The sequence below is a fragment of the Parabacteroides sp. AM17-47 genome (assembly GCF_003434625.1).
GTDB lineage: Bacteria > Bacteroidota > Bacteroidia > Bacteroidales > Tannerellaceae > Parabacteroides > Parabacteroides distasonis.
Genome location: NZ_QTLI01000008.1, coordinates 1 through 57,671 on the forward strand (window position 1 = coordinate 1; position 57,671 = coordinate 57,671).

Below are 57,671 nucleotides of genomic sequence, written 5' to 3' on the forward strand. Positions count from 1 at the left end.
ATGGCAAAAGAATGACGGATCGTGTAGGAAGTCACATCCGACGCTATTCCCGCAACCTCCTTCAACATCCTCAAGTTCCGGTTAAACCGGGACAAGGCCGCATTGTATTCGAGATATGCCTCATGGCCGTTCTTCGTCCCACTTAAAAAGGGAAATAAATAGCCGGAGCCTCCACCCCTCTCACCTGCCAGCTCCTTATACATAGCTTCCGCCGTATCCAAGACCTCCAACCGCATAGAGGTCCCGGTCTTCTGGCGATTGTAATCCAATATGCCGTTCTTGATATTACCCCTATTCAAATGGGCGAAATCAACGAACGACATCCCCCCATATTGAAACATCAAGCAAAGCGTCAGCTGTGTCTTCCTCAACTTCTCTCCTTTTACCGGGACAGTCATCAGGCGATTCAAATCACCCAGAGGCAAGGATTTCTTACGTTGGCTTTCCACACCCGTAAAAACCCCCTTGAATAAAGAGGGGATAAACGCCGCCTCGCCATTCTCCACCGCCTTGTTATAGATACAACGCAAACGGCGGATATACGTGGAGACCGTATTACGCATGCAGCCTTTCTCCAACAAATAAGCCTCGTACCGGCGAAGAGTATCCTTATTTATATATGTATATGGGATACGATCCGTCCCGCTATACCGTATAAAAGAGTTCATCGCATCCTGATAACTTTTCGCCGAGGAATACCGTCCTTCCTTTTGTAACAGACTTATATACTCTCGCATCCCTTCCACCAAATCTTTCTCATCCATATCTCTCTATTTTAAATTCCAACTGAAAACAAACACGCGAAATTAGACATCCTGACAAATTATATCTTTTGCGGCAAGTTGTTTTATTGACGAATAGCCACTATATTTGTACGTTGTTTTAAACAGAGTACAGACTAAATTAAAAAGTAAAGCATATGCACAATTGGTTTGAATGTAAGGTCTCTTACGAGAAAATGCTGGAAAATGGCATGCAGAAAAAAGTAACCGAGCCTTACTTGGTAGACGCCCTGTCTTTTACGGAAGCGGAAGCTCGCATCATCGAGGAGATCCGCCCCTTCATCACGGGTGAATTCACGGTAACAGACATCAAACGAGCTCGTTTATCCGAATTATTCTTCAACGAGAATGGTGATCGGTTCTATAAGATCAAGGTTTATTTTATCACGTTGGACGAGAAGAGTGGAGCGGAAAAGAAAACCGCCGCACAAATGCTTGCCCAAGCCACTACGCTGAAAGAGGCCATAGCCGTATTGGAAGATGGAATGAAGGGTACATTGGCGGATTATACCATCGCCTCGGTAACGGAAACCCAGTTGATGGATGTATTCCCATTCGACGCGAACAGTATTCCCGGCGAGAAGAAAAGTGGCGAGGAACTGATAGCGGAGCAAAAACAACAAGCTGAACAAAGAGGATAAAAAACATGAGTATCGCTCAAAACATAGTACAACTGAAAACGTCGCTCCCGCAAGGGGTGACGTTGGTTGCCGTCTCTAAGTTTCACCCGGTGGAGGCTCTATGGGAGGCTTACAACGCCGGACAGCGGGTGTTTGGCGAAAGCAGGGCACAGGAACTGAGCGCCAAGCAAAAAGTACTACCTGAGGATATCGAATGGCATTTTATCGGCCCGTTACAAAGCAATAAGGTAAAAGATATCGCTCCTTTTATTCATTTGATCCATAGCATAGACTCCTTGAAGCTTTTGGCTGAGGTGAATAAACAAGCGAAAAAACACGACCGCACGATCCGGGTATTATTGGAGATCCATGTGGCGCAAGAGGAATCCAAGCACGGACTCAGTCCTGAGGAATGCAAAGAGTTGTTGCGTGACGAGTCCTTGGCCGAATTCCAGCACATTCGTATTTGCGGATTGATGGGCATGGCTACCAATACCGATGATACGGGGTTGATACGGGAAGAATTCCGCAAGATCCATGATTTATTTATCGAACTGAAAGAGACGCTCTGTAAAGATAATGTCGATTTCAAGGAGATATCCATGGGGATGAGCCATGATTACCCGATCGCTATCCAAGAAGGAAGCACCTTGATACGGGTGGGTACCAGTATCTTTGGCGAACGGAAATATTAAAGTAATTATTAAATCTAAATATAGGCAACATGATTGACATTAAAACCCAATACGCAGGGTTGACACTTCGCAATCCGATTATCGTAGGGAGCTCCGGACTCACCAATAAGGCGGAACGTAACAGGGATTTTGAGAAAGCAGGTGCTGGAGCTATCGTATTGAAATCTCTTTTCGAAGAGCAGATCGAGATGCAGAGCGAGGCTTTGATGCAAGACTCCGATTACCCCGAAGCGGCGGATTATATCCGTGGTTATGTAAAAGCGAATCAAGTAAATGATTATCTGGAACTGATCAAGAAGAGCAAGGAATTATGTACGATCCCCATTATCGCCAGCATCAATTGCTATAAGGCGGACGCTTGGATCGACTTTGCCCGCCAAATTGAGTTAGCGGGAGCGGACGCTTTGGAATTGAACGTGTTCTTCATGGAAACCGAACTGACCGAAGATTTCGAGAGTATCCGGGATACGTATGTCAGTATCATCCGCAAGGTAAAAGAGACCGTATCGATTCCGGTTATCATGAAGATCGGAAAGAATTACAGCAATATTCCTTCGCTGGTTAATTTGTTGAAAGTAAACGGTGCTGATGGTGTCGTGCTATTCAATCGTTTCTACCAGCCGGATATCGACATTAATAATATGCAGATCGTTTCGGGTAATGTATTTAGCAATCATTCCGATTTGAGTGACACGATTCGCTGGACGGCTATCGTATCCGGAAAGATCCCGGGAATCAGTATCGCTTCCTCTACCGGTGTGCATGATTGGGAAGATGTCGTTAAATGTCTATTGGCCGGCGCTTCCGCCGTACAGATGTGTAGCGCTGTCTATACACATGGAGCGGAAATCATCTCCCAAGTATTGACTTGCGTGGAAGAGTGGATGCATCAGGCACATTACCAATCCCTTTCCCAATTCCAAGGCAAATTGAATTACGCCAATATCCCGAACCCGGCGATGTATGAGCGTTCACAATTCATGAAATATTTCTCCAACAGAGATTAAAAGAAATACCTAGTAGTAGAGACGGGGCGTGCCCCATCTCATCCCAGCTAAATGGTAACTTAAAGATACTATTCAGACGGTGATGAGACGGGGCACGCCCTGTCTCTACTATAGGGTAATATACAATAGTCTTAATTATTTTCCACTAGAAAGTATTTTTATTAGAAAATAGTTATATCTTTGCATCATCAAACAAGTTATAAAGAAATATGGAACCAATTTGCGCCATAAAGGATATCTATAAGATACTGTACCAGTTCGAGAAAAATTTCTCGGAAGTACATGCTATCACCATCAACGAGGCCATGTTGCTTTGTTGCTTAAAGGATAATGAGGCAAAGTCGGCAGGAATGATTTGCGATTATATCGGTCTTTCAAACTCCCGGGTCTCAAAGGTGATCACCTCTGTCGAGAACAAGGGGTTTATCCGCAGGAACATCAATAAAGAGGATAAGCGGCAAATGTTTTTCTCGCTCACCCCAAAAGGGAAAGAGAAAATACAACAGATGATGCAGGCCGAGCTAAATATGGATAGCCTGTTCAATCAACTCAAAGAATACATACAAAAGGGATGAATCCCTTTTTTTAACTAATTATTGTCTACTAACAAATATGTATAATATAAATTAAATATAAACGGATATGAAGTACTTGATTATTGGAGGTGTAGCCGGTGGAGCTACCGTAGCAGCCCGGCTGCGTAGAATGGACGAGAAAGCGGAAATCATCCTTTTCGAACGTGGAAAATATGTTTCTTACGCAAACTGTGGATTACCTTATTATATAGGAGACACGATCAACGACCGGAATAAATTATTCGTACAAACCGTGAAAGGCTTCACGGATCGATTCCGCATCGATATCCGTACGGAGCAGGAAGTGACCCAAATCCTTCCCGAATCCAAGCAAGTGGAGGTAAAGAAACTCGGCACAGGAGAAACCTACACGGAGACTTACGATAAACTAGTGCTCTCTCCCGGTGCGGAGCCTTTGCGTCCACGCATCGAAGGAATCGAGAGTAAAAAGATATTCACGTTACGTAACGTGCCGGATACGGACACGATCAAGAATTACGTGAACACGGAAAAGCCCCGTACCGCCGTTGTTGTAGGGGGTGGTTTCATCGGCTTGGAGATGGCGGAGAATTTGCATGAGCTGGGTGTCCATGTCACCGTCGTGGAAATGGCTAACCAAGTGATGGCACCCCTCGACTATTCCATGGCCGCTATCGTACATCAGCAATTGATCGGCAAGCAGGTAGGCTTGATGCTGGAAGATGGCGTATCTCGTTTCGAGGAGACTTCCAGAGGCGTGACCGTTCATTTGAAAAGTGGGAAGCAGATCCCGGCGGATATGGTTTTATTGAGTATCGGTGTCCGTCCGGAAACCCGATTGGCCAAGGAAGCGGGACTTACGATCGGAGCACTCGGCGGTATCGCTGTCAATGAATATATGCAGACCTCGAACCCGGATATTTATGCGTTGGGAGATGCCGTGGAAGTACGCCACCTCGTGACAGGCAAACCAGCCTTGATCCCATTGGCGGGTCCAGCGAATAAGCAAGGACGTATCGTAGCCGATAATATCGTATCCGGCAATAAGGAAACTTATGACGGGACGATGGGAACCTCTATCGCCAAGGTATTCGACTTGACGGTCGCCACGGCGGGAGCTAACGCTAAGCTGTTGAAACGGGAAGGAATCGCTTATCAATCCTCCTATACGCATGGAGCCTCGCATGCGGGATATTACCCGGGAGCCGTGCCTTTATCGATCAAGATATTGTTCGCGCCGGAAGACGGACGACTGTTAGGGGCGCAAGTCGTAGGTTTCGGAGGCGTAGACAAACGGATCGAGATGTTAGCGCAAGTTATCCAGCGGAAAGGTACGGTCTATGACCTGACGGAGTTGGAACATGCGTATGCTCCTCCTTATTCAGCCGCTAAAGATCCCGTAAATATGGCCGGGTTCGTAGCGGAGAACCTACTTACGGGAAAAGCGAAAGCGATCCAGTGGAGAGAGATCCAGAACTTATCGCCAGATACCGTACGTATCGATGTCCGTACCCGTGACGAGTACAGCTTAGGGACAATCCCCGGCTTCATCAATATACCGGTTGATGAGTTAAGAGAACATTTGGCGGAACTGCCTAAGGATAAACTAATCGTAGTGACTTGCGCCGTTGGATTAAGGGGCTATTTGGCTTATCGCATCCTGACTCAAAATGGCTTCACGAATGTCCGAAACCTATCCGGTGGTTACAAGACTTGGAGTGTAGCGACAGCAAAGATCAAGAATGAGCCGGCCTGCGCACCTTGTTCGTCCGAAGCTGTTTCTGATAAGGCATCTGGTAAAAGTAGCTCTTGCAAATCGACTCCGGCAGCTACGGCGATTAAGGTAGACGCTTGCGGATTAATGTGTCCGGGACCGATCATGCAGTTGAAAAAGAACTATGAGAACTTGCGGGAAGATGAGTCATTGGAAATCACCGCAACAGATCAGGCTTTCGGAAAAGATGTCTCTTCATGGTGCAAGATAACCGGGGCAGAGTTAGTCTCTCTGGAAAATAAGGGAGGCACGATCGCCGCCACGGTACGAAAAAAAAAAGCTGAATGCAAAATAGCGACAGGTGGTAATAGTGCCGACAACAAGACATTGATCGTTTTCAGCGATGACCTCGATAAGGCGTTGGCCTCATTCGTCATAGCGAACGGGGCTGCCTCCACCGGAAAGAAGGTGACTATGTTCTTTACTTTCTGGGGGCTTAACGTGATTAAGAAACGGGAAAAACCTGCCGTATCTAAAGATATCTTCGGCAAGATGTTTGGCTGGATGCTTCCGGCAAATAGCGAAAAGCTGAAACTATCTAAAATGAATATGGGTGGAGCCGGCAGTTGGATGATGCGCCTTATCATGAGGAAGAAACGGATCGACAGCTTGGAAAGCCTTATGGCACAAGCCGTAGAGAATGGTATCGAGATGATCGCCTGCACGATGAGCATGGACGTAATGGGCGTCAAAAAAGAAGAACTGATGGATAACGTTGTCCTAGGAGGCGTAGCCACCTATCTGGAACGTGCGGAAGACGCAAACGTAAACTTATTCATCTAATTCATTCAAAAAAAATATCCCAGCATATCCACAATAAGGACAATGCTGGGATATTTTATATAAATGATCTGATGCTTATTTAATCATATCAAACCCAGTGTAAGGGATCAACGCTTTCGGGATGCGGATGCCCTCGGGGGTTTGGTTGTTTTCCAATAAGGCGGCTACGATGCGAGGTAAAGCCAAGGCACTACCATTCAAGGTATGGCAAAGTTGCGTTTTCTTATTCTCGTCACGATAGCGGCATTTCAAGCGGTTGGCTTGATACGTATCGAAGTTGGACACGGAGCTAACTTCCAACCAGCGTTGTTGTGCCTCGGAATACACCTCGAAGTCAAAGCAAAGGGCAGCCGTGAAACTCATATCACCCCCACAAAGACGAAGGATGCGATACGGCAACTCCAACTTCTGAAGTAATCCCTCCACATGATTCAACATCTCTTGGTGAGATTGCTTAGAGTGCTCCGGTTTATCGATCCGAACCAACTCCACCTTAGAAAATTCGTGCAAACGATTCAAACCGCGTACATCCTTGCCATAAGAACCTGCCTCACGACGGAAGCATTGTGTATAAGCGCAATTCTTGATCGGTAACTGCTTCTCATCCAGAATGACATCCCGGTAAATATTTGTCACGGGCACCTCCGCTGTCGGGATCAAATAGAGGTCGTCTACCTCGCAATGATACATCTGTCCCTCCTTATCCGGAAGCTGCCCCGTACCATAACCGGAAGCCGAGTTCACCACCGTAGGCGGCATGATCTCCAAGTAACCGGCGTCACGAGCCTCATCCAAGAAGAAGTTGATCAACGCACGTTGCAAACGAGCGCCCTGTCCTTTATAGACCGGGAAACCTGCTCCCGTGATCTTAACACCCAGATCGAAATCAATCAAATCATATTTCTTCGCCAATTCCCAGTGCGGAAGAGCGTTCTTCGGAAGTTCCGTTTCCATACCTCCCATTTTCTCTACCACATTGTCCTCGGCGGAGATACCCTCGGGCACCTCATCGTAAGGTACGTTCGGGATCGTATAAAGTAAGTTCTGCAGCTCCTCGGCAGCCTGATCCATCTCAGCCTGCAAAGCCTTGCTCACCTCCTTGATCTCGGAAACATGTTTCTTAGCGGCCTCCGCCTCTTCCTTCTTGCCCTCTTTCATTAATTGTCCGATCGACTTCGAGGTTGCGTTTACCTCCGCTAGGTTCTTATCTAATTGATTTTGTGCGATACGTCTTTTATCATTCAATTCCAACACTTTATCGATGCTTTCTTTCGCACCCTTAAAATGTTTCTTTTCCAGTCCACGGATTACGGCATCCGTGTTTTCAGCGATTAATTTGATTGTCAACATATTCTATTTATGTTTAATAGTTTTTCTAAGACGCGAATTTAGTAATTTTATTTTACCCTACCACCCGTTAACCAAGTTCTTGTATAATAAGGTTCGCTAAGGCTACTTACCATCACGCCGCTAGAAGTACTGGTATGGATGAAGCGCCCATTTTTCAAGTAAATCCCCACGTGATTCGGAACGCCACGTTTCCCGCCACGACCCGTCTTGAAAAATACCAGATCTCCTTCCTGCAATTTGGCACGACTCACTTTCTTGCAATTATACTTCAGCATATCCGCCGAGGAACGAGCCAGCTGCTTTCCGTATACCTCCCGATAAACGATCGATACGAAACCGGAGCAATCCACGCCCCGTTTCGTGCTCCCTCCCAATTTATGACGTACACCCAACCAACGGGCCCCCTCGTTGTACAAGAATATATTATCTTCCGGTGTGATACGTACCCCATATAAGCGAGCCAACTCCTTCGGTCCCTTGAAATCGGCGGGCAAAGCTACTTTTTGTTGTTTTTTGCTACCGCACGAGGTCAGACATATAAGCAGGATAAAGATCCGGATAAACCCTAAAGGAATGCTATTCTTCATATCGTTTTCTCTTAATTAAGGCACGAATATACACATAAAGTTTAGAATGCCCATTATAAGGTTCCTACAATGGGCATTGTAAGGTCGTTAGAATGCCCATCGTAAGGAGCTTTGAATGGGCATCCAAGTTCAAGAAGGTTGAGCAGCTTTCAGATAAGCGTTGAACGCCTCTTTGTAGGCATCCGTCACGTGGATGATCTCCTTCCCGATATAAACGCAATTATTCCGGTCGACGGAGCGGATCTTATCCAACGCCACGATATAAGAACGATGGACCCGCATAAAGCGACCGGAAGGCAGCATCTCTTCCATGGCCTTCATCGTCACGTGGGTGATAAGCGGACGGGCCTCCCCTTCCAGATAGATCATCACGTAATCCTTCAAGCCCGTCACGTATAATATCCGGGAGATTTCCACCTGCCGCAACTGGCTATCCACCCGCACGAAAAGGCTGCCTCTCTCCTCCTTCACGCTACTCATCTCAAACCATTGGCGGGCCTTCTCCGCAGCTCCGAGAAACTTATGGTATCGGATGGGCTTCAGCAGGAAATCGAGGGCATTCACCTCATAGCTATCAAAGGCATACTCCTTAAAGGCGGTCGTGAAGATCACCCTCGTACCGGGGGGCACCATGCGGGAGAGGTTCAGCCCGTCCAGATCCGGCATCTGAATATCCAAGAAAAGCACGTCCACCGAAGACTCACGCAACGTGGAGAGTGCCAGCACCGGATCATTGAAGGAAGCCGCCAGCCTCAGATAAGGCGTACGGCTTACGAAGTCCTCCAGCATCTTCACCGCCAAGGGCTCATCGTCTACGATCATGCAAGTCAGTGTTTTCATAAGCAGTCTCGAAGTGTTATTTGAACAAAGTAACTATTTTCCCGGAGCGCTTGATCATATCGGTAACGACCGGGATAAGCCAGATCCAGCCTACGCCTCAGGTTTTCCAACCCGATCCCCGATCCGCTACGGTTCACATCCGGTTTCGGATGGTCGCTATTCTCGCAGGTAAAAACAAGGTCATCTCCTTCCGCCTTGAAACGAATACGTACGAACGACGACTTACGGCTATTCACGCCATGCTTGAATGCGTTCTCTATTAAAGAGATGAACAAAAGCGGCACGATCCTCATCGGTTTAGGCGGAACTTGCAAATCCACTTCCACGGTAGCCAGTTCATTGCAGCGCAACCTCATCAGCTCGATGTAATTATTCATGAACTCGATCTCGCCTTCCACCGGTACCAGCTCATGGTTCGACTCATAGAGCGTATACCGCAGCAAATCGCTCAATTGCCCGATACTTTCTTGCGCCGTATCTTGGTCTATCTGGACCAAGCTGGATATATTATTCAAGGTATTAAAGAGAAAATGCGGATTCAACTGGTTCTTCAGCCAAGCCAGTTCCGCCTCGGCGTTTTTCTGCCGTTCCTCTTTCAAACGCATCTGCATATCGCCCCAGCGTACGATATAACGGAATCCCACGGCACATCCAACCACTAGCAAATGTAAGAAGAACGCTCCGAAAGAGACCATATACATTCCCGAACGCCATTCGTCCGGGAAATCCGCCTTAGGAGAAAATATCCATAGGTTAGCCCCCGTGATCAATAGCAAATTCATCAACCCAAAGAGCATCTTCCGATCCCGATAAAGCAAATAGGGAACCAATACATAGAAATTAGCGGTGAAAACAATAGCCAACGGAGTAATGAACCCCGTATTAATCTTCCACACCTCGAAAGCCGAACTCGGATTAAAGCGTATGAAAAAATCGATCGCAGGAGGAATCAGCCATAAGGTGATCCACAATAAAGCCTGTCCTCCCGCCAATATATAATCTTGCCTCGTGAGTTTCATAATACGTTTTTTATAAAAGTAAGCGAATCTAACGCCTGCGCCTATGAACGCAAGCGTTTATTCGACGAGTGGCAGGGTCGCTTTAGACGAAAAAAGAATTATCGCTTCTGGATACGAGCCGCATAGCCTCCACCGGGAGCCATACGGATCTTTAATTTGCGATCTGTCGGGACTGGGATTACCTCTTTCTTATAATCACGGGCAGCACGATCGGCATTTATGCCATCCTTGAATAATTCCAAAGTATAATCACCTTCGCCCAAGAAAGACAGGTCTAAATCCAGCTCCCTCGGCGTCCAGTTGGTCAATGCCCCGATATACCAATCATTACCATGACGGCGGGCGATCGCTACATACTCGGAGACCTTTCCATCTAATGAGACCGTCTCATCCCAGATAGTGGGAATGTTAGAGATAAACTCCGTACATTCCTTTTCCCTCCTGTAATTAGACGGGGCATCGCACAACATATTGAAAGGAGACTCGAAGATCACGTAAGTAGCCAACTGGCGGCAACGGGTTCCTTGGCTCATCGGCTCCGAGTTTACCGGGCGATAATTACCTTTAACGGCGTTACGCATAGCGCCTTGCGTATAATCCATCGGGCCGGCGATCATACGGATGAATGGGATCGTGACATCGTACGTCACCATATCGTAAGACTCGGGAGACCATTTCAGTTGCTCCAAGCCATTCACACCCTCATAGTTCAATACGTTCGGATAGGTCCGTTGAAGACCTGTCGGCTTGAATACACCATGGAAATCCACAAGCATCTTATATTTCGCGCATACCTCGGAGGCCTCATAAACAAAGTTCACCATTTCCTGATCGTCACGATCCAAGAAATCCACCTTGAAGCCTTTCACGCCCATATCCGAATAATGCTTCACGACATTCTCCATATCACGGGCGAAAGCCCAATAACCCGCCCAAAGGATAATTCCGACATTCTTGAACTTACCGTAATCCACCAATTCTTGAAGATCGATCTCCGGTATTACTTGCATCATGTCCGCTTGCAGGTTCACGGCCCAGCCCTCATCCAAGATTACGTACTCGATGCCATGCTCGGCGGCGAAGTCGATATAATATTTATAGGTGGGATTATTGATTCCGGCACGGAAATCCACACCGTATAGATTCCAGTCGTTCCACCAATCCCAAGCCACCTTACCCGGCTTGATCCAAGAGATATCGTTTACCCGGGAGGGAGAAGCCAGGCGGTAGACCATATCGCAATCGGCCAACTCCTTATCATTCCGGGAGATTATAAACGCACGCCAAGGGAAAGAACGGGTTCCGGATGTTTTGGCGATATAGTTCTCACGCTCTTTCACCAACATCTGTAACTGATTATGGCCGCCTTGCTCCTTCACTTTCGGATAAGGCGCATGAACCGCTTTCAAGGAAGTTTTTCCCGTCTCGTTATTCAAGAACATCCCGGGAAAATCCTCTAGATCGGCTTCCGTGATACAGACCTTGCGACCGTCTCCCAGATCCACCAAAAGAGGCAGGATCTTCAGGCGTTTATCATTTAGGCTAGAGATCGTCTCGTTTACGTAGGGCTGCTCGAAGGAGTTGAAGAATTGCTCCTCGAACGTCGGCTTCGTACTATTCACGTAAGCGGTGAATGTCTTATAATCCGAGGGGAAGTTATAGACGGCCTCCTCGTCGGCGATAACGATCGGTTCCTTTCTTTTCGTCGTGAAACGGTAAGCGACTCCATCGTTATACACCCTAAAAACCAGCCCGTAGTTTCCCTGAAACGAGATTTGCATCTCATTATAGATATCCTTTACTACGTCCTTCTTATAGAACGGAGAGGGTATCTCCTTGTCTACCGAGGTCTTCGTCACTTTCAAGACTTTCGGGTTAGCGCCAAGTACCTCACCTCCTTGTAAAGTCATAGATACGGCAGAATTCATCACCTCCGAATGATCCTGTACGATAGCGAAAGTGACTTTATCGGCTACCGTAACCTCCACCTTTATATCCCGGTTCGGAGACTGGACTTGGTAATTCTTCTGGGCGATCGATGGGATAGCGCCCATTAAAAAGAGAAAAGCAAATAGAATGTTTTTACTCATGGTTTATTGATTTAAGTTTGTTTATGAATACAAATATATATTATCTTTGTCATATTCATAACAAAAAACAAATAATACCGAAATGATGAGACTTCACAAAATCCTCTTAACGCTCGTATGTTTCACGGTTCTCTCCGCCCACGCACAATGGAAATGGCTCAACCCGCTCGAATGTGGATTCCCTGTCATACAAAACCAAGGATGGACCGAAGAGATCGGAGACCGTTACGTCCGGCTTCCCCAAAGAGCCGAAGGCAAGGTACGTAAACCCGTCTGGGATTTATCGCGCAACTCCGCCGGGTTGGCGATTCATTTTTTCAGCAACGCCCCTGAACTAAAAGTACGCTATCAAGTAAGCGGACCGCTGAATATGCCACATATGCCCACGACAGGCGTATCCGGTGTAGATCTATATAGTATCGATAGCGATGGCCAATGGAGATTTTATTTCGGCGGTTATCCTTCCGGAGATACGCTTCAATATCATTATACAAACATAGGCAAAGATCTGTATCATGACAGGGGCTATGAGTTCCGCCTCTGCCTGCCTCCTTATAATACGATAAAGTGGTTGGAAATCGGCGTGCCCGAAAACGATGAGCTTACGTTTATCCCCGTATCGCCCGAGAAACCGATTCTTTTATACGGAACCTCGATCGCCCAAGGCGCATGCGCCTCTCGCCCGGGCATGACTTGGGGCATGATCTTGCAGCGTTCTCTGGGATATCCGCTTATCAACCTAGGCTTCTCCGGTAACGGACGTTTAGAGAAAGAGGTATTGGATTTTATTTGTGAGATAGACGCACGCCTTTATATCCTTGACTGCCTGCCCAACCTCACGCCAAAGAGCAAAGATGAGATCACGCAACTCGTATCGGACGCAGTCAAGCAAATACGTGCCACCCACTCCTCTCCGATCTTATTAGTGGAGCATGCCGGATATAGCAACGCACTCGCCGACGATACGAAGTTACAAGATTATATACGCATGAACGAAGGAGCTAAAAAAGCATTCGAGGAATTGCAGGCACAAGGGATAAAAGATATCTACTACCTTACACGAGAAGAGCTGGGACCGCACCCGGACGCTTGGGTAGATTACGTCCATCCTTCCGACTGGGGCATGGAAACACAGGCGAACGCCGTAGAGCGGAAAGTACGGGAAATATTACGCATCCCCGAAGGAGACCTCTCTACTACAAAGCCTGTCACCCAGCGCCGGGAACCCAATAATTACGAATGGCAAAAACGTCACCGGGATATTCTCTCGCTGAATCAAAGCAACCCGCCTCGACGGGTGATCCTAGGTAATTCCATCACGCATTTCTGGGGAGGAGAGCCCAAAGGACCGTCCGTGCGAGGTATGGAAACATGGGAGAAAATCATGCGTCCGGCTGGATTCCACAATCTCGGATATGGTTTCGACCGTATCGAGAACGTACTTTGGAGAGTCTATCATGGTGAATTGGATGGATACAAGGCTGAGGAAGTAGTATTGATGATCGGCACGAATAACATCGGAATCAACAATGACAACGAGATCGTGGAAGGCATTCGTTTCTTGCTTTCCGCCATCAAGCAACGGCAGCCGGAGGCCAAGATCAAGGTAATCGGCATCTTGCCCCGCCGCAACCAAGAAGAACGGGTAAGGAATCTCAATCTCCGCATCCGTCAAATGGTCGAGACCGGATGGTACACGTTCAAGAACCCGGGTACGAAGTTGCTTCAGGAAGACGGCAAGATAAACGAATCCTTATTCTCAGACGGATTACACCCGAACGAGGAAGGCTATAAACAAATCGTGGACGAGATCGCCCATTAAGCGATAGTCCCTTTACTCACGAATCAATCCGAGCAACATACGCAACGCCGCCTCTGCCGACAAGCGAATGTTCTCCATACGAGGATTCTCCCCGAAATGATAGCACTCGGAGAGAATCCTTTCCTCATAAGCGGCGGCGATCCAGACCGTTCCTACCGGTTTCGAGGGAGTCCCGCCTCCCGGCCCGGCGATCCCGGAGGTAGCGACGGCACAATCACATCCCAATACCCGCATAGTTCCACGGGCCATCTGCTCCACGACCGGCTGGCTTACGGCCCCGAAAGTGTTCAAGTCCGCCTCGGAGACACCGAGCACATGATGCTTCACCTCGTTGCAATAGGCTACCACGCCCCCGGTGAAGTATTCCGAGCTGCCCGCCATGGAGGTTATCATGCTGGCGATCTTTCCGCCTGTACAACTCTCTGCCGTACCCATCATCAGGTGTCCTGATTTGAGTGCGTCCGCTACTTCTAACTCTATTGGTAAATCATCTACTTCCATTGTTATAATGATACTAGGAGTTTCATTATGGGAAAACAATAGTTTCATTAGGAAGAAACTTTTGTTTTCCCTAGAAGAAACTTTTGTTTCTCTATAGTAAAACTATTTTCCTATAAGACAACCCTAGAAAAAGGAGCGGCATCCATCGGACAGAACTCCTTATCCATATACTTATAATATCCCGTGATAGCTACCATAGCGGCGTTATCCGTGGTGAACGAGAACTTCGGGATATGCACTTTCCAGCCATAACGTTTGGCGTGATCCAAGAATGCCTCACGCAAACCGGAATTGGCCGATACACCTCCGGCGACGGCTACTTCCTTTATATGCAAATCCTTCGCCGCCTTACGCAATTTACTCATCAAGATATCGATTACCGTAGCTTGCAAGGAAGCGCATAGGTCTCGCTTGTTCTTCTCGATAAAATCCGGATCATCTTTCAAATGATCACGCAAGGTATATAAGAAGGAAGTCTTCAGGCCACTGAAGCTATAGTCATATCCGGGGATATGCGGCTTGCTGAACGTAAAGGCATTCGGATTGCCCTCGTTCGCCAAACGATTCACGACTGGGCCACCGGGATAACCCAGTCCCATCACCTTGGCGCATTTGTCGAAAGCCTCTCCCGCTGCGTCGTCGATCGTCTGGCCGATCACCTCCATATCATTATAAGCGTTCACCTTTATGATTTGCGAGTTACCGCCCGAAACCAACAAGCAAAGGAAAGGAAACGACGGAGCATGGTCGTCGTCCGGAGTCTCCTTGATAAAATGAGCCAACACGTGAGCCTGTAAATGATTGACCTCGATCATCGGGATATCCAAGGAAGCGGCCAACCCCTTGGCGAACGAGGTCCCGACCAATAAAGAACCCATCAAACCCGGCCCACGAGTAAACGCCACGGCACTCAACTCGGACTTATCGATGCCGGCACGCTTGATGGCCTCGGCTACTACCGGAATGATATTCTGCTGATGGGCACGGGAAGCCAACTCGGGGACAACCCCGCCATAGGCCTCATGAACGGCTTGACTGGCTATTACGTTGGACAGCATCACGCCGTCACGGATCACCGAAGAGGAAGTGTCATCGCAAGAAGACTCGATTCCTAATATCGTTATACTCATATCTTCATTCTTTTTTCCGCGAATTAACGAAATCTATCGCGATATTGTTGTAGATTTGCGCTAAATAAATAGAAAAGATATCAGAGGACTTAAATACATAATCATTACCCTGCTTACATTATTCTGGATATTCTATGCGTTGCCGGGCATCTTACTGAGAATTCCTTATATTCAAAACAAAGTATCAGAAGTAGCCACAACCCAGTTATCCGGCCACCTCGGTGTGCCCGTAAAGATCGGTAACGTGGATATCGAATGGTTCAATCGTCTGGTACTGGAAGGGCTTTATCTGGAAGACCAAGACGGGAAAGTCATGTTCGAGGCGAATCATGTGGCGGCGGGATTCGAGATCATGCCGTTACTGGAAGGGAAGTTCGTCTTCACGACGGTACGTTTGTTCGGTTTCTCCTTCAATCTACGGAAACACACGCCCCAAAGCCCTTTGAACCTACAATTCGTGATCGACGCTTTCGCCAGTAAGGATTCGATAAAGAAAGAGAAGAATATCGATCTCCGTTTCAACTCCATCATGATCCGAAGAGGTAATTTCAGCTATAACGTGGATAGCGAGAAAGAGACCCCGGGAAAGTTCAACGCCAAGCATATCGATATCAAGAACCTGAGTGCCAAGATATCCCTCAAGGCTTTTAACAAGGACAGCGTGAACGCCCATATCAAGAAGATGAGTTTCGATGAGGCGTCCGGTTTCTCCTTGAATAAGTTATCGCTGAACGTGGTCGGGAACCGGGATAGCGCTTTCGTGCAGGACTTCGAGGTACGCTTGCCGCAGACAGACTTGAAGATCGGGCGTGCCCGGATCGATTTAAGCGAGATCGATAGCCTTCCCGCTCTCTTGAACAACGCTCCGATCGATTTGAATATAACACCTTCGCAAATCTGCCTGAAGGACTTATCCCCTTTCGTCCCGGCGTTCAAGAACTTCGCCGACACGATCGAGTTATCGGCCGAGGCAAACGGCTACATCAATAATTTCAACTTGAAGCGCCTCACCTTGAAATATAGCGATAAGATGCTGTTTATCGGCCAGATGGAATTAAAGAACATCACCCATCCCGAGGAAACGTATCTTTTAGGGAAGGTGAATAAGATGTATATCACGACAGACGGCATCTCCAGTTTGGCCAATAACTTCAATGAGCGTCCGAAGAGTCTCCCGGCCCCGGTCGTCAAATTGGGGACGATCAATTTCACGGGCGAGATATCAGGCTTTTTTGATAACCTAGTCGCTTTCGGAAAATTATCGTCTTCCATCGGCTCCATACAGACAGACTTGATATTCGGTAGCAACAAGGATAAGAATATAGCCGCTTACCTACGGGGACGCATCGCCTCCAGCAACTTGCGGCTCCATGAGTTATTTGGCGAGAATAATCCTTTCGGGGAGGCTCGCTTCGACATCAATATCGATACCCGTAGACCTGTTGGCGGAAATTTCTCCGGAAATATCCAAGCACAAGTCAAGGAGTTCGATTATAAAGCTTATAAATACAAGGATATAAATCTTTCCGGTAATTTCAAGAAGAGTAGTTTCGATGGGACTATCCATGTAAACGATCCCAATGGCGAGTTATACGCCCAAGGTATCTTCCAGCACCAAGGGCAAAACTCCTTGTTTAATTTCACCGCCCGCCTCGATCATTTCCGGCCGGACCGATTGAACCTGACGGACAAATATGAGGCGCCGAATATCTCCTTGGCTTTAAACGCGGATTTCACCGGAGATAATATCGATAATCTGGAAGGTAGCATCACGTTGGACAGTCTTTCTTTCGAGACCACTCCCAGCAGCTTCTTCCTTAAGAAATTCGAAGTAGTTGCCTCGGGGCATAGTCTCGACCGGCAATTAACCATAACGTCCGATATCTTGAATGGAGAGGTCACCGGGTCTTACTCATTCAACACGCTAATCCCCAGCCTTATGAATACGTTCAAGGGATATGTGCCAGCCTTGATCAACACGACCCAGAAAAAACAAATCGTGAAGGAGAATAACTTCGCCCTCCTATTAACGATCGAGAATACGGAAGCGCTTTCTACGACATTGAAACTACCGTTCACGATGGTGCAACCCGGACGGATCACGGGACATTATAATAATATTTATAATAAGTTCCGTATCGAGGCGTGGCTTCCGAAGTTCAATCTCGGGAAATCCATGTTCGAATCCGGCTACTTGGTTTGCGACAATCCGAACGATAAGGTAAACCTCCAATTAAAAACGATTAATTACAACGACAAGGGACTGCGTAATTACCTTGATCTCAAGGCAGACGCTAAAGACAATCTGGTGAATACCATGATTGGGTGGGCGAATAATAAAGAGCGGTTATTTAAGGCCGACATCTCCGCCTCTACCCTTTTTGTCGAGGAGGAAAGCGAGAAAGGGCCGGCCAAGTTACGTACGGAAGTCACGTTGAATAAAAGCCCCCTCATTATTAAAGACACGCTCTGGACCATCAATCCGGCGAATATAACAATTCGTGAGGGCAAGATCGGTATCGAGCATTTCCGGGTAGATCATGAGACCCAGTATTTATCGATGGAAGGGACGATCTCGAAAGATCCGGCAGATACTTTATTGGTAGACTTGAAGCAAATAGAGCTGAGTTATGTCTTCGACGTATTGAATATCCCAGTCTTGCAATTCGGGGGTGAGGCGACCGGTAAGTTCTATGTGAACGACTTATTCAATAGCCGCATGCTAAATACGGATCTGGAAGTAAAGAATTTCTCATTCAACCAAACCCCCTTGGGTCGCCTCAATCTCTTCAGCGAATGGGACGACGCACAGAAAGGTATCCTTATGCTGGGAAGCATCTACAAGAACGACAGCACTTGGACGGATGTGAACGGTTATGTATTTCCAGTCGGGCCCAATGCGGGGCTATCCTTGTATTTCGATGCCAATGATATCAATCTGGCCTTCTTGCAACCCTTTGTCGATACGGTCATAAAGAACTTGCAAGGCCGGGGATTCGGAAGTATACATTTGCACGGCCCCTTTAAGGAGCTGAATGTCGAGGGAGATGCCTATGTCATGGATGGAGGGGTAGGCGTTGATTTCTTGGATACGTATTATACCTTCTCCGATTCCGTCCACCTTGACTCTACGTCCGTCAATTTACGGAATATCACGGTCAAGGATCAATTCGGCAACTCCGGAAAAGTCAGCCTTAAGTTCAATCATCTGCATTTCCGGGATTATAGCTTCCTCGTAAACGTGCAGGGTAATAAGATGTTGATGTATAACGCCAACCAGAAAAAGAATCCGCTGATCTATGGAACGGTATTCGCCAGCGGAACGGCGCAAATCAAGGGCAACGGTAAGTTGATAGACTTTGATATTAACATGAAAAGCGAACCTAAGACCGCTATTTATCTGGACTTCATGAATAATAACTCGGCTACGGACTATGATTTTATCACGTTCGTCGATAAAAGCAAGTTGGCCGCTAACGTAGATTCCACGTCCACACACCCATTGAATATCGTACACGAGACAGACGAGGGAGCCGAGCTACGAATGAACTTCCTCCTTGATATCACACCCGATGCCGATATAGAGCTAATCATGGACCCGATAGCGGGAGACCGTATCAAAGGAAACGCCAGTGGAAGTTTACAAATACAATATGGAACAAGAAGTGATCTTCGTATGTATGGCGACGTGAATATCGTACAAGGAAACTATAATTTCAGCTTACAGCAAATCATCCATAAAGACTTTAAGATCAGAGACGGTAGCACGATCAATTTCCGTGGCGATCCCTTTAATGCCCATATGGATATCAATGCGATCTACAATCTGACCGCAAATATCGGAGACTTGGATCAGAGTCTCTTACTAGAAAGTTCTCGAACAAACATACCCGTCAATTGCGTCTTAAACCTTGAAGGCGCATTGCGCAGCCCGTCTATTTCCTTCGACTTAGAATTTCCGAACTCTAACGAGGAGTTAGAGCGTCAAGTCAAAGCGTTTATAGACACAGAGGATATGATGACCCGGCAAATCGTTTATTTGTTGGTGTTGAATAAATTCTATACACCCGAGTATGCCCAAACGACTTACAAGTCTAGCGAGTTAAACGCCGTGGCTTCATCCGCTATCTCAGCGCAATTATCCAATCTATTAGGTAGTTTCACGGATAAAGTACAAATAGGGACAAACATACGAGCGGGACAGGACGGTTTCAAGGAAGACACGGAATATGAGATGATATTATCCAGCCAGTTGCTAAACAACCGCTTATTGATCAATGGTAATTTCGGTATGAGAAATACGGTCACTACAGGCAAAAATAACACTTTTATCGGAGAGTTCGACCTAGAATATAAGTTGACCCCCTCCGGTGAGATCCGGCTAAAGGCTTATAACCATGCCAGAGATATGTATTTCGGCCTGAAGCAAGCATTAACCATACAAGGTGTAGGTATCATGTACCGGAAAGACTTCACGAACTTCTCTGAGATTTTCAGGAGAAGAAAGAGGCCTCTTTTACCCTTGATCCCCAAAGACTCTACGAATGTCCCTCCCGTAGTCAAAGACTCAACAAATCTTTCACTGCCGACTGATAAGAAGTAAGGGAAGTACTTTTCAATACTTTCTTGCGAAGCCTTTTATCGGCCTCCGGCAAAAGATAATCCCAGATTGTCTTCATTTTAGATAATACCTGATGCTCGCCACCTTCCAACCGGGCAGCATATTCATCCATCAACGACTCATGGAACATGACTAGTTTATCCCGCCTCTCATTCACGGTCAAGACCTGTCCGGACACAAACTCAGTGGCCAGCCAAGGAGAGGCCAATAACCCTCGTCCCAGCATGATCCCGGCAAGCCCCGGAAAACGCTCCTTTATTCCTCGGATATCTTCCAGCCCCACTAAATCTCCATTATAATATAAGGGAAATTCACATTCATCATAAAAACGAGAGAATCCATCCCAATCGATAGCTCCTTTATATTGCTGTATCCCTAACCGGGGATGCAAGGTTATATGCTTCAAAGGTAACTTATTTAATAAGGAAAGAAGCACGAATGACTCATCCGTACACTCCCACCCCAAACGCATTTTCACCGAAAAAGAAATATCCGGGAACTCCTCAATCGTACGTAATAAAGACTCGGCCTCTTCCTTGTACCGCAAAAGTCCCGAGCCTCTATGCGCACGGACCTGCATAGGGAAAGGGCATCCTAAATTAATATCCGCTTCCTTGTATCCATTCTCTTGGAATAAACGCACGATCGGCCGAAACTCGTCTGGTGTGGAAGCGATCAATTGCGGCACGACATGTACCTGCCTATTTCTATCGCAAGCGATATCCTTCAAGTCCTTATTCCGGAAACCACCTTTCTCTATCCTTACGAAAGGAGTATAATAGGTATCTACGCCCCCGAATACTCGGGTATGCGCCTCTCTATAAACCGAATCCGTATATCCTTGCAAAGGAGCGAAATGAATGACTGCCATATCAAGCGAAGATTTCCATGAAAATCGATCTCAATTGACTTTTTGCCAACTCAAAGTCTTGGGGTACCCCCAACTCCATAGCCAAGGAGGTAACGCCTTTATCCGTAAAACCACAAGGGTTGATCAATGAAAAGTAACTCAGATCCGTATTTATATTCAAAGCAAAGCCATGCATCGTAACGAACCGGCTGCTTTTCACGCCAATCGCACAGATCTTACGGGCACGCCCCGGTACTTCAGGGTCTAGCCATACACCCGTCGCCCCTTCCAAACGTTCCCCTTTCAAGTCGTAAAGCGATAGGAAACGGATGATCGTCTCTTCCAGCATATGGATGTATTGTTTCAATCCCAGATTCCAATATTCCAGATCAAATACCGGATAACCGGTAATCTGTCCCGGACCGTGATACGTTATATCCCCCCCTCTGTTTATATGGTAAAACGAGACCTCTCGTTCCCGTAAAGTTTCCTCGGGGATAAGCAAATTAGAGTCCTTGCCACTTTTACCGATCGTCAAGACCGGTAAATGCTCACAAAAGAATAATTGATTATCCTCTTTCTTTCCCGTTGCCTTCGCATCCAATAAGACCTCGAAAGCAGCTGTCTGATATTCTAACGCATCGGCATAAGCGATTCGTCCCAAGTCATGATAACGGAAGCTCTCCATTTCTTTCTTTTTTTAACCTTTCCGGTACCGGGATCAACTTGCCCGGCACCATATCCCATTTCTACTTTTATCAGTTTTCCCATTAAGGAAATTATTTTCGCTTGTCGTTTCAGCATATAAGGTGACGGTTTAGCGGAATTAAACTTCCGGGGATTTGGAAGTGTGGCCGCTATTAGGGCTGCCTCGCTTTTGGTCAATTGGTAGGCATGCTTACCGAAATGAGCCTCCGCTACCGCCTCCGCACCATAGATGCCCTCCCCCATCTCTATCGAGTTCAGATAGACTTCCATAATACGTTCCTTTCCCCATATCCATTCGATCAAGAAGGTAAAATAGACCTCGATGCCTTTCCGTAAATAACTTTTCCCCGGCCAAAGAAATACATTCTTAGCGGTCTGCTGGGAAATCGTGCTGGCACCTCTCACCCTTTTACCTTTCTCGGCCTCGGCCCGTGCCTTCTGGATTTGTTCCACATCAAAGCCATTATGCTCCATGAACAGGTTATCCTCCGACGCTATGACCGCTTGAACCAAAGGCTGGGCGATCTTGGATATAGGAACCCACGTATGATCGAGTTTCATTTTCTTCCCATCCTGATGCTGCTCATACATACGAATAAACATCAATGGCGTATAATATACGGGTACAAATTTATATACCACTACCGCCAATATACTGGATACAAACAGGAAGATCAACAGATTCCTGCACCAGATCCATATCCGTTTTACCAGAGGTGCTACCATATTCTTCTATTTGGAGAGACAAAGGTAAAGAATATTTCAGTTTCCGGCGGACTGAAACTCATAATTTACAGAAAAGGCACTATCTTTGGCTTTTGACAACTTTCCACCCTGTCATATGGTTATTTGATAAATAAATTAGTATGGAGAATCGTTTTTTAGGACTCATAGAGAATAGCATCAAGGAGCATTGGGATCTCCCGGCGTTCTCCGATTATAATGGACATACCTTCCATTATAAAGATGTAGCTCGTCGAATCGAGAAATTTCATATTATCCTAGAGCATGCCGGCATTAAAAAGGGGGATAAGGTGGCTTTAGTTGGACGGAACTCCTCCAACTGGGCGATCTGTTTCTTCGGGATCTTGGCTTATGGAGCCGTAGCCGTGCCTATCCTACATGAATTCAAACCGGATAATATACATCATATCGTAAATCATTCCGAGGCAAAGGCAGTCCTTGCCGCTTCCAGCAACTGGGAGAATATGAATGAACGCATGATGCCCGACGTGAAACTGTTCATGATGCTGGATAACTTCTCGATCATTCACAGTAAAAGCAAAGAAGTCCGGGTAGTAAGAGACCGGATCAATGAATATTTCGGTAAAAAGTACCCTCGTTCATTCACGTCGAACGATGTTCGGTATCACGTGGAAAAGCCGGAAGAATTAGCGGTACTTAATTATACTTCCGGAACCACCAGTTTCTCGAAAGGGGTTATGATCCCCTATCGGAGCTTATGGAGTAATACGCAATTCGCTTACGACAATTTACCGTTCATCCATCCGGGAGATAATATCGTATGTATGCTTCCGATGGCCCATATGTACGGATTGGCATTCGAGGTATTGAATTCCGTGAATAAAGGCTGCCATGTACACTTCCTCACACGTACCCCCAGCCCGAAAATCATAGCGGAAGCTTTTACGACAATCAAGCCGGCGCTGATCCTAGCCGTACCTCTGATTATCGAGAAAATCATCAAAAACAAGGTATTCCCCGAACTGGAGAAGCCTTTGATTAAATTGCTCTTGAAAGTCCCCTATATAGACCAGAAAGTGCTGGATACCATTTCCGCCAAGTTAACGGCGTCTTTCGGAGGGAACTTCGGGGAGATCGTTATCGGAGGAGCCGCTATCAATAAAGAAGTGGAGACGTTCCTTCATTCCATCCATTTCCGCTATACCGTAGGCTACGGGATGACCGAATGTGGCCCGCTAGTCTCCTATGCGCAATGGGATGAGTTTAAGCCCGGTTCCGTAGGACGTATCGTCGACCGTATGGAAGTCCGCATCGATTCAGAGGACCCGGAAAACAAGGTGGGAGAAATATTGGTGAAGGGCATGAACGTGATGCTCGGTTATTACAAGAATCCGGAGGCTACGAAAGCCGTTATGATGCCTGACGGATGGATGCGTACCGGCGATCTGGGAACCCTCGATAAAGATGGATTTTTATATATCCGCGGCCGTAGTAAAACCATGATTCTAGGCCCCAGCGGACAAAATATCTATCCGGAAGAGATCGAGGATCGCTTGAATAATATGCTATATGTAGCGGAATCGCTCATCATCTCCCAAGGAGGTAAACTAGTCGCCCTCATCTATCCCGATTGGGAGCAAGTAGATAAGGCAGGTATACAACATTCCGAAATCGAGAAGTTGATGCAGACCAACATTGACCAAGTAAACGAGGAGATGCCGAATTACAGTAAAATCACCTGTTTCAAGCTGTATCAAGAAGAATTCGAGAAAACACCCAAAAGAAGTATCAAGAGATATTTATACCAACCGGCCGAATAAAAAGAAAGCCGTCTTTTGTTAAAGACGGCTTCTTTTATATAAAGTAAATTTTATCCTTGACGAAAATCTTTTAAAACTTTTTGTAATTCTTGTCGAGCGAAAAATATACGGCTCTTAACCGTCCCCAGAGGAACATCCAGTTTATCAGCGATCTCGTTGTATTTATAGCCACTCAAAAACATAGAGAATGGAACCTTCAACTCATTGTTCAAACCGTTGATCGCTTTCGTGATCTCTTGAATTTGATAAGCGCCATCCGGAGAGTCAAAACCTGAATCGTTCACGACATCCAAGTTATATAAGTCGACACCTTGATCTACGACAGTTTGCGTGCGAACGATCTTGTGATAATTGTTAATGAAAATGTTACGCATCACAGTCAAGACCCAGCCCTTAAAATTGATATTGTCTACAAATTTTTCTTGATTGTCTAAAACCTTCAGCGTTGTGTCCTGCATCAGATCTTGGGCATCATCCCTATTCGCTGTAAGCATAAGCGCAAAATTCATCATGTTTTCTTGCATGCTCAATAATTTTTTCTGAAATTGCAACGCATTCATATTGTTACTAGTTAAATAAAGTTTAATACTGTATAAGTATTATCCCTCAAACATTGAAGGATGCAACAAATATATAAATTAAAAATGGAGATATACAGTTCTTTGATAAATATTAATATTAAAAATCGTAACTTAATATTTTTGTTGTAAATCTTACTGAAAATGAGTATTATTTACAAGTTGCACAAGTTACAAAAATCAACATTTACAACAAGCCAGTTACAATTTTCAACCAAATATTAAAAACGAATATAATACAAACAAGATGAAACGTTTATTAACAATATTAACAGCTATAGTATTAATACTTGCAATCTCTCTTCAATCGGAGGCTAAAGAGAAGTCCTTAATATATACGATTGATATAAAAAAAGAGATCGATAACACCACGTGGATTTATCTCCATAACGGATTATCAGAGGCCAAGCAATTGAGCGCCGATGCCATCTTATTGCATATGAACACATACGGCGGATTACTGGAATCTGCCGATTCTATGCGAACGGCTATTTTATATAGTCCCATACCGGTATATGTATTTATCGATAATAACGCAGCTTCAGCAGGTGCTTTAATTTCCATAGCATGCAAGAAAATCTATATGCGGAAAGGGGCGAATATAGGAGCGGCAACGGTTGTCAATCAAACGGGTGCGGCTCTACCTGATAAATATCAATCTTATATGCGTTCCATGATCCGTTCGACGGCTGAGGCGCAAGGGAAAGATACGCTTATACAAAACGGCGACACGATCTATAAATGGAAAAGAGATCCTTTAATCGCCGAAGCGATGGTCGATGACAGAGTGATCGTCCCCAACCTCATCGATAGCGGTAAAGTATTGACACTAACCTATCAAGAAGCACTCAAATGGGGTTATTGCGATGGCATCGCCGAGAGTCCGGATCAAGTAATCACAGAATATATCGGATGTAAGGACTATGAGATTAAAAGTTATGAACCCTCATGGTTCGATAATGTAAAAGGTTTCTTTATGAGTCCGGTAATACAGGGCTTATTAATCATTATTATCATCGGTGGTATTTATTTCGAGATGCAAACCCCGGGGCTTGGTTTTCCATCCGCTGCCGTGATAATAGCGGCTATCCTTTACTTCGCTCCTCTCTATATGGACGGGTTGGCTGAAAACTGGGAAATCCTGTTATTCATTCTCGGCGTTATATTAATAATGTTGGAGATATTCGTGATCCCAGGCTTTGGCATAGCGGGGATAAGTGGAATTATTCTCGTGGTCGGAGGGCTTACAATGAGCTTACTGAACAATACTGTTTTTGATTTTCAAAACGTATCTGGAATGGATACGGGCAGAGCCGCTTTAACGGTTCTATTAGGTCTGGGTATCGGATTCACGCTAGTGATATGGTTATCCAACAAAATAGGACATAAAGGACCGCTAAAGAAAATGGCATTAAACGCTGATTTGGAAAAAGCGGTATCCAGCCCCAATTTGACACAACTGATCGGAAAAGAGGGCACGGCCGCTACCGTTTTACGTCCTTCGGGTAAGGTATCTATCGAGGGAGAGTTGTATGACGGCGTATCGGAGTCTGGCTTCATCGAGAAAGGGACTCCTATCAAAGTCGTCAGATTCGAGAGCGCACAAGTCTATGTAATCAACCTATAAACGAGTCTATGCGATCCGTTTATAGGCAATACATTTATCGATCACGACATATTCCATCGCTCCCATAGCCATCAAATCACTTAGGATGTTACGGGCCGCATAATAATTGATATGGGCGATATGGCAAAACTGCTTTATGCTGATATACGGATGCTCGTCGAGCCAAGAAAACAGGATCTCGACGGGCTTACTTATTTTCAGCAATGTACCTTCTTTGGTTTTCTGCTTCTTCCATGCTTGCATGAGGACTTCGTTCGCTAATATATTCTCGTCCGCAACCCGGATATAGGCCTTGTATTTATCGTCTTTATCCGGTGCCGTATGCGGTTTCTCATCGCTTGGGGCGATATAGACCTCCAATACGGTCTTCCCGTTGACATCCCAGCGCTTAGCTGTAAACGGCACCTCGGGATGCGTATACATTTTAGAAGCAGCCTCGATCATATAATATTCCTCCTCACTTCTCACACCGGAAATAGCGCCGTTATCCTTCACTCCAATCAGCAGACGCCCGCCATCTGTATTCGCGAACGCACTCAACGTCCGGGCGATCTTCTTGCTGTCGCTCACCTCAAACTTAAAATCAAGTTGTTGATGTTCCCCTTGCTCTATAAGCGCTTCAATCGGATGTTTCTTCTTCATTTTGGCTTCTGTTTTGAGACACAAAATTAAAATAAATACCTAACTTTGGCAATCGAAAAAACAATAAACGATGTCTCAGATACCTGCGCTAATATCAGATCTTGCGGTCATACTCATATCCGCCGGGTTGGTTACCCTGTTATTCAAAAAGTTAAAGCAACCGGTCGTATTGGGGTATATCGTAGCCGGAATACTCGCCGGACCTTCCATCGAGCAAATACCGACAGTTACAGATGTGGAAAGTATCCGTATCTGGGCTGATATAGGCGTTATCTTCCTGTTATTCGCTTTGGGGCTCGATTTCAGTTTCAAGAAGTTGATGAAGGTGGGAGGAACCGCCGTCATTGGAGCCATAACCGTTGTTATAGGTATGATGACAGCGGGATATATCACGGGCTTATCACTGGGTTGGGGACATATGAACAGTCTTTTCCTCGGAGGTATGTTATCGATGTCTTCCACGACGATTATCTTCAAGGCATTCGACGACATGGGATTGCGTAACCAACGATTCGCCGGTGTCGTATTCGGTATCTTGGTGGTAGAGGATCTATTCGCCGTATTATTAATGGTATTACTTTCTACCGTAGCGGTAAGTAAACACGTGGAAGGCATGGAGATGCTGGATAGCGTAGTCAAATTAGGCATTTTCCTTTTATTCTGTTTCGTCGTCGGGATCTATTTGATTCCCTCTTTTCTGAAAAAGGCAAAAAGCTTCCTAAATGAGGAGACTCTGTTGATCGTGAGCATCGGGCTATGCCTTGGTATGGTTATGATCGCCACAAAAGCCGGATTCTCATCGGCTCTCGGAGCTTTTGTCATGGGTTCGATTTTGGCCGAGACCATTGACGCTGAACGGATCGAGCATTTGGTAAAACCCGTAAAAGACTTATTTGGAGCGATTTTCTTCGTGTCTGTAGGCATGTTAATCGATCCTCAGATGCTCTGGGAGTATAAAATCCCGATTTTCATTATCACGCTCGTAGTCATGGCCGGACAGATTTGTTTCGCCAGCTTCGGAGTATTACTGTCCGGACAACCGATAAAAATAGCCATCCAGTCTGGTTTCTCGTTAGCGCAGATCGGAGAATTCGCCTTCATCATCGCAGGTTTGGGACTATCATTAAACGTGACGGATCAATATCTGTATCCGATCGTTGTCGCCGTATCCGTGATCACGACATTCTTCACACCTTATATGATCCGGCTAGCGGAACCTGCCTACAAATGGGCGGAGCGGATCATACCGGAGAATTGGAAACAGTTCTTGGAGCGATATTCATCCGGTTCCAATACGATCCGTCAAAAAAGCGCATGGAATAAGTTACTAAAAGCCTTGGTCCACATCGTCGGTACTTATACCGCCGTCTGCCTAGTACTTATCTTTTTATGGCTACAAATCGTGACTCCGTTCATCTGCAAACATTTGCCCGGCATCCAAGGAAATCTAATCTCCTTGATCTTAATCCTAGCTCTGATCTCCCCGATGTTGCGGGCGATCATGATGAAAAAGAATCATTCCGTGGAGTTCCAGCAATTATGGAACGATAATAAATATAACCGGGGTCCCCTAGTCTCACTCGTGATCCTCAGAATCCTGCTCTGTATCGGTCTCGTCATGCTTCCAGTCGCACGGTTATTGAATGCTGCGCTAGGAATTATGCTAGCGGTCGCTTCCGCCGTTATCGTATTAATGATATTCTCCAAACGGCTAAAGAGGCAGTCGATCCTGATGGAACGGCATTTTTTCAGTAACCTTGTAGCGAGGGAAGTGGAACAAGAGCGAAAAGCCCCGATCAACCAGCGTTTCGCGAACCACTTATTAGAACGAGATCTCCATTTAGCGGATTTCGAGGTGAAGCAGAATTCCCCCAGTATGGGAAAAAGCCTGAAAGAATTAAACTTCAGGCAAAAGTGCAACGTAAATATCGTAACGATTATCCGGGGAGAGAAGCGAATCAATATACCGGGAGGAGACGAGCGGCTCTACCCGTTCGATAAACTGGTAGTAGTTGGCGCGGATGATGATCTGGAGCACTTTAGGAAATATCTGGAGGAACGCTACAAGAAATCATACGCCGAGCAATCGAACACAAGAAAGGAAGAGATGAACATGGAGCAAATCATTATCTCGGAAGGTTCCCGATTGATCGGCCGCTCCATCATAGAGTCCGGTATCCGTGATAAAGCCGCTTGTTTGGTAATCGGTATCGAACGTGGAAGTAGCTCGATCAAGAATCCGCCTCCCTGTACGGTTTTCGAGGAAGGAGATATCGTATGGATCGTAGGCGAACGGGATAAGTTGATCCAGTTAAGCGAAGGAAAAGTAGTAACCAGTTAACAAAACGATATAGAATGATGAAGTTTATAGGAATTATTCCGGCGAGATACGCCTCTACCCGTTTTCCGGGGAAGCCATTAGCGGATATGAACGGAAAGCCCATGATACAACGTGTATATGAGCAAGTAAAGGATGTCTTAGACTCCGTTTGCGTAGCTACCGACGATATCCGGATAGAGAATGCGGTTAAAGCCTTCGGTGGCCAAGTCGTCATGACCTCCGATCAACATCGTAGCGGTACGGATCGTTGCTACGAGGCTTATCAGAAAATAGGCGAAGGGTATGATGTGATTGTCAATATCCAAGGTGACGAGCCTTTTATCCATCCCGAGCAAATCCAGACGATCAAAACCTGCTTCGCCGACGCAAACACGCAAATAGCGACATTGGTAAAGCCTTTCCGTTCGGACGATGATTTCGAGAGTACCCTATTCAATCCCAATTCCCCGAAAGTCGTACTCAACAAAAACAACGAGGCTATGTATTTCAGTCGATCCATTATTCCTTATATCCGGGGCAAGAAATATACGGAATGGTTGCCGAGTCATACCTTTTACAAACATATCGGGTTATATGCCTATCGTGCGCAAGTGCTGAAAGAAATCACCCAATTACCTCAATCCGCTTTAGAACTGGCGGAAAGCCTTGAGCAATTACGCTGGTTGGAAAACGGATATAAAATCAAGGTCGGCATCACAGAGCAAGAAACGATCGGTATAGATACACCGGAGGACATGGAGAAAGCCTTAGCCTTCCTCGCGAACCGCTGATCACTTACACTATTATTCAATGAATATAGTCAGAGTAGTACCAATAGGTGGAGGAATAACGTTCTCGTAATTCCTCCTTTGCTTTTCTACCCGATTTACAATGGATGTAATCTTGGTAATCCTCGATAACATCTTGAGGTATCTGATAACCGGCCACCTCCTCGTCCGAGCTTTTAGATAAAACTTGTACCAAAGTCTCCTCATACAAACGGGGTACAACCTCAAATTTTCCTTTATAATAAGTATCGAACGCATTCTTAAAACTATTCAAATTCTCGTTCAGTAAATAATAGCACAACAAATAATCCAATGCCTGTTTATTTTCCGGATATTCCGCCACCAAACTTGACAGTACTCCCGGATAATCGGATATGGACATTAGTATGTCATGCTCTCGCTCCCAATCTCTTTTCCTCGGCAAACGTTTCTCCATCGACAAGGTCTCCTCACCCTTCAACTGTTCCTCCTTCGACCTTGCCCATGAGTGATAAAATAACGTCGCGTCCAATAGGTTCAGGTATTTTCTAGCCTCCTCAATATCCCCTCGCCGCATATCAATCTCCACCAGCCGCTTGATCTGCCGTACACTTCTTTGTTTAGGGCTGAACAAGATTCCTTCGATCGCCCGGTGACGGGCCATATCCATATCTCCCAATTGATAATACACCTCATTACTGAAAAACACGGGAAGTATAGAAGACCTCAAATCGATCGGTAAGAACAAGGCGTCCGCCCCTCGTTGATAATGATCCATCAAATTCTGGGGCAACTCGTTCTTCTTGGAGAAAGCGATATTCCTATAATAACTTACCAAGATATCGGGAGAATCAAATCCGGCAGACAAATCCAAGACTCGCTCCCAATCACCCCTATAGATCGCTTGGTCTACTGCCAGAACCTTTTCCCGCTTCCGGTTCGTACCCGCTATAACAAATGAAAAGAATCCAAATACGACTAAAAAGGTTATAAGCAAGCTATGCCGGTTCAGACGTATCCTACGTATACTTTTAATCTCCAAAGCGAATATCTCTAGAATCAACGCTAAAGCGGGGAAATATACGCTCAAGCCATCCACATGGGAATATTTATAGGCCTCCTCAATGCTCAATCCATAAAAATGACGCATGAACAACGGATATAAATAACTCGATAACAAAAGAGAAAGCCAGAACCACCACCGTTTCCTATTCTTGGCTCCCTCATAGAATATCACCATCAAGGAGAAGACAAACAGCCGGCTACCGACCATGCTATAAATTATGGGAAGAAGTATAAAAGCCACCCAAACGGACGTTCTCTTATTCTTAATCCGGATGTATCCCAAGAAGAGCCATAGCACGAAAATCAACGTAAGCGTAGACGCTATACTATACGACAACCGGCAAATCAATCCCCACTCTAACGCTACCGGAAACAACGCATATATGGAGACCATATTACCATTCCCGAACTTGCGTAAAACCCGCATAGAGTAGTACCATAAGAGCAACAACACGCACGTCACGATTAACGGGCCTATCACAGTCAAATGGAAGAACTGTATCAAGAAATTCCCCACATAACAGCTCAACCAAGCCGGCTCATCCCAGAACGAGATAAAATAATCGGTGGTATACAAAAAAATCCTCATCTGCTCTTTGAAGAACAAATGGTTTGGGTAAATCCATTGAAAGAAAGCAAAGCATACTACGAAGAATATTCCCGCTATTACCCATTGAAGCGATCGTTCATTTTTTGTCATTGACAAAATCCCTTATTTATAACCTCCCTATTTCCTCAATATAGAAAAAATCAATTTCCTCATCAATCTTTTGAATACAAAACAATGCAAACAAACAAAAAGTTTTGAATAAATACAAATAAACAAATAGAATCATGATCAAGACGTCTTGTTTTTCAAGTAGAGGAGCCAAGATATACAAAAAAGTCCCTTTATCTACCAATAAGCAGATAAAGGGACCTTTTTCAAGGACAACAATTACTATTATCCTATCGTTTTTTCTTAGCCTCTTGTTGTTTACGCAACGTCTCCTGCTGTGCTCGTTGAGCCTCTTCCAGACGTTTCATGAAACTGGATTTCTTCATCGGTTTCCGTTTGTTTGCTTCCAACTTAGCTAACAATTTATCCTCATTGATCGTATAGCGGAAGATCAATGTCTGCACGATTGTGATCAACGTAGAGATGAAATAGTAATACGTCAAACCGGAAGCATACTGGTTGAAGAACACCAAGAACATCAACGGCATCATGTACATCATGGCCTTCATGCCCGGCATCTGTTGCTGCCCAGTATTCGTCATCTCCATATTATACTTGGTATAAAAAATATTCGTGATCGTCATCAACAAACAGAACAAACTGATGTGATTTCCGAAATACGGAGTGATGATCGGAATATATTTATTCCAACTAAAGATAGCGTCGTAAGTAGACAAGTCGTGCGCCCAAAGGAAACTCTGGTGACGTAACTCGATCGCCGACGGGAAGAACATGAATAAAGCGATCAAGATCGGCATCTGCAACAACATCGGCAAGCAACCGCTCATCGGGCTCGCCCCCGCACGGCTATATAGCTCCATCGTCGCTTTCTGCCGTTCCATAGCCTTATCCTGTCCGGGATACTTAGCGTTGATCTCCTCCACTTGCGGACGCAATACACGCATCTTGGCGGACGACATATAAGACTTATACGTCAATGGGAAAAGGATGATCTTCACGATGATAGTCATCAAAAGAATCAAGATACCATAATTATGGATAAACTTACCCAAGAAGTCGAACAAAGGGATCACGAAATATTGATTCACCCAACGGAAAATACCCCAACCAAGCGGAACCAACTTCTCCAGATCCAGTTGCTGCTCGGCAACGACACCTTTATCGAAGGACTTCAACAAGGCGAACTTATTCGGTCCGAAATACAAGGACAGGTTCGTGGCCTCCTTACCTTGCAAGTCGAAAGGTACAGAAGTGGTCGTCTTGAATTGTTTCAATACATCCCCCTCCGGAATCGCTTTCGAGTCTAAGGTAGTAGCCTCAAAGCCCTCTTGCGAGATCAATACGGTAGAGAAGAACATATCCTTATAACCGATCCATTTCAAGCGGTTCGGGATCTGCTTGCTGTCACTCTTCGACTCGCTCAGGTGTTCCACGTCGTCCGCCATGAACTTGTAGTTCAAGGTCACGTAGCGATCCTCAAACTTACGTCCTTTTTCCTGTTGGCGGATATCCTGCTCCCACAATAAATCCAAGGCATTCGTGCTCGGTGCCAAGACACCGTTCAATCCCGTACCCAGAATCTGGTATTGCACCATATAATCATCCGGTTTCAAGGTATAGGTAAAATCCAGATGACTACCCTCGCCGGTGTTCAAACGCATGATCACAGAATTCGGGTCATTACCTTTAACCGGGGTAAAATACAAATCGCCCGTATTCACGACACGGTTCGTAGCCGTGACCAACGTAAAATTAAAATTAGACTCTTTCTCGTCGAACAAAACGAGAGGCTCGTCATTATACGTATCATACTCCTTCAAGCGTGCGTAACAAATACGTCCGCCCTTATTGCTGATACGAAGCTCAACCACGTCATTTTGTAGGGTCGTGTAATCTTCCGTACCCACCATAGCTTCGCCGAATACGCCGAAGCTCTGCTGCAAACGTTGCGCCCTTACCGAGTCCGGCAGGTTCTCCAACGAATCCTCCACTAAAGCACTTTTGTTCTCTTGTTTCTGCAATTCCAGTTGCTGGGCATACTCAATCTTCGCGATTGAATCTTGGTAACGACGTTGCGCCTCCAACTGCTCAGGCGTTGGCCGGTTGAACCAGCTAAACGCAAATAATACGACACCGATCAGCAGAAAACCTATTAATGTGTTTTTATCCATTTATCACCAATTATTTTTTATTTTCGATAGCAGCTTTCACGAAGCTGAGGAAAAGAGGATTCGGATTCACCACGGTACTGTTGTACTCCGGATGATATTGAACGCCCACGAACCACTTCAAGGCGGGGATCTCTACCACCTCTACCAGATTTGTCTCCGGATTCTCACCCGTACACATCATACCGGCGGCCTCGTATTGCTTCTTATACTCGTTGTTGAACTCGAAACGATGGCGATGACGCTCTTGGATATGCTCCTTGCCGTATGCCTCCAATACCTTGGAGCCCTCTTTCAGCGTACAGTCGTAAGCACCCAAACGCATGGAACCTCCCATATTGGTAACGTTCTTCTGCTCCTCCATCAAATCGATCACCTTATGTGCCGTATTCGGCTCCATCTCCGTAGAGTTGGCATCCGCCAAACCTAATACGTCACGGGCAAACTCTATCACCATGCACTGCATACCCAAGCAGATGCCCAAGCAAGGGACATCATGCTCACGAGCGTATTTGATAGCGGCAAACTTACCCTCGATACCTCTCTGCCCGAATCCGGGGGCGATCAAGATACCATCCATATCCTTCAATTGCTCGGCGGCGTTCTCGTTATTTAATTTCTCCGAATGGAACAAATGCAAATCCAGTTTATGATGATTGTAAATAGCGGCTTGCAACAAAGACTCGTCGATCGACTTATAAGCGTCTTGCAATTCCACGTATTTACCAACCAAACCGATCTTCACCGTATCCGTAGCCGTGCTCTTCAAGGCAAGGAATTCCTTCCAAGGCTTCAACTCCGGAGTCGGGCCGACTTCCATACCGACCTTACGCAAGACCACCTCGTCCATCTTCTGGCGTTGCAATACCAAAGGAACCTCGTAGATCGTCGGTACGTCGATCGACTGGATCACGGAATCCTCGGCCACGTTACAGAACAACGCCACCTTACGTAACAAGTTCGCATTCAGCTCATGCTCCGTACGTAAAACCAACACGTCCGGCTGGATGCCTAACTCCTGCAATTGCTTCACGGAATGTTGCGTAGGCTTCGTCTTATACTCTTTCGCCGCCGCGATATAAGGCACATAAGTAAGATGTACGCAAAGGCAGTTCTTACCCAGCTCCCATTTCAACTGGCGAACGCTCTCTATGAAAGGCAGAGACTCGATATCACCCACCGTACCACCGATCTCGGTGATCACGAAGTCAAATTTATACTTGCTACCCAATAATTTCACATTACGCTTGATCTCATCCGTGATATGAGGTACCACCTGCACCGTCTTACCCAGATAATCCCCCTTACGCTCCTTGTTGATCACGCTTTGATAGATACGTCCGGTAGTGATATTATTCGCACGGGTAGTCTGGACATTCAAGAAACGCTCGTAATGGCCCAAGTCCAAGTCAGCCTCATGTCCATCAACGGTCACGTAACATTCCCCATGCTCATAAGGGTTCAACGTACCCGGATCGATGTTGATGTAAGGATCAAATTTTTGGATAGTAACCTTGTAACCTCTTGCTTGAAGGAGCTTACCTAAAGAAGCGGAAATAATTCCCTTACCTAAGGAAGAGACCACGCCGCCTGTAACGAAAATGTACTTTGTATCTGCCACGATAGTAATATTTTAGTTATCTTTTTAATTGCACACCTGCATTTCGAAACCGCAAAGTTAGCGATTTTCATCGAGACATGCCAAATTTAATGTTTTTATTTCTCGCTGAATATCTCCAGAACTGACCCGTGCTTCGGCAGGACTCTTCCGATTCCCGACCCGAAGCACGGCACTAAAGACAGTACTTCTCATGGAATTACTTCGGTACTCCGCAGGAAGTACTGAAGTACTTTGACCGAAGTATTCCAGTACTTCCTGCGGAGTACTGAGGCAAGTCCGTATAAGCCTCGCTAGACACACCTGCTTTGCCTCAGTGATCGTAACTTTTACCCAGATAAATATCAAATCGTATGTTGTATATCATTCTTTTTAGCTAATTTTGCGACCACTACAACTAATAGATGTAAATAAGGTATTATGATGATGAAGAGGCATGGTGTGTATGCGCTATTATTACTTTCACTAATTGGGAGCTCGGCATACAGCCAAGAGAACCAACTAGTTACCGGAACGATAGTTCAACGTCCCGCACAGCAAGTCGTATCGGATGATACGATTCCTGCGATCAATCTTGGCGAAGAGGAATTAGACAACATCGTAGACATTCGTAAACAATTCGAGAAACAAAACAAGACTTACTCGGCGCCCTTGGCCCCAAGCACGAATTTACTGCGTTTCTTGAAAAAAGACGAACTGGAGATCTCGGACGAGGCGATGTATTGGGCCCGTCTGGTACGAGACGCCTCCACGGCTTTCGATAATACGATGACCTTCCGAGACACCGTGATCGTAAACCCTTTATTCATGCCGATCGTTTTCCGGGGAGATTATCTACCCAAGAACTTGATATTCTACAACTTCGATTCATTGAAGGAGAGGACTCCCTATGATAACTTATACCGGACAGACTCCATCTTCAAAGATCTGGAGCGAAACAAACAGTTCGAGGAGATGGCTTACAAATATGTGCAGAACAATTACCCGACTTATTTCCGCTACTCCGAGAGGGATCTGCCCAATGAGGTGATCAAACCTAAATTCATCAAGAAGAATATTTATGAGGACTTGCCGATCAAGGTGGAGGCTGATGCCAATTTTGAGGACGTAGACGCTCCCGCCCGCTTTATCCCGGAGCGGAGATACTGGATATCGGCCTTCGAGAGCGCCGTCCAATTCTCCCAGAACTACGTTTCGGAGAACTGGTACAAGGGTGGAAGTAGCAACTTGAACCTGTTCACCAAGAACAATTTAAAATACGACTATAAGAAAGATAAGGTACAAGTAACGAACGAACTGGAATTCAAAGCCAGCGTATATACGGCACCGAAGGATACCTTAAGGAACTATAAGATCGGTGACGACGTATTCCGTATACACAGCAACGTCGGCTACCAAGCGTTCAACAAATGGTACTATACGTTCGACGCTGAGTTCAAGACCCAGTTCTTCACCAACTATCAAGAGAACGAGCACATCAAACAGGCCGCGTTCCTAGCCCCGTTCTCTATCAACTTCGGTCTCGGTATGAAATACGAGCTGGAAAAACAATTTACCGACAAGCATAAGAAGATTAAATTCAGCACCAACTTGGCGCCGATCTCCTATACATATATGTATACGACACAAGAGATCGATTATAGCCGTCACGGTTTCAAGAAAAACGAGGAAACCGGTGAGTTCAATAACAAGCTAAGCCAAATAGGTTCCACGATCCGTGCAGACCTCGCCTTTGATTTCAACCGTAACGTAAGCTGGCAATCCCGTCTTTATTTCTTTACCACTTATGGCGATCATACCATCGGGGAGTTCGAGAATACCTTGGTTCTGGCCATCAGCCGCTTTTTCTCCACACGTATCTATTTTCACCTTAGATACGACGATGGAGTGGAAAAAACAGAGGATAACAAGAGTTATTTCCAGCTTAATGAGTTGTTAAGTTTCGGTTTTAATTACAAATGGTAAGCTAGGATTTAAGATTTCGAATAATAAACTTTGTTAATCGTGACATAGTTTCTAAATTATACTTACTTTTGCCTTGATTTTGCAATGTCGAGATTACAAATATGAGCGAAAGTATAAATCATACAGGATTTGTAGAGAAGATCGATGGCGACACCGTCTTCGTCCGCATTACCCAACAATCCGCATGCTCGGGATGCCACGCACAGTCTATGTGCTCGGCATCCGAGAAAAAGGATAAGATCATTGAGGTACCCGATCGGTCGGGACGGTTTCGCATTAACGAGGAAGTGATAATATGCGGACAAAATTCCATGGGGCTTCAGGCCGTATTGCTGGCATTTGTCATTCCTTTGGTGATAGTCGTAGGGGCCATCGTGATCGGTACGAATCTACAATGGGACGAGACCACAAGCGGGTTAACCGGTTTATCGCTTTTACTGCCTTATTACTGTATACTATACTTAATGCGTGACAAACTAAAAAGACGATTTATATTTACTTTGAAAAAACTTAATTGATAATATATCATGATTTTAATTGCCGTTATTTCATTAGGAGCAATCGGGGCGGTCGGAGCGGTTTTCCTCTACGCTGCTTCCAAGAAATTTGAAGTCTACGAAGATCCTCGCATCGCGCAAGTACAGGAAGTCCTTCCCGGGGCGAACTGTGGAGGTTGCGGTTATCCGGGTTGCGCCGGATTCGCGGGCGCTTGCGTAAAAGCTGACTCATTAGACGGATTGCTCTGCCCCGTTGGTGGTGGCCCGGTCATGGCCAAGGTCGCTACGATACTGGGTAAAGAGGCGGGTACAACCGAACCCATGGTAGCCGTTGTCCGTTGCAACGGAACTTGTCAGGCCCGTCCACGTACAAACTCTTATGATGGAACGAAAAGTTGCGCCATCGCCTCTACCCTTTACGGAGGCGAGACGAATTGTTCTTTCGGTTGCCTAGGTTATGGCGACTGTGTGAACGCCTGCGCTTTCGACGCGATCCACATCAACCCGACTACGGGAATCGCCGAGGTGGACGAGGAAAAATGCACTTCCTGCGGCGCTTGCGTGAAGGCTTGCCCGAAGAGTATCATCGAGTTGAGAAAGAAAGGACCTAAATCACGCCGGATTTACGTGTCTTGCGTAAATAAAGATAAGGGAGCCGCCGCCCGCAAGGCTTGCGCCAACGCTTGTATCGGCTGTGGCAAATGCGCCAAGGAATGTCCGTTCGAGGCGATCACCGTAACAAACAACGTAGCTTATATCGATTATACGAAGTGCCGGATGTGCCGCAAATGCGTGGCTGTATGTCCGACAGGAGCTATTCATGAGCTGAATTTCCCTCCTCGCAAGGAAGCCGCTCCCGCTCCGAAAGCGGAGACCGTGAAACCGGCGCCGAAGGCAGAGGCTACCGTGAAACCGGAAGCCGCTCCGAAAGCTACAAGTGAAGAAAAAACAAATCTAAATTAAAATCTAATAGTATGCTAAGGACATTTCGAATCGGAGGTATACATCCCCCCGAGAATAAACTGTCTGCCGGTAAGAAAATTACGGCTCTCGCTACGCCTAAACAGGTGATTATCCCCCTCAGCCAGCATATCGGCGCCCCGGCGCAGGCCGTGGTGAAGAAAGGGGATCTGGTAAAGGTGGGTACATTGCTAGCCAAGGCGGGTGGTTTCGTATCAGCGAACATCCACTCTTCCGTATCCGGCAAAGTGAACAAGATAGATAACGCTCTCGACGCTAGCGGATACAAACGTCCCGCTATCTATATAGATGTGGAAGGTGATGAATGGGAAGAGACGATCGACCGCAGCGAGACCTTAGTGAAGGAGTGTGCGCTGTCTTCCAAGGAAATCGTGGATAAGATCGCCGCTTCCGGTATCGTCGGTCTGGGTGGAGCGACTTTCCCTACGCAGGTGAAATTGATGCCGCCTCCCGGAAACAAGGCAGAGATCGTAATCATCAACGCCGTGGAGTGTGAGCCTTATCTTACTTCCGACCATTCGTTGATGCTGGAGAAAGGCGAGCAAATCCTAGTCGGTGTCACGATCCTAATGAAAGCGGTCAACGTGAACAAGGCCGTGATCGGTATCGAGAATAACAAGCCGGACGCTATCGCCCATCTGCAAAAGTTGGCGGTAAATTATAAAGGTATAGAGATCATGCCGCTTAAGGTACAATATCCGCAAGGAGGCGAGAAACAATTGATCGACGCCGTTATTCGCCGTCAGGTAAAAAGTGGTGCGCTTCCTATCTCGGCGGGTGCCGTGGTACAGAACGTAGGAACTGCTTATGCCGTTTACGAGGCGGTACAAAAGAACAAACCGTTGTTCGAGCGTGTGGTGACGATCACGGGTAAGGCGGTAGCTAATCCTTCCAATTTCTTGGTTCGTATGGGAACCCCGATCAGTTGCTTGATCGAGGCCGCAGGTGGCCTGCCCGAGAATACGGGTAAGATTATCGGTGGCGGACCGATGATGGGTAAAGCGTTGATCAGCGCCGAGGTGCCGGTTTGCAAAGGAAGCTCCGGCGTTTTATTACTGACGAAAGAGGAGTCTGTCCGCAAGCCGATCCGGGATTGCATCCGTTGCGCCAAATGCGTAGGTGTCTGCCCGATGGGATTAAACCCTACCCTATTGATGAACGCCACGGAATTCCAGAATTGGGAATTGGCGGAGAAGAACTATATCACCGACTGTATCGAGTGCGGGTCGTGTAGTTATACCTGTCCGGCCAACCGTCCGTTGCTGGATCAGATCCGGTTGGGTAAAGGAAAAGTTATGGGTATTATCCGGTCTAGAAAGTCATAAAACAAGAGCAACATGGAAAATAATTTATACGTATCGCCCTCGCCCCACATCCATGGTGGCGACAGCATAAGCAAAAATATGTATGGTGTACTGATTGCCCTTATCCCGGCTTTCTTGGTATCCCTTTATTTCTTCGGTCTGGGAGCGTTGATCGTTACGGTCGTATCGGTTCTGGCCTGTATGATATTCGAGTATTTGATCCAGCGATTCCTGATGAAAAAGGAACCGACCCTTTGCGATGGCTCCGCTATCCTGACAGGTGTATTGCTGGCCTTCAACCTACCTTCCAACCTTCCGGTCTGGATCATTATTATCGGAGCGTTGGCGGCGATCGGCATCGGCAAGATGTCTTTCGGTGGATTAGGTAATAATATTTTCAATCCGGCGTTAGTCGGACGTGTATTCTTATTGATCTCCTTCCCGGCACAGATGACGACTTGGCCGGTGGTAGATGCCTTGAACGTTTTCCCGATGACTTATACGGATGCCCAGACCGGCGCAACGGTATTGTCGTTGATGAACGAAGGCGTGACCGAGCTTCCGTCTTACGGGAACATGCTTGTAGGAGCTATGGGAGGTAGTCTCGGTGAAGTGAGCGCCGTGGCCTTGATCCTCGGTCTTTTATTCATGCTATGGAAAAAGATCATCACTTGGCAGATCCCGGTATCCATCTTGGCTACCGTATTCGTATTCACGGGCATCATGCACTTGGTGAATCCGGTACAATACGCCAGCCCGTTCGTTCACTTATTATCCGGCGGTTTGTTATTAGGCTCCATCTTTATGGCGACCGACTACGTAACCTCGCCGATGAGCAAGAACGGAATGCTTGTCTACGGCGTGGGAATCGGAATCCTTACCACGGTGATCCGTTTGTTCGGGTCTTACCCGGAAGGTATGTCGTTCGCTATCCTGATCATGAACGCATTTACTCCGCTAATCAACAGCTATATCAAACCTAAACATTTCGGAGGAAAGTAAGCATGGCAAAATTAAAATCAACATTACCCAATATGCTCCTTTCACTAACAGGCATTTGCTTGGTAGCAGGGGCGATCCTAGCCGGAGTGAACCAGTTTACCGCCGGCCCTATAGCGGTAGCTAAAGCGACCGCCTTGGAGGAAGCGATTAAAGCCGTTGCTCCCGAGTTCGACAACAAACCGACTGAGGACGTCTATATGGCCGTCTCCTCCGATGGTGATTCCCTCAAGATTTATCCTGCCAAGAAAGGCGGACAAGTCGTTGGCGGAGCCGTAGAGAGTAATACGAAAAAAGGCTTTAGCGGTGAGATACGGGTTATCGTAGGTTTCGATATGGATGGCAAGATCTTGAACTATTCCGTATTGCAACACGCCGAGACTCCGGGTTTGGGAGCCAAGATGCAAGAATGGTTCCGTGCGGACAAGAACAAGCAAAGTGTCTTGGGACGTACGATTCCGGACGGAGGCTTAAAAGTAACAAAAGATGGTGGCGACGTGGACGCTATCACGGCAGCGACCATCTCCAGCCGTGCGTTCCTCGATGCCGTGAACCGTGCGTATAGCGCATTCGCAGGCGTAGACGGATTAACGGGTGCCACTTCAACTGATAACAAATAAAAAGGGAGGACAGAGCAATGAGTAATCTAAAAATATTGATGAATGGTATCATCACGGAGAACCCGACATTTGTATTACTGTTAGGTATGTGTCCTACCTTGGGAACGACCTCTTCGGCCATCAACGGCATGAGTATGGGATTGGCTACGATGTTCGTATTGATTTGCTCGAATATCGTGATCTCCGCCTTGAAAAACGTAATCCCCGACTTGGTGCGTATCCCGGGATATATCGTTGTGATCGCGACGTTCGTGACCGTAGTGCAGATGTGCATGGAAGCATTCGTTCCGGCTTTATACGCTAGCTTAGGATTATTTATCCCGTTGATCGTGGTAAACTGTATCGTACTAGGACGTGCCGAGGCTTTCGCTGCGAAGAACGGCGTAATCCCATCCGCTTTCGACGGAATCGGTATCGGACTGGGCTTCACGATGGCTCTTACACTGCTGGGCGCTTGCCGTGAGTTCTTGGGAACCGGTAAGTTATTCAACGTAACCTTGATGCCCGAGGAATACGGTTCGTTGATCTTCGTATTGGCTCCGGGAGCGTTTATCGCCTTGGGTTATCTGGTAGCAATAGTAAACAAACTACGTAAAGCATAATAAACGGATCATATGGAATATATATTGATATTTATCGCCGCCGTATTCGTTAATAACGTTGTACTGGCACAGTTCTTGGGAATTTGTCCGTTCTTGGGGGTATCTAAGAAAGTGGAGACTGCCGCAGGCATGGGAGCCGCCGTTACGTTCGTGCTTACGATCGCCACGATTGTTACATTCCTCGTGCAAAAATACATATTGGACGCTTTCGGATTAGGGTTCATGCAGACGATCAGTTTCATCTTGATCATCGCCGCCTTGGTTCAGATGGTGGAAATCATATTGAAGAAGGTCTCTCCCGCCCTTTATCAAGCGTTGGGTGTATTCCTTCCGTTGATCACCACGAACTGCTGTATCTTGGGTGTGGCTATCCTTGTAATCCAAAAAGAGTATAATTTATTAGAATCTGTGGTATATGCTATCTCGACCGCTATTGGATTTGCGCTAGCTTTGATTATCTTCGCGGGTATTCGGGAGCAACTAGCCATGACGCATGTTCCGGAAGGCATGAAAGGCACTCCTATCGCCTTGATAACGGCCGGTTTGCTAGCTATGGCTTTTATGGGATTCTCGGGTATCGTATAACAAACTTATCTAAATGAACACTAGAATGAAAAAGAAGATTTTAGTAGCGGGCGGAACCGGTTATATCGGCTCACACACCACAGTAGAATTGCAGAACGCCGGATATGAGGTAGTCATTATCGACGATTTGTCAAACTCGAATATCGAGGTGCTCGATGGTATCGAGAAAATCACGGGCATCCGTCCGGAGTTTATCCAATTGGATCTAAAGGATAAGGAAGGTACTCGCAAGGCATTGGAAGCTCATCCGGGCATCAAAGGCATTATCTTGTTCGCCGCTAGCAAGGCGGTAGGAGAATCCGTACAGCAGCCTTTGAAGTATTATCGCAATAATATTGTCACTTTGGTGAACTTGTTGGAGATGATGCCTGAATTCAATATCGAAGGTATCGTATTCTCTTCCTCTTGTACGGTATACGGACAACCGGACCCGGAGAACTTGCCGGTAACCGAGAATGCCCCGATCAAACCCGCTATGTCTCCTTATGGAAACACGAAGCAGATCAACGAGGAGATTATCCGGGATACGATCCACGCAGGAGCGCCTTTCAAGAGTATCATCTTGCGCTACTTCAACCCGATAGGCGCACACCCAAGCGCAGAGATCGGCGAGTTGCCGAATGGTGTTCCCCAGAACTTGATCCCGTACTTGACACAGACGGCTATGGGTATCCGCAAGGAACTAAGCGTATTCGGCGATGATTATGATACAGCAGACGGTTCTTGCATCCGTGACTATATCAATGTCGTAGACTTGGCGAAAGCACATGTAATCGCTATGGACCGTATGCTTGAGAATAAGTCTGATGAGCATATCGAGATATTCAACCTAGGTACCGGCAATGGTGTTTCTGTCCTTGAACTGATCAATACCTTCGAGCAGACAACAGGCGTTAAGGTTCCGCACAAGATCGTGGGCCGTCGTGAAGGTGATATCGAGAAGGTATGGGCCAATCCGGAGCACGCGAATAAGGTATTAGGCTGGACCGCCAAGGAGACTTTAGCCGACACCCTGCAATCCGCATGGAACTGGCAGAAACGTTTGAGAGAACGTGGCATCCAGTAAATAACACAAAAAAAGAGGCCGTATCTGATAGCGCTTAGCTAAGGATACGGCCTTTTTTATATCCTTATATCTACAAGTACTTCTCTAAGATCTCAAGAACCTTCCCGAAATCGATCGGCTTAGCGATATGCTCATTCATTCCGGATTCTTTACACAACTTGATGTCTTCCGCAAATGCGTTCGCAGACATGGCTACTATCGGCATGGACTTGATATCCGGACGTTCTAATGCCCGAATATGGCGAGTAGAGTCGTACCCGTTCATGACCGGCATCTGGATATCCATAAATACCAAGTCATAATATCCCGGACTAGAGTTTTTTACCATATTCACCGCGACAAGGCCATTTTCCGCCTCCTCTACCACCGCACCGGTCTCTTCTAGCAACACAGTCGCTATTTCCCTATTCAAGCTATTATCTTCCACCAGCAAGATCCGCTTACCCTCAAAGTTACCGAAAGGATATTGAGGCTTCTCCGTCTCTTCCTCTTTTTTCTCTTGCTTGATAGCGAAACTTTTCATCAAATAAAATAACTTGGATTTCATCAACGGCTTACTTATGAATCCATCGACACCGGCTCGTTGGGCTATTTCCTCAAAATGCGGACAATCATAAGCGGAAAGAATAATGATCGGAATATCCCGGCCAACGACTTTTCGGATACGGGTAGCGGTCTCGATCCCATCCATTCCCGGCATTTTCAGATCAAGGATAACGGCAAAATAGTCATCATTAAGATGATGTGCCCTCTCTACTTTCCCGATAGCCTCCTCACCAGAAATGGCATACTCGCCTTTCATTCCGATCTCGTTAATCCTCATACATGCGTTCTCGCAACACACGATATCATCGTCTACCACGAGAACCGGTAAATCCCTTAAATGATCATCCTCAAAACACCCTTGATCCTGCAATTTCAACTGCATCGTAAATGTAAAAACGGAACCTTTGCCATATTCACTCTCCACCTGAATCTCACCATTCATCATATGAGCGATATTACGGCTTATTGCCATGCCTAAGCCGGTTCCTTGTATATTCCGCAGGGTTGCGTCTTCCGCACGTTCAAATGGCTCGAAAACCTTGTGTAAGAAATCCGGCTTTATCCCGATACCATTGTCTATAACCGTAACCTCAAATAAACCATAATTACCATTTTTAATTGGCTTTTCCCGTATCTCAAGTGTTATTTTCCCATAGTCCGGCGTATACTTTATGGCGTTCGACAGCAAATTCAACAATACTTGCTGAATCCGTTGCACATCGCCAATCAGCTTTTCATGTTTGACTTGAAACAAGTGAACCCGGAAATCCTGAAACTTCTGACTGACCGAAGTCTGAACCATAGTAATTACGCTTTGCAATAACTCGCCCATATCGAACTCCTCGTCTGTCAGCAAAATATGTCCGCTCTCTACCTTAGACATATCCAAGACCTCATTGATCAAGTTCAATAACAATTTGGAAGAAACCATAATCTTCTTCAAGCAATCCACTATACGCTCCCGATCGTCGATATGCATACTGGCGATAGTGGTCATACCGATAATGGCATTCATCGGAGTACGTATATCATGGCTCATACGGGATAAGAAATCCGATTTAGCCTGATTTGCCGATTTAGCCACTTGTAGGGCATCTTGAAGTAATTGCCTTTGCCGCTCTTCCTCACGAACCTCCATAATATCGGTCCGGGTCAAAAGAAGTATATTCCTCTCCTTATCGAAAAAGCTAAAACGCATCTTCTTATCCCTAAAAACGCCATTCTCCATCACCTGACAGAACAAGACATACTCACGGGAATTTCGTAAGACAGATAAGACATGATCTAGGGAAAGATTTCGGGTTAACTCATCTCGCTGATCCTCCGGCACATATTTGTGGTGGAACTCGGCTACCTCTTTTTCATAGTCATTACTCGCTATCGGGGGGGACCGGCGTCCCACTTTCACGATTGGAAGTATACATGACATAGCTATTCGTGTTTGCCTCTATATAAACGACATAATCATACTCAGTCTGAACGGCAGCCTCTACGATCTGTGCCTTGCGACAATGATTCACATAGCGGCTGAAAAGAATGACACGATCCGGAATTCCACTCTTATCTTTCAAGATACGAATAAAAGCCTCATGCCACTCAAAACCAAACAAATCATTACAGAAACGCATGTCGAACTTCTTATTCGCTACGCCGCTAGCCGCCATTTGCCGCAATGAATTCAAGGATAAGATCTCCTCCCATTTCCCTAAATCCGCAGGATATACATATTCTTGAATGTAAGTCTGGCAAAGTTCTGTATAATCCAAACATTCTCCTTCCCTTTCGGGAGTCATCGAATCTTTGATTATCTCAACCTTTTCATTACCTAATGTGACGATCCAAAGCGTATCAACTAGCTCGTTTACACCACAGAGTAGTTCTTCCAAATTTAAAGTAGTATTTGTCATTTTCAATGATATAGATTTAATTAAGAGGAATAGAGATCCTATGATTTTGAGAGTATTTCATCGAGCCTCCCTCTCCAATCCTCTCCATTCAAAGGCTGATAGGTATGGAACCCTAGTTCCTGCCCCACTACGATATTATTCTTACCATCATCTACAAATAATGTTTCCTCTGGTCTGATTCCTGAATCCAAGACCATGCGATCAAAAATTTCACGATCCGGCTTCGTGACACCGATCTCATAAGAGAGATACAATTTATCGAAATAATCATTTAATGGACGGCCCGCCGGCGTAAACTCTTTTGTCTGTGCCCATTCAAGCTGTATGATCGGATTTGTATTGCTCAATAAATAGACTTGATATTTCTCACGGAGTTTTAATATGTAGTCCAATTTATATTGGGGAACGCCGCCAATGAAGCCAAACCAAGCCCAACAAATATCCTCATAAGAAAGGTCTTTACCCGTATACTTCCGTAAATAGCGACAAAACTCCTCTACTCCGATCTTTCCGGTCTCCAGATCTTGAAAAACCCCTTTTTGTTCGTAAGGATCTATCAATCCATCGGCATCTTTGACCCCAATCTCTATTAAACGGCGAACAGGTTCATCCCGGTCCAAATCTATGATAACGCCCCCCAGATCGAATACTATATTTTTTATTTTACCCATTGCGATACTATTTAAGTCCCAAAGATACAATTTATTCCGTATATCTAGGTTACAAGGATAAAAAAGGGTATAATCTTCAACGATTATACCCCAATCCAAAGCTATATTTATGTATATAAGACTTAATCCAATTTATGGATCACCAAACCGGAGCGAAGCTTCGGTTCGAACCACGTCGTCTTCGGCGGCATGATATTACCCGTATCGGCGATATCCATCAATTGCTTCATCGTAACGGGATACAAAGCCAAGGCAACCTTCATCTCACCGCTATCCACACGGCGTTTCAATTCACCCAGGCCACGGATACCTCCCACGAAATCGATTCGCTTGTCCGAACGTAAATCCTTAATGCCTAAAATCTCATCCAGAATCAAGTTCGAAGAGATCGTGACATCCAATACGCCTATCGGGTCATTATCATCGTACGTACCGGGCTTAGCGGTCAAAGAATACCATTTCCCTCCTAAATACAGGGAGAAATTGTGCAAGGCACCCGGTTTGTAAATAGCAGAGCCCTTCTCCTCTACCACGAAGTTTTTCGTTAATCTCTCAACGAATTGTTCCTCGGTCAAGCCGTTCAAGTCTTTTACCACACGGTTGTAATCGATAATGGTCAATTGGTTGGCCGGGAAGCAAACAGCCATGAAATAGTTATACTCCTCGTCTCCCTTATGACCCGGGTTTTGCTTGGCCTTCTCCGCTCCTACCAAAGCAGCGGCGGCGGAACGATGATGTCCGTCGGCAATATACAACGCAGGCATCTCCCCGAATAACTCCGTGATGCGAGCGATATCCTTATCCTCATCGATAATCCAGAACGTATGGCCGAAACCGTCTAATTTCGCCACGAAATTATATTCGGGCTCACGAGCCGTATATTTCATAACGATAGCGTCTAGCTCTGAGTTGTCGGGATAAGCGAAGAATACCGGCTCGATATTAGCGTTGTTGACACGTACGTGTTTCATGCGATCCTCCTCCTTGTCACGGCGGGTCAGCTCATGTTTCTTGATCGTGCCATTCATATAATCGGGAACATAAGCCCCGACTACCAACCCATATTGAGTCTTGCCATTCATGGTTTGGGCATAAACATAATAGCATTCTTTCTGATCCTGAACCAACCAACCTTTTTCCTGAAAATTATTGAAATTGGCGGCGGCCTTCAGGTAAACAGCCGGATCATGCTCATCCGTCCCTTCTGGGAAATCGATTTCCGGTTTAATGATATGGTAAAGGGATTTCTCGTTTCCTTCCGCTTCCACACGAGCTTCTTGCGAGTTCAATACGTCATAGGGACGGGAAGCCACCTCCTCTATAAATTCTTTTGGCGGACGAACTCCCTTGAAAGGTTTTATTTTTGCCATGGTAATTAAATCTAATTGGTTTATGTATCAATGTAGAGACGGGGCGTGCCCCGTCTCTACAACCGGATATTCTTATTTATTAACCCGATACTTTTCATTGCCATTCACCAAGAAATCAACGATCTGCTTGGCGGCGGCGATACCAGCGTTGATATTAGCCTCGGCGGTCTGGGCACCCATCTTTTTCGGGGTGCTGAAATAACGACCGGCATATTTCTCGGCCAATTCCGCATGGATAGCGGGCATAATATCTGTCAAGTACTTGAAGTCCGGACGCTCTTCCAACATCTTAGCGAGTCCAGCCTCATCCATCACCTCCTTACGAGCCGTATTCACTACGATAGCTCCCTTCGGCATGGAATTCATCAACTCGAAATTGATAGAACCCTTCGTCTCGGCCGTAGCCGGAATATGCAAAGAGACGATTTGGCAAGCCTTAAACAAATCGGCTGTAGAAGCTACAGCCTTCACACCATCGGCCTCAATCACGGAAGCCGGACAGAACGCATCGTAAGCGTAAACCTCCATACCGAAGCCTTTAGCGATACGAGCCACGTTACGGCCCACGTTTCCATAAGCCAAGATACCCAATTTCTTTCCTTTCAACTCTGTTCCGGAAGTACCGTTATAGAAATTACGAACCCCGTACACCAACATACCGAATACCAATTCGGCGACAGCGTTAGAGTTTTGTCCCGGCGTATTCATCACGCATACCTTATGGGCAGTAGCCGCATCCAAGTCCACGTTATCATACCCCGCACCGGCACGAACCACGATCTTCAGGTTCTTAGCGGCATCCAATACCTCAGCGTCCACCTTATCGCTACGGATAATCACGGCATCGGCATCCTTAACCGCATCCAGCAATTGCGCCTTCTCTGTATATTTCTCCAAAAGAGCCAGTTCCATGCCAGCGCCTTCCACTACCTCCCGGATGCCTTTCACAGCGACAGCGGCGAAAGGTTTCTCTGTAGCAACTAATATCTTTGCCATGTCTGAATCCTCCTTAATTAATGTTGTTTCTCGAACTCTTTCATGCAAGCTACCAAAGCCTCCACGCTGCTCTTCGGCATCGCATTATAAAGAGAGGCACGGAAACCACCTACAGAACGGTGTCCCTTGATACCTACCATACCAGCGGCAGTAGCATATTTACTGAACTCGTCCTCCAACTCCTTATACTCATCATTCATCACGAAACAAACATTCATGATCGAACGATCTTCCTCCGCTACCGTACCACGGAACAACTTATTGCGATCGATCTCATCGTATAAGATCGCCGCGTTCTCAAGATCCTTCTTCTCCATAGCGGCGATACCACCTTGTTCCTTATACCATTTCAAGGTCTGTAAAGCCGCGTAAATAGGCAATACAGGAGGTGTATTGAACATGGAATCCTTTTTAATATGGGTAGCGTAGTTCAACATGGTCGGGATCGGACGGTCTACATGTCCTAAAGCGTCCACACGAACGATAGCCAAAGTCACGCCGGCAGGAGCCAAGTTCTTTTGAGCACCCGCATAGATAATATCATATTTGGAAATATCGATCGGACGAGAGAAAATATCGGAAGACATATCGCAAACCAAACGTTGCTTCACATCCGGATCCTTACGCATCTCTGTTCCGTAAATCGTATTATTAGAAGTAAAATGGAAATAATCCGAGTCATCAGCGATCGCATAACCCTTCGGGATGTAAGTATAGTTCTTGTCTTTGGAAGAAGCGACAACATCTACCTCCCCAAACAACTTAGCTTCCTTGATAGCGTTCGAAGCCCATGTGCCGGTATCCAAATAAGAGGCTTTCTTATTCAACAGATTGTAAGGAACCATACAGAACTGCATGCTGGCGCCACCGCCCATGAATACAACCTCATAGCCTGCCGGAACATCCAGTAATTCCTTGATCAACGCACGTGCCTCGTCGTTTACGGCTACAAACTCCTTACTTCTATGAGAGATCTCAAGAAGTGATAACCCCATACCCGCAAAATTTTCTACCGCAGCGGCTGTATTCTTAATTGTATACTCGCTCAAGATAGAAGGACCTGCATAAAAATTGTGCTTCTTCATACCAATGTCTTTTTAGAATGTTATTATAAATAAAGTAACTATTTTTTCAAAAACAGGCGGCTAATGTAACTATTTTTTCTCATTTGCCGACACTTTTCGAGCATTTTTTAATTTACAATCAGAATATGTCAATTAAAAACGATCTCCCCAAAGGCGCCTCATTTGCTCAATTAGTTTGTGCTCGGCCGGATTTTCCTGTCCTTTCCACAAACGTTCGCCCAAAATTTCCTTCGGAAGATACTCCTGCTTTACAAAATGATTTTCGTAGTCGTGCGCATATTTATATTCCTTGCCATACTCCAGTTCAGCCATTAATTTGGTAGGCGCGTTGCGTAGATGAAGCGGTACGGGTAAATTCCCAGTCCGGTTAACAAGTGCCAAAGCGTCGTTGATCGCCATATAGGCCGAATTACTTTTCGGGCTGCAAGCCAGATAAACGGTCGTCTCGGCCAGGATGATCCGACCCTCCGGCCAGCCGATCTTCTTCAAGGCATCGAAACATGCGTTCGCCAGCAAAAGCGCATTCGGATTCGCCAATCCGATATCCTCAGAAGCGGAGATCACCAACCGCCGTGCGATAAACTCAGGGTCTTCTCCCCCGGCCACCATACGGGCGAGCCAGTAAATGGCGCCATCGGGATCGCTACCCCGGATCGACTTGATAAAAGCGGAGATTATATCGTAATGCATCTCCCCTCCCTTATCATACGCCGCAGGGTTCTCCTGCAACCTCTCCACTACCTTCTCATCCAGAATCTCAATATCGTCACTCTCCTCGGCAGACACCACCAGTTCCAGAATATTCAGCAACTTCCGAGCGTCTCCTCCCGAGTAACGTAACATGGCATCCGTTTCCGTCAGCCTTATGTTTTTATCCTTCAGAACGACATCCTCGGCGATCGCCTTATGCAATAGCGTAAGCAAGTCATTCTTGTCCAGCGATTTCAACACGTACACCTGACAACGGGATAACAAAGGACGGATTACCTCGAACGAGGGATTCTCCGTGGTTGCCCCAATCAGCGTCACCACGCCCGTCTCCACGGCGTTCAGCAATGAGTCTTGCTGCGACTTACTGAACCGGTGTATCTCATCAATAAACAATATCGGTGATACCGTATTGAAGAAGCGGTTGCTCTTGGCCTTCTCTATCACCTCCCGCACGTCCTTCACTCCCGAACTGATCGCACTTAACGTATAAAAAGGCGCATCCAACTTATTCGCTATGATCTGCGCTAAGGTAGTCTTCCCGACTCCCGGCGGCCCCCACAATATAAAAGAGGGAACCCGTCCCGCATCAATCATCTTCCTCAACACGGCTCCCTGGCCTACCAGGTGCTTCTGTCCGATATAATCATCCAACGTCTTCGGACGTAATCTCTCTGCTAATGGTTGACTCATCATGGAAGCAAAAGTCGGATATTTTATTTACTTTTCAAAGGATAAGTCAAGAAATTTATCGTATAAAAAGAATGTTAAACAACAGGAAATAGTGACATAATGAAAGAACAATCACTACAAATACACTTTTACCCATATAATATACTAACATTATGACAATGAAAATTTAACATTCCCTTAATTCCCTATCCTTTCTATCCCATACTTTTAGCGATATCTTCTTAACACATTATACCTTCTTTCTTGAAGCATTAAATATCTATCAACTGGTGCATGATCGTCCAACAGTTGGTGCATGATCATGCAACGTCTGTTAGATGATCATGCACCAATTGTTAGATGATCTATATTTCCATATAAAACCAATAAGCCTTCCAAGGAAATGGGATAAGGGAAGCTATCAAAACATGTAAGATATATAACAAAAAAAGATGCCCCTCCATAATCGGAGAGGCACCCTATACCTTATATTATATATGTTAGATTAGCGAGTTCCGCCAGCCCACCATACAGGCTCTGAATATACGTATTGACCGTCGCCATAAGCGGCTTTTACTTCCGGATTTGATACCACGTCACTATTACCATAAGGCATACGAAGAGGGAATTTTTTCGTATTCGCCAATGTCACGAAATTCTCTCCTAATCCTTTCATTCTACGGATATCATTAAAAGTCTCGGTAGCCTCTCCCGATGCCCCCCACAAAGCCATATATTTCTGGATCATGGTCTCTTTCAAAGGATTTACAGCAAACAACGGTTTAACTTGGTTATCGAAATATGTATTGGCCGTCTCCTCTGTCATTTTTTCTGAATTCACGACCATTTTGCTACCCATATAAGTGATAGCAGAAGAGACACTTCTCTCAGCATTTGCGATTCCGGCAGCTACCGCCTCTTTCAACGCTTTCTCGGCGTCAGACGTACGGTTTAAGCGACATAACGCCTCAGCTTGCAAGAATTTCAACTCATGATAACTCATCAACATCGTAGGAGCCGTGTTTGAATATACAAAGGCGGAAACACCATATTTCTGCATATTCTGCTCAGGAGTACCATTCGGGGCCGGAACTAAGTTCTTATCAGCAGAGCCTGTAACCTGTACGCGTTTCTTGTCAGCCGTAGTAGGAGAAAGCATCACTCTTTCCAATCGAGGATCTTTACGCTCAATCAACTTGTCCGTCAAGCTCTGGCTATTGGCAAAACCAGCGCGAGAATCGAAGTAACCAAAGAATGGGTTGATATTATTCGCATCATAGACAGCGTATGCAGCCTCGTCATCCGCAGAAGTAAAAGATTTTGATACATAGTCCAAAACCTTATTCAAGTCAGCTTGCTTATCCGTGGAACGATTGATCAGACGCATCGTATAACGAGCCTTCAAACCATAAGCGAATTTAATCCATTTCTCGGCATCTCCATTATACAAATAATCATACGTACCAACCGGTGAACGATCAGACTGATTCAAATCCTCGATCGCCTTGTCCAAGGAGGCCATTATAGAGACATAAATCTCCTCTTGCTTATCTATTTTAGGATTCATATTCACCGGTGAGCCATTCTCATCCAATAAAGAAGCTTCACTATAAGGTGTATCTCCAAATATATCCGCCAATAGAGCGCCATTGTAAGCTTCCATGACCTCAGCGATACCTCTCGTCACTAAATTTCCCTCATCACGCTTACCTTCTTGACATTGACCGATAATAATACGAGCGTTCTTCAAGCTTGTATAAACATTTCCCCACGTATTCTCAAACGTAGAAGAGGCAGAAGGCTCATTCAAACGAATTTCCGCGTTATATAACTGGTTTTCGATACCCACTTCATATTCCACGTAGGAAGATGAATAGGTATTGAAGTCTCCGCTAACGTTGGAAAATGCAGTAGAAGTAATCAAGTCGGCCAAGATAAATTTGCCATCCACGCTATTTGTATGGCTCGTATCTTGGTTAATCCGATCCATTACATCCTCGGAACATCCAGCCAATGCCAAGGATACGGCCGACATAACAGCCAACCCTTTAAATGATTTTATTATTGTATTCATATATATCTGTCTTCTTTATAAATTAGAAATTTACGTTGACACCAAAACCGTAGCTAGATGTACCCGGTAAGGAGAAACGCTCGAAAGCGCCAGCCATATTGTTATTTCCTTGAGTAGCCTCCGGATCGAAGCCTTTTATCTCAGACCATACAATGATATTACGGGCGAAAACATTCACGTTTACATTCAAGTTATCTTTCTTATATACAGGATATGACAATGAAAGTTCACGCAATTTCAAGAACGAGTTGTCATAGACATAGGCTTCGTCAATGCCCCTCACGCTTTTGAAATACTCCTCTGCATCTGATCCTTTCACTCCACCCGTATAGGGAACATAGATAGGTTTACCATCCGCATCTACGCCCTTCTGTTCAACAGCAGCATAGTCAAAATGATATTTATCACTCTTACGAACCTCTCCAGATAACTTACTTGTACCGTAGAAGTTTGTCTCACCAGCCGTACCACTATACATTTGTCCACCTTGCTTCCAGTCAAATACAGCAGCCAAACGGAATTTATACAACTCGATATTCGTATTGAAACCCAAACGGAAATCAGGAGAAACCTTACCGATTACTTGGGTCTCACCAGCCTCTGGTATACCTTTTTCGTTTACTACAATTCGTCCTTCGCCATCACGTTTGTAACCAACACCATAGATTACCGGGAATTTATCGCCGATACCTGCACGTACTTGAGGAGTCACGAAACCACCCAACATAATGCTCTCTACGCCCGGAGCCAACTCGTCTACATAATTGTCGATCTTTGAGAAGTTAAAAGCGAAGTCCAGCTTGAAATTCTTCGTATCAACCGGAGAGATACCTAATGTAATCTCATGTACGTTTGAGTGCATCTTTCCACCATTCATCATCATACTGGAAGCACCTGTGGAGCCAGCCAAAGGCACCTCGAAGATTTGGTCTTTCACGTTCTGACGAGAATACGTATAATTCAATGAAACTAAACCATTCAAGAAAGTCAAGTCAGCACCAAGCTCATAAGACTTCGTGTTCTGAGGCTTCAAGTTCGGATCATAAACCACGAAATAAGGAATATACGCCATATTTCCATTAATCGGATACATAATAGGTGTTCCCTGGAAGAAACCACCACCATAACTTGGCGTATAATAATAAGACGGCACATATTCTCCTGCCATACCTACCTCTGCGTAAGAGCCACGGATCTTACCAAATGTCAAGATATCATTCTTCAAGGCTTCCACTTCCGTGAATACCCATCCAAGGGATACGGAAGGATAAAAGAACGAACGGTTATCTCTCGGCATAGAAGACACGATATCGTTACGTCCCGTAACATTCAAATAAAGCATATTCTTCCAAGCCAAAGATAAGCTAGCGAAGTTACCTACCGTACGTTTTCTCTTATACTCATGAGAGCTGTTGAATACAGAAGCGTTGTTCAAATGGTTCCAGCCCGGGAAGTTGAAGCTATATCCCACGGCTTGAGTATTACTGATTCGCTTATCTACAAGCTCATTACCCAACAAAGCATCGAATACGAAGTCCTCATTGATATTCCAGTTATACGTAAACGTCAACAATGAGTTCATCTCATTTACCGTAAAACCGTATTCGCTAGCATAACCATTCGCATAACCAGTTGTACCGTAGCCGTAAATATCAGAGTAATTGGTCGTATAAGCGTCATCACCAATTTGGTATTTCACATCCAATTTATGATTGTCCGTACCAAATTTAGTAGAATACTTCAAGAACGCATTCCCGAAGAAACGTTGAGATCTCTCCGTAAAGCTATTATTGTCGCACGCCCAGTTTCCATCATCGATCCAGTTCTCACGGAACGTATTCTGAGTATAAGGATCACCTTCGATATGGGAAGGTATGCCCGCCATAGTATAACTGATAGGAGCCGTATAAACCGTAGCGGTAACACCGTCATTAGCGGTTCCTTGCTTCTTGATCTTTGATGTCACGAAGTTTCCGTTAAAACCAGTCGTCCAGTTATCATGCAATTGCGCCTCACCCGACAGCTTCACGTTATAACGATCCATTCCCGTAGAACGAACGATACCATCAGAAGTCGTATTACCCAAAGAAAATGAATAGTTTCCTTTATCGAAAGATTGAGCTACATTTACAGAGTTACTCCAAGTAACGCCAGTCTGGAAGAAATCTTTCGCATTATTATAAGCTTGGGGAGTAGCCCATGGATCCAATCCTGCCGCAGCACGCTGAGGCACATAGTATTGTCCATTATGCAATCCACCTTTCGTATATTCATTTTGTACATTACCGCCATATACAGGATCATTCGCCAAGTCAGAGATAGACGGTCCCCAGCTAAATCCCGAATATGGGTTATAAGCACCTTCATTACCTTGTCCATATTCAGTTTGTAACTCAGGTAATGTAGAAACCTTATCAAACGCAAGATTCGTGTTGAATGAGATCTGAGGTTTTCCTTTACGAGCACCTTTTCCGCTCTTTGTAGTAATAACGATCACTCCATTAGAAGCACGCATACCATACAACGCAGAAGCGGCTTGTCCTTTCAAAATGTTGATACTCTCGATATCGTTCGGATCTAAGTCTACGGCACGGTTCGCATAGTCAGCTCCACTAACGCTACCATTATTCATCGTATCCGTATTAACATCCGCCGTAGATGCGATCGGCATACCATCGATCACATACAAAGGAGAGTTATCCCCTGTAAATGAACGGGCTCCACGGATCATGATCTTGGAAGATGCGCCTGGCATACCCGATGAGGAAGCGATATCGATACCGGATACTTTACCTTGCAAAGCCCCAGACAAACTAGTGTTAGCACCTTGTGTTAACTCATCCGATTTTACATCTTGCACGGCATAACCTAAAGCTTTCTTTTCCTTTGAGATACCCATAGCCGTAACCACGACCTCATCCAAGTTTTGGGTATCAGACATCAATGTTACATTTACATTGGGAGACACAACTACCTCCTTGGATTTCATACCGATGTATGAAATAACCAATTGCTTACCATCACTAGGAACATCCAAAGTAAAATTACCGTCAAAATCCGTAACTGTTCCCACAGTCGTTCCTTTTACGATAATGGACGCACCGATCACCGGCTCACCATCTTCTCCGACTACCTTACCGGTAACCTTCGAGGTCTGTGCCGAAACTACTCCTACGCTCATCGCAAGAAATAGTAGCACAGAAGTCAACTTTTTCTTCATAGACACATTCTTTTTATTTAAACTAAACTAGAAATTCAATTAAGCTTTCGTGGACTATAGTTCATACAGAACTACCAATTT

The 57,671-nt window shown here is 45.7% G+C and carries 43 protein-coding genes and 1 pseudogene; 20 read left to right on the top strand and 24 right to left on the bottom strand.

All coding sequences use genetic code 11. The features are described from left to right. Positions 1-764, bottom strand: a 764-nt coding sequence (locus tag DW205_RS07635; protein WP_121963074.1) for a site-specific integrase, incomplete at its 3' end; no start/stop codon positions are given. A 155-nt stretch (positions 765-919) separates the two neighbouring features. Between DW205_RS07635 and DW205_RS07640 the strand changes: the two genes are divergently transcribed. From DW205_RS07640 to DW205_RS07660, 5 genes are all read left to right on the top strand, one after another. After that, positions 920-1,423, top strand: a complete 504-nt coding sequence (locus tag DW205_RS07640) for a DUF4494 domain-containing protein (protein WP_005855722.1) — start codon at positions 920-922, stop codon at positions 1,421-1,423. Between the two features lie 5 nt (positions 1,424-1,428). Further along, positions 1,429-2,097, top strand: a complete 669-nt coding sequence (locus DW205_RS07645; protein ID WP_005865421.1) for a YggS family pyridoxal phosphate-dependent enzyme — start codon at positions 1,429-1,431, stop codon at positions 2,095-2,097. A gap of 29 nt (positions 2,098-2,126) precedes the next feature. After that, positions 2,127-3,104 carry a dihydroorotate dehydrogenase-like protein gene (locus DW205_RS07650; RefSeq protein WP_005855718.1) on the top strand — a complete coding sequence of 326 codons (978 nt, stop codon included), beginning with the start codon at positions 2,127-2,129 and terminating at the stop codon, positions 3,102-3,104. Positions 3,105-3,313: 209 nt separating this feature from the next. Beyond that, positions 3,314-3,679 (top strand): MarR family winged helix-turn-helix transcriptional regulator, encoded by a 366-nt coding sequence (locus tag DW205_RS07655; protein ID WP_005855716.1) that lies wholly within the window; start codon positions 3,314-3,316, stop codon positions 3,677-3,679. Between the two features lie 67 nt (positions 3,680-3,746). Continuing rightward, entirely contained in the window at positions 3,747-6,215 is a 2,469-nt protein-coding gene (locus DW205_RS07660) for an FAD-dependent oxidoreductase (RefSeq protein WP_005865418.1), read from the top strand. A 75-nt stretch (positions 6,216-6,290) separates the two neighbouring features. On the opposite strand, the gene serS is transcribed toward DW205_RS07660, so the two are convergent. From serS to DW205_RS07685, 5 genes are all read right to left on the bottom strand, one after another. Beyond that, positions 6,291-7,565: a serine--tRNA ligase gene (gene serS, locus DW205_RS07665; RefSeq protein ID WP_005865416.1), complete on the bottom strand. Its 1,275-nt coding sequence runs from the start codon at positions 7,563-7,565 to the stop codon at positions 6,291-6,293. Between the two features lie 47 nt (positions 7,566-7,612). Then, positions 7,613-8,152: an NlpC/P60 family protein gene (locus DW205_RS07670; protein WP_005865414.1), complete on the bottom strand. Its 540-nt coding sequence runs from the start codon at positions 8,150-8,152 to the stop codon at positions 7,613-7,615. 129 nt (positions 8,153-8,281) lie between these two features. Continuing rightward, on the bottom strand, positions 8,282-8,992 hold the full coding sequence (locus tag DW205_RS07675; protein WP_005865412.1) for a LytTR family DNA-binding domain-containing protein: 711 nt from the start codon (positions 8,990-8,992) through the stop codon (positions 8,282-8,284). After that, a complete protein-coding gene (locus DW205_RS07680) occupies positions 8,989-10,011 on the bottom strand; it encodes a sensor histidine kinase (protein WP_005865410.1) in 1,023 nt (340 codons plus the stop codon). The genes DW205_RS07675 and DW205_RS07680 overlap by 4 nt, the downstream gene beginning before the upstream one ends. 98 nt (positions 10,012-10,109) lie before the next feature. Beyond that, positions 10,110-12,101 (bottom strand): glycoside hydrolase family 97 protein, encoded by a 1,992-nt coding sequence (locus DW205_RS07685; RefSeq protein WP_005865408.1) that lies wholly within the window; start codon positions 12,099-12,101, stop codon positions 10,110-10,112. Positions 12,102-12,183: 82 nt separating this feature from the next. On the opposite strand from DW205_RS07685, the gene DW205_RS07690 reads away from it, so the two are divergent. Beyond that, a complete protein-coding gene (locus DW205_RS07690; protein WP_005865407.1) occupies positions 12,184-13,923 on the top strand; it encodes an SGNH/GDSL hydrolase family protein in 1,740 nt (579 codons plus the stop codon). A gap of 12 nt (positions 13,924-13,935) precedes the next feature. Here the strand turns inward: DW205_RS07690 and DW205_RS07695 are convergent, their stop codons facing one another. Continuing rightward, positions 13,936-14,472, bottom strand: a complete 537-nt coding sequence (locus DW205_RS07695) for a CinA family protein (protein ID WP_005865405.1) — start codon at positions 14,470-14,472, stop codon at positions 13,936-13,938. 62 nt (positions 14,473-14,534) lie between these two features. Next, on the bottom strand, positions 14,535-15,554 hold the full coding sequence (gene tsaD, locus DW205_RS07700; protein ID WP_005865403.1) for a tRNA (adenosine(37)-N6)-threonylcarbamoyltransferase complex transferase subunit TsaD: 1,020 nt from the start codon (positions 15,552-15,554) through the stop codon (positions 14,535-14,537). 139 nt (positions 15,555-15,693) lie between these two features. On the opposite strand from tsaD, the gene DW205_RS07705 reads away from it, so the two are divergent. Continuing rightward, on the top strand, positions 15,694-20,157 hold the full coding sequence (locus tag DW205_RS07705) for a translocation/assembly module TamB domain-containing protein (RefSeq protein ID WP_005865402.1): 4,464 nt from the start codon (positions 15,694-15,696) through the stop codon (positions 20,155-20,157). On the opposite strand, the gene DW205_RS07710 is transcribed toward DW205_RS07705, so the two are convergent. The 3 genes from DW205_RS07710 to mtgA are packed head-to-tail and all read right to left on the bottom strand — an operon-like array spanning position 20,114 to position 22,459. Continuing rightward, the gene (locus DW205_RS07710; protein WP_005865399.1) at positions 20,114-21,046 is read right to left on the bottom strand and encodes a tRNA-dihydrouridine synthase family protein; all 933 of its coding nucleotides are present in this window, start codon (positions 21,044-21,046) and stop codon (positions 20,114-20,116) included. The two genes, DW205_RS07705 and DW205_RS07710, sit on opposite strands and share 44 nt — an antisense overlap. Position 21,047: 1 nt before the next feature. After that, on the bottom strand, positions 21,048-21,713 hold the full coding sequence (gene lipB / locus DW205_RS07715) for a lipoyl(octanoyl) transferase LipB (RefSeq protein WP_005865397.1): 666 nt from the start codon (positions 21,711-21,713) through the stop codon (positions 21,048-21,050). Then, on the bottom strand, positions 21,659-22,459 hold the full coding sequence (gene mtgA / locus DW205_RS07720) for a monofunctional biosynthetic peptidoglycan transglycosylase (RefSeq protein WP_005865395.1): 801 nt from the start codon (positions 22,457-22,459) through the stop codon (positions 21,659-21,661). Before mtgA ends, lipB begins: the two co-directional genes overlap by 55 nt. Positions 22,460-22,599: 140 nt before the next feature. On the opposite strand from mtgA, the gene DW205_RS07725 reads away from it, so the two are divergent. Next, the gene (locus tag DW205_RS07725; RefSeq protein WP_005855687.1) at positions 22,600-24,258 is read left to right on the top strand and encodes an AMP-binding protein; all 1,659 of its coding nucleotides are present in this window, start codon (positions 22,600-22,602) and stop codon (positions 24,256-24,258) included. A 50-nt stretch (positions 24,259-24,308) separates the two neighbouring features. Here the strand turns inward: DW205_RS07725 and DW205_RS07730 are convergent, their stop codons facing one another. Beyond that, entirely contained in the window at positions 24,309-24,818 is a 510-nt protein-coding gene (locus DW205_RS07730) for an RNA polymerase sigma factor (RefSeq protein WP_005855686.1), read from the bottom strand. A 265-nt stretch (positions 24,819-25,083) separates the two neighbouring features. Between DW205_RS07730 and DW205_RS07735 the strand changes: the two genes are divergently transcribed. Further along, complete coding sequence (locus DW205_RS07735; RefSeq protein WP_005865392.1) at positions 25,084-26,463, top strand: nodulation protein NfeD; 1,380 nt, start codon at positions 25,084-25,086, stop codon at positions 26,461-26,463. 6 nt (positions 26,464-26,469) lie between these two features. Here the strand turns inward: DW205_RS07735 and DW205_RS07740 are convergent, their stop codons facing one another. Then, positions 26,470-27,105: a helix-turn-helix domain-containing protein gene (locus DW205_RS07740; protein WP_005865390.1), complete on the bottom strand. Its 636-nt coding sequence runs from the start codon at positions 27,103-27,105 to the stop codon at positions 26,470-26,472. 70 nt (positions 27,106-27,175) lie between these two features. Here DW205_RS07740 and DW205_RS07745 point away from each other — a divergent pair, with 70 nt between their 5' ends. Together DW205_RS07745 and kdsB are read left to right on the top strand one after the other, a co-directional pair. Continuing rightward, positions 27,176-29,446 (top strand): cation:proton antiporter, encoded by a 2,271-nt coding sequence (locus DW205_RS07745; RefSeq protein ID WP_005865388.1) that lies wholly within the window; start codon positions 27,176-27,178, stop codon positions 29,444-29,446. A gap of 17 nt (positions 29,447-29,463) precedes the next feature. Continuing rightward, positions 29,464-30,216, top strand: coding sequence for a 3-deoxy-manno-octulosonate cytidylyltransferase (gene kdsB / locus DW205_RS07750; RefSeq protein WP_005865386.1), 753 nt, complete (start codon positions 29,464-29,466; stop codon positions 30,214-30,216). A 16-nt stretch (positions 30,217-30,232) separates the two neighbouring features. Here kdsB and DW205_RS07755 read toward each other — a convergent pair whose 3' ends face one another. The 3 genes from DW205_RS07755 to DW205_RS07770 all read right to left on the bottom strand — a co-directional run bounded on the left by DW205_RS07755 (position 30,233) and on the right by DW205_RS07770 (position 35,725). After that, entirely contained in the window at positions 30,233-31,957 is a 1,725-nt protein-coding gene (locus DW205_RS07755) for a DUF6057 family protein (RefSeq protein ID WP_005865384.1), read from the bottom strand. 248 nt (positions 31,958-32,205) lie between these two features. Continuing rightward, a complete protein-coding gene (gene yidC / locus DW205_RS07765; protein ID WP_005865382.1) occupies positions 32,206-34,107 on the bottom strand; it encodes a membrane protein insertase YidC in 1,902 nt (633 codons plus the stop codon). A 10-nt stretch (positions 34,108-34,117) separates the two neighbouring features. Beyond that, a complete protein-coding gene (locus DW205_RS07770) occupies positions 34,118-35,725 on the bottom strand; it encodes a CTP synthase (protein ID WP_005865380.1) in 1,608 nt (535 codons plus the stop codon). 417 nt (positions 35,726-36,142) lie between these two features. On the opposite strand from DW205_RS07770, the gene DW205_RS07775 reads away from it, so the two are divergent. The 9 genes from DW205_RS07775 to galE all read left to right on the top strand — a co-directional run bounded on the left by DW205_RS07775 (position 36,143) and on the right by galE (position 44,341). Then, on the top strand, positions 36,143-37,687 hold the full coding sequence (locus tag DW205_RS07775) for a DUF3078 domain-containing protein (protein ID WP_008778497.1): 1,545 nt from the start codon (positions 36,143-36,145) through the stop codon (positions 37,685-37,687). A 101-nt stretch (positions 37,688-37,788) separates the two neighbouring features. After that, the gene (locus DW205_RS07780) at positions 37,789-38,205 is read left to right on the top strand and encodes a SoxR reducing system RseC family protein (RefSeq protein ID WP_005865376.1); all 417 of its coding nucleotides are present in this window, start codon (positions 37,789-37,791) and stop codon (positions 38,203-38,205) included. 9 nt (positions 38,206-38,214) lie between these two features. Next, positions 38,215-39,147, top strand: a complete 933-nt coding sequence (locus tag DW205_RS07785) for a Fe-S cluster domain-containing protein (protein WP_005865374.1) — start codon at positions 38,215-38,217, stop codon at positions 39,145-39,147. A gap of 11 nt (positions 39,148-39,158) precedes the next feature. Beyond that, complete coding sequence (rsxC, locus tag DW205_RS07790) at positions 39,159-40,490, top strand: electron transport complex subunit RsxC (RefSeq protein ID WP_005865372.1); 1,332 nt, start codon at positions 39,159-39,161, stop codon at positions 40,488-40,490. A 12-nt stretch (positions 40,491-40,502) separates the two neighbouring features. Next, positions 40,503-41,471 (top strand): RnfABCDGE type electron transport complex subunit D, encoded by a 969-nt coding sequence (locus DW205_RS07795; RefSeq protein ID WP_005855664.1) that lies wholly within the window; start codon positions 40,503-40,505, stop codon positions 41,469-41,471. 2 nt (positions 41,472-41,473) lie between these two features. Beyond that, positions 41,474-42,088, top strand: coding sequence for an RnfABCDGE type electron transport complex subunit G (locus tag DW205_RS07800; RefSeq protein WP_008771710.1), 615 nt, complete (start codon positions 41,474-41,476; stop codon positions 42,086-42,088). 17 nt (positions 42,089-42,105) lie between these two features. After that, on the top strand, positions 42,106-42,690 hold the full coding sequence (locus DW205_RS07805) for an RnfABCDGE type electron transport complex subunit E (RefSeq protein WP_005865370.1): 585 nt from the start codon (positions 42,106-42,108) through the stop codon (positions 42,688-42,690). 12 nt (positions 42,691-42,702) lie between these two features. After that, positions 42,703-43,275 carry an electron transport complex subunit RsxA gene (gene rsxA, locus DW205_RS07810; RefSeq protein WP_005855659.1) on the top strand — a complete coding sequence of 191 codons (573 nt, stop codon included), beginning with the start codon at positions 42,703-42,705 and terminating at the stop codon, positions 43,273-43,275. Between the two features lie 25 nt (positions 43,276-43,300). Then, complete coding sequence (gene galE, locus DW205_RS07815) at positions 43,301-44,341, top strand: UDP-glucose 4-epimerase GalE (protein ID WP_005855657.1); 1,041 nt, start codon at positions 43,301-43,303, stop codon at positions 44,339-44,341. Between the two features lie 70 nt (positions 44,342-44,411). Here galE and DW205_RS07820 read toward each other — a convergent pair. The 8 genes and pseudogenes from DW205_RS07820 to DW205_RS07855 form a co-directional block, all read right to left on the bottom strand. Next, a pseudogene (locus tag DW205_RS07820) lies at positions 44,412-46,794 on the bottom strand (response regulator). Positions 46,795-46,832: 38 nt separating this feature from the next. Beyond that, positions 46,833-47,465, bottom strand: a complete 633-nt coding sequence (locus DW205_RS07825) for an HAD family phosphatase (RefSeq protein WP_005865363.1) — start codon at positions 47,463-47,465, stop codon at positions 46,833-46,835. A 122-nt stretch (positions 47,466-47,587) separates the two neighbouring features. Continuing rightward, positions 47,588-48,835 carry a DUF1015 domain-containing protein gene (locus DW205_RS07830; protein ID WP_005865361.1) on the bottom strand — a complete coding sequence of 416 codons (1,248 nt, stop codon included), beginning with the start codon at positions 48,833-48,835 and terminating at the stop codon, positions 47,588-47,590. A gap of 72 nt (positions 48,836-48,907) precedes the next feature. Further along, a complete protein-coding gene (locus DW205_RS07835; protein WP_005855649.1) occupies positions 48,908-49,831 on the bottom strand; it encodes an NAD(P)-dependent oxidoreductase in 924 nt (307 codons plus the stop codon). 17 nt (positions 49,832-49,848) lie between these two features. After that, on the bottom strand, positions 49,849-50,916 hold the full coding sequence (serC, locus tag DW205_RS07840; RefSeq protein ID WP_005855647.1) for a 3-phosphoserine/phosphohydroxythreonine transaminase: 1,068 nt from the start codon (positions 50,914-50,916) through the stop codon (positions 49,849-49,851). Positions 50,917-51,048: 132 nt separating this feature from the next. Beyond that, positions 51,049-52,320: a replication-associated recombination protein A gene (locus tag DW205_RS07845; protein WP_005865358.1), complete on the bottom strand. Its 1,272-nt coding sequence runs from the start codon at positions 52,318-52,320 to the stop codon at positions 51,049-51,051. A gap of 481 nt (positions 52,321-52,801) precedes the next feature. Beyond that, positions 52,802-54,370 carry a SusD/RagB family nutrient-binding outer membrane lipoprotein gene (locus DW205_RS07850; RefSeq protein WP_008778500.1) on the bottom strand — a complete coding sequence of 523 codons (1,569 nt, stop codon included), beginning with the start codon at positions 54,368-54,370 and terminating at the stop codon, positions 52,802-52,804. A 22-nt stretch (positions 54,371-54,392) separates the two neighbouring features. Continuing rightward, positions 54,393-57,590, bottom strand: coding sequence for a SusC/RagA family TonB-linked outer membrane protein (locus tag DW205_RS07855; RefSeq protein ID WP_005865354.1), 3,198 nt, complete (start codon positions 57,588-57,590; stop codon positions 54,393-54,395). Between the last annotated feature and the right edge of the window lie 81 nt (positions 57,591-57,671).

Coding starts and splice junctions, on each gene's coding strand:
- DW205_RS07640 (WP_005855722.1), top strand. CDS start 920: ATGCACAATTGGTTTGAATGTAAGGTCTCTTACGAGAAAATGCTGGAA.
- DW205_RS07645 (WP_005865421.1), top strand. CDS start 1,429: ATGAGTATCGCTCAAAACATAGTACAACTGAAAACGTCGCTCCCGCAA.
- DW205_RS07650 (WP_005855718.1), top strand. CDS start 2,127: ATGATTGACATTAAAACCCAATACGCAGGGTTGACACTTCGCAATCCG.
- DW205_RS07655 (WP_005855716.1), top strand. CDS start 3,314: ATGGAACCAATTTGCGCCATAAAGGATATCTATAAGATACTGTACCAG.
- DW205_RS07660 (WP_005865418.1), top strand. CDS start 3,747: ATGAAGTACTTGATTATTGGAGGTGTAGCCGGTGGAGCTACCGTAGCA.
- serS (WP_005865416.1), bottom strand. CDS start 7,565: ATGTTGACAATCAAATTAATCGCTGAAAACACGGATGCCGTAATCCGT.
- DW205_RS07670 (WP_005865414.1), bottom strand. CDS start 8,152: ATGAAGAATAGCATTCCTTTAGGGTTTATCCGGATCTTTATCCTGCTT.
- DW205_RS07675 (WP_005865412.1), bottom strand. CDS start 8,992: ATGAAAACACTGACTTGCATGATCGTAGACGATGAGCCCTTGGCGGTG.
- DW205_RS07680 (WP_005865410.1), bottom strand. CDS start 10,011: ATGAAACTCACGAGGCAAGATTATATATTGGCGGGAGGACAGGCTTTA.
- DW205_RS07685 (WP_005865408.1), bottom strand. CDS start 12,101: ATGAGTAAAAACATTCTATTTGCTTTTCTCTTTTTAATGGGCGCTATC.
- DW205_RS07690 (WP_005865407.1), top strand. CDS start 12,184: ATGATGAGACTTCACAAAATCCTCTTAACGCTCGTATGTTTCACGGTT.
- DW205_RS07695 (WP_005865405.1), bottom strand. CDS start 14,472: ATGAAACTATTGTTTTCCCATAATGAAACTCCTAGTATCATTATAACA.
- tsaD (WP_005865403.1), bottom strand. CDS start 15,554: ATGAGTATAACGATATTAGGAATCGAGTCTTCTTGCGATGACACTTCC.
- DW205_RS07710 (WP_005865399.1), bottom strand. CDS start 21,046: ATGGCAGTCATTCATTTCGCTCCTTTGCAAGGATATACGGATTCGGTT.
- lipB (WP_005865397.1), bottom strand. CDS start 21,713: ATGGAGAGCTTCCGTTATCATGACTTGGGACGAATCGCTTATGCCGAT.
- mtgA (WP_005865395.1), bottom strand. CDS start 22,459: ATGGTAGCACCTCTGGTAAAACGGATATGGATCTGGTGCAGGAATCTG.
- DW205_RS07725 (WP_005855687.1), top strand. CDS start 22,600: ATGGAGAATCGTTTTTTAGGACTCATAGAGAATAGCATCAAGGAGCAT.
- DW205_RS07730 (WP_005855686.1), bottom strand. CDS start 24,818: ATGAATGCGTTGCAATTTCAGAAAAAATTATTGAGCATGCAAGAAAAC.
- DW205_RS07735 (WP_005865392.1), top strand. CDS start 25,084: ATGAAACGTTTATTAACAATATTAACAGCTATAGTATTAATACTTGCA.
- DW205_RS07740 (WP_005865390.1), bottom strand. CDS start 27,105: ATGAAGAAGAAACATCCGATTGAAGCGCTTATAGAGCAAGGGGAACAT.
- DW205_RS07745 (WP_005865388.1), top strand. CDS start 27,176: ATGTCTCAGATACCTGCGCTAATATCAGATCTTGCGGTCATACTCATA.
- kdsB (WP_005865386.1), top strand. CDS start 29,464: ATGAAGTTTATAGGAATTATTCCGGCGAGATACGCCTCTACCCGTTTT.
- DW205_RS07755 (WP_005865384.1), bottom strand. CDS start 31,957: ATGACAAAAAATGAACGATCGCTTCAATGGGTAATAGCGGGAATATTC.
- yidC (WP_005865382.1), bottom strand. CDS start 34,107: ATGGATAAAAACACATTAATAGGTTTTCTGCTGATCGGTGTCGTATTA.
- DW205_RS07775 (WP_008778497.1), top strand. CDS start 36,143: ATGATGATGAAGAGGCATGGTGTGTATGCGCTATTATTACTTTCACTA.
- DW205_RS07780 (WP_005865376.1), top strand. CDS start 37,789: ATGAGCGAAAGTATAAATCATACAGGATTTGTAGAGAAGATCGATGGC.
- DW205_RS07785 (WP_005865374.1), top strand. CDS start 38,215: ATGATTTTAATTGCCGTTATTTCATTAGGAGCAATCGGGGCGGTCGGA.
- rsxC (WP_005865372.1), top strand. CDS start 39,159: ATGCTAAGGACATTTCGAATCGGAGGTATACATCCCCCCGAGAATAAA.
- DW205_RS07795 (WP_005855664.1), top strand. CDS start 40,503: ATGGAAAATAATTTATACGTATCGCCCTCGCCCCACATCCATGGTGGC.
- DW205_RS07800 (WP_008771710.1), top strand. CDS start 41,474: ATGGCAAAATTAAAATCAACATTACCCAATATGCTCCTTTCACTAACA.
- DW205_RS07805 (WP_005865370.1), top strand. CDS start 42,106: ATGAGTAATCTAAAAATATTGATGAATGGTATCATCACGGAGAACCCG.
- rsxA (WP_005855659.1), top strand. CDS start 42,703: ATGGAATATATATTGATATTTATCGCCGCCGTATTCGTTAATAACGTT.
- galE (WP_005855657.1), top strand. CDS start 43,301: ATGAAAAAGAAGATTTTAGTAGCGGGCGGAACCGGTTATATCGGCTCA.
- DW205_RS07825 (WP_005865363.1), bottom strand. CDS start 47,465: ATGGGTAAAATAAAAAATATAGTATTCGATCTGGGGGGCGTTATCATA.
- DW205_RS07830 (WP_005865361.1), bottom strand. CDS start 48,835: ATGGCAAAAATAAAACCTTTCAAGGGAGTTCGTCCGCCAAAAGAATTT.
- DW205_RS07835 (WP_005855649.1), bottom strand. CDS start 49,831: ATGGCAAAGATATTAGTTGCTACAGAGAAACCTTTCGCCGCTGTCGCT.
- serC (WP_005855647.1), bottom strand. CDS start 50,916: ATGAAGAAGCACAATTTTTATGCAGGTCCTTCTATCTTGAGCGAGTAT.
- DW205_RS07845 (WP_005865358.1), bottom strand. CDS start 52,320: ATGATGAGTCAACCATTAGCAGAGAGATTACGTCCGAAGACGTTGGAT.
- DW205_RS07850 (WP_008778500.1), bottom strand. CDS start 54,370: ATGAATACAATAATAAAATCATTTAAAGGGTTGGCTGTTATGTCGGCC.
- DW205_RS07855 (WP_005865354.1), bottom strand. CDS start 57,590: ATGAAGAAAAAGTTGACTTCTGTGCTACTATTTCTTGCGATGAGCGTA.